Annotated in this window: 71 protein-coding genes, 3 pseudogenes and 1 riboswitch (2 of these 75 only partly in view); of the genes and pseudogenes, 52 read left to right on the top strand and 22 right to left on the bottom strand. The window is 37.3% G+C overall.

The window, feature by feature from the left end; genetic code table 11:
- Together U9R83_RS19020 and U9R83_RS19015 are read left to right on the top strand one after the other, a co-directional pair.
- Positions 1–37, top strand: the final stretch of a protein-coding gene (locus U9R83_RS19020) for an amino acid permease (protein WP_042991972.1). Its footprint begins 1,352 nt before the window's first position; 37 of the gene's 1,389 nt are visible here — the last part of the coding sequence; its start codon lies beyond the left edge, outside the window; it ends in the stop codon at positions 35–37.
- 189 nt (positions 38–226) lie between these two features.
- Positions 227–340 carry a YjcZ family sporulation protein gene (locus U9R83_RS19015; protein ID WP_014458748.1) on the top strand — a complete coding sequence of 38 codons (114 nt, stop codon included), beginning with the start codon at positions 227–229 and terminating at the stop codon, positions 338–340.
- Between the two features lie 40 nt (positions 341–380).
- Here U9R83_RS19015 and U9R83_RS19010 read toward each other — a convergent pair whose 3' ends face one another.
- A complete protein-coding gene (locus tag U9R83_RS19010) occupies positions 381–1,055 on the bottom strand; it encodes a hypothetical protein (RefSeq protein ID WP_226701566.1) in 675 nt (224 codons plus the stop codon).
- Between the two features lie 97 nt (positions 1,056–1,152).
- Here U9R83_RS19010 and U9R83_RS19005 point away from each other — a divergent pair, with 97 nt between their 5' ends.
- The 4 genes from U9R83_RS19005 to sigH all read left to right on the top strand — a co-directional run bounded on the left by U9R83_RS19005 (position 1,153) and on the right by sigH (position 3,501).
- Complete coding sequence (locus U9R83_RS19005) at positions 1,153–1,713, top strand: histidine phosphatase family protein (protein WP_328575381.1); 561 nt, start codon at positions 1,153–1,155, stop codon at positions 1,711–1,713.
- Between the two features lie 318 nt (positions 1,714–2,031).
- Positions 2,032–2,232, top strand: coding sequence for a cold-shock protein (locus tag U9R83_RS19000; RefSeq protein ID WP_013058502.1), 201 nt, complete (start codon positions 2,032–2,034; stop codon positions 2,230–2,232).
- 77 nt (positions 2,233–2,309) lie between these two features.
- Entirely contained in the window at positions 2,310–2,465 is a 156-nt protein-coding gene (locus tag U9R83_RS18995) for a DUF3934 family protein (RefSeq protein WP_181170506.1), read from the top strand.
- Positions 2,466–2,850: 385 nt separating this feature from the next.
- Positions 2,851–3,501, top strand: coding sequence for an RNA polymerase sporulation sigma factor SigH (gene sigH, locus U9R83_RS18990; RefSeq protein WP_013058500.1), 651 nt, complete (start codon positions 2,851–2,853; stop codon positions 3,499–3,501).
- Positions 3,502–3,522: 21 nt separating this feature from the next.
- Here the strand turns inward: sigH and U9R83_RS18985 are convergent, their stop codons facing one another.
- Entirely contained in the window at positions 3,523–3,951 is a 429-nt protein-coding gene (locus U9R83_RS18985) for a hypothetical protein (protein WP_028414946.1), read from the bottom strand.
- Positions 3,952–4,204: 253 nt separating this feature from the next.
- Here U9R83_RS18985 and U9R83_RS18980 point away from each other — a divergent pair, with 253 nt between their 5' ends.
- The 3 genes from U9R83_RS18980 (at position 4,205) to U9R83_RS18970 (ending at position 7,255) form a co-directional block, all read left to right on the top strand.
- Positions 4,205–4,657, top strand: coding sequence for a MarR family winged helix-turn-helix transcriptional regulator (locus U9R83_RS18980; RefSeq protein WP_013058498.1), 453 nt, complete (start codon positions 4,205–4,207; stop codon positions 4,655–4,657).
- Positions 4,626–5,825 carry an MFS transporter gene (locus U9R83_RS18975; RefSeq protein WP_055990575.1) on the top strand — a complete coding sequence of 400 codons (1,200 nt, stop codon included), beginning with the start codon at positions 4,626–4,628 and terminating at the stop codon, positions 5,823–5,825. Before U9R83_RS18980 ends, U9R83_RS18975 begins: the two co-directional genes overlap by 32 nt.
- A gap of 179 nt (positions 5,826–6,004) precedes the next feature.
- Positions 6,005–7,255 carry a C40 family peptidase gene (locus tag U9R83_RS18970; protein WP_115654692.1) on the top strand — a complete coding sequence of 417 codons (1,251 nt, stop codon included), beginning with the start codon at positions 6,005–6,007 and terminating at the stop codon, positions 7,253–7,255.
- A 39-nt stretch (positions 7,256–7,294) separates the two neighbouring features.
- Here the strand turns inward: U9R83_RS18970 and U9R83_RS18965 are convergent, their stop codons facing one another.
- On the bottom strand, positions 7,295–7,834 hold the full coding sequence (locus U9R83_RS18965) for a DUF2199 domain-containing protein (RefSeq protein ID WP_014458754.1): 540 nt from the start codon (positions 7,832–7,834) through the stop codon (positions 7,295–7,297).
- A gap of 152 nt (positions 7,835–7,986) precedes the next feature.
- Between U9R83_RS18965 and U9R83_RS18960 the strand changes: the two genes are divergently transcribed.
- The 3 genes from U9R83_RS18960 (at position 7,987) to U9R83_RS18950 (ending at position 10,053) form a co-directional block, all read left to right on the top strand.
- Positions 7,987–8,652 carry a sigma-70 family RNA polymerase sigma factor gene (locus U9R83_RS18960; protein ID WP_014458755.1) on the top strand — a complete coding sequence of 222 codons (666 nt, stop codon included), beginning with the start codon at positions 7,987–7,989 and terminating at the stop codon, positions 8,650–8,652.
- 29 nt (positions 8,653–8,681) lie between these two features.
- Positions 8,682–9,263, top strand: coding sequence for an ATP-dependent Clp endopeptidase proteolytic subunit ClpP (gene clpP, locus U9R83_RS18955; RefSeq protein WP_014458756.1), 582 nt, complete (start codon positions 8,682–8,684; stop codon positions 9,261–9,263).
- A gap of 145 nt (positions 9,264–9,408) precedes the next feature.
- Positions 9,409–10,053 carry a Bax inhibitor-1/YccA family protein gene (locus U9R83_RS18950; RefSeq protein ID WP_014458757.1) on the top strand — a complete coding sequence of 215 codons (645 nt, stop codon included), beginning with the start codon at positions 9,409–9,411 and terminating at the stop codon, positions 10,051–10,053.
- 39 nt (positions 10,054–10,092) lie between these two features.
- On the opposite strand, the gene U9R83_RS18945 is transcribed toward U9R83_RS18950, so the two are convergent.
- Complete coding sequence (locus tag U9R83_RS18945) at positions 10,093–10,335, bottom strand: hypothetical protein (protein ID WP_328575380.1); 243 nt, start codon at positions 10,333–10,335, stop codon at positions 10,093–10,095.
- A gap of 200 nt (positions 10,336–10,535) precedes the next feature.
- Between U9R83_RS18945 and U9R83_RS18940 the strand changes: the two genes are divergently transcribed.
- Positions 10,536–10,988, top strand: a complete 453-nt coding sequence (locus U9R83_RS18940; protein ID WP_028414939.1) for a hypothetical protein — start codon at positions 10,536–10,538, stop codon at positions 10,986–10,988.
- A gap of 142 nt (positions 10,989–11,130) precedes the next feature.
- The gene (locus U9R83_RS18935) at positions 11,131–11,814 is read left to right on the top strand and encodes a hypothetical protein (protein WP_328575379.1); all 684 of its coding nucleotides are present in this window, start codon (positions 11,131–11,133) and stop codon (positions 11,812–11,814) included.
- Between the two features lie 104 nt (positions 11,815–11,918).
- On the opposite strand, the gene U9R83_RS18930 is transcribed toward U9R83_RS18935, so the two are convergent.
- From U9R83_RS18930 to U9R83_RS18920, 3 genes are all read right to left on the bottom strand, one after another.
- On the bottom strand, positions 11,919–12,080 hold the full coding sequence (locus tag U9R83_RS18930) for a hypothetical protein (RefSeq protein ID WP_165636182.1): 162 nt from the start codon (positions 12,078–12,080) through the stop codon (positions 11,919–11,921).
- Between the two features lie 66 nt (positions 12,081–12,146).
- Entirely contained in the window at positions 12,147–13,463 is a 1,317-nt protein-coding gene (locus tag U9R83_RS18925; protein ID WP_014458762.1) for a CitMHS family transporter, read from the bottom strand.
- Positions 13,464–13,760: 297 nt separating this feature from the next.
- Positions 13,761–14,621: a LysR family transcriptional regulator gene (locus tag U9R83_RS18920; RefSeq protein WP_014458763.1), complete on the bottom strand. Its 861-nt coding sequence runs from the start codon at positions 14,619–14,621 to the stop codon at positions 13,761–13,763.
- A gap of 184 nt (positions 14,622–14,805) precedes the next feature.
- Between U9R83_RS18920 and U9R83_RS18915 the strand changes: the two genes are divergently transcribed.
- From U9R83_RS18915 to U9R83_RS18905, 3 genes are all read left to right on the top strand, one after another.
- On the top strand, positions 14,806–15,933 hold the full coding sequence (locus tag U9R83_RS18915; RefSeq protein ID WP_328575459.1) for a 2-methylaconitate cis-trans isomerase PrpF family protein: 1,128 nt from the start codon (positions 14,806–14,808) through the stop codon (positions 15,931–15,933).
- 94 nt (positions 15,934–16,027) lie between these two features.
- Positions 16,028–16,693 carry a cyclase family protein gene (locus tag U9R83_RS18910; RefSeq protein WP_221781034.1) on the top strand — a complete coding sequence of 222 codons (666 nt, stop codon included), beginning with the start codon at positions 16,028–16,030 and terminating at the stop codon, positions 16,691–16,693.
- The gene (locus tag U9R83_RS18905) at positions 16,690–17,532 is read left to right on the top strand and encodes a GNAT family N-acetyltransferase (RefSeq protein ID WP_328575378.1); all 843 of its coding nucleotides are present in this window, start codon (positions 16,690–16,692) and stop codon (positions 17,530–17,532) included. The genes U9R83_RS18910 and U9R83_RS18905 overlap by 4 nt, the downstream gene beginning before the upstream one ends.
- A 27-nt stretch (positions 17,533–17,559) precedes the next feature.
- Here U9R83_RS18905 and U9R83_RS18900 read toward each other — a convergent pair whose 3' ends face one another.
- Positions 17,560–18,144: a YjgB family protein gene (locus U9R83_RS18900; protein ID WP_115654684.1), complete on the bottom strand. Its 585-nt coding sequence runs from the start codon at positions 18,142–18,144 to the stop codon at positions 17,560–17,562.
- A gap of 406 nt (positions 18,145–18,550) precedes the next feature.
- Here U9R83_RS18900 and U9R83_RS18895 point away from each other — a divergent pair, with 406 nt between their 5' ends.
- Positions 18,551–18,919, top strand: a complete 369-nt coding sequence (locus tag U9R83_RS18895) for a hypothetical protein (RefSeq protein ID WP_226555012.1) — start codon at positions 18,551–18,553, stop codon at positions 18,917–18,919.
- Between the two features lie 90 nt (positions 18,920–19,009).
- Here the strand turns inward: U9R83_RS18895 and U9R83_RS18890 are convergent, their stop codons facing one another.
- Complete coding sequence (locus tag U9R83_RS18890; RefSeq protein WP_155017469.1) at positions 19,010–19,171, bottom strand: hypothetical protein; 162 nt, start codon at positions 19,169–19,171, stop codon at positions 19,010–19,012.
- A 333-nt stretch (positions 19,172–19,504) separates the two neighbouring features.
- Positions 19,505–19,611, top strand: a riboswitch (SAM riboswitch).
- Between the two features lie 74 nt (positions 19,612–19,685).
- Here U9R83_RS18890 and U9R83_RS18885 point away from each other — a divergent pair.
- The 5 genes from U9R83_RS18885 to U9R83_RS18865 all read left to right on the top strand — a co-directional run bounded on the left by U9R83_RS18885 (position 19,686) and on the right by U9R83_RS18865 (position 24,943).
- Complete coding sequence (locus tag U9R83_RS18885; protein WP_014458769.1) at positions 19,686–20,696, top strand: BMP family lipoprotein; 1,011 nt, start codon at positions 19,686–19,688, stop codon at positions 20,694–20,696.
- Positions 20,697–20,777: 81 nt separating this feature from the next.
- Positions 20,778–22,310, top strand: coding sequence for an ABC transporter ATP-binding protein (locus U9R83_RS18880; protein WP_226555013.1), 1,533 nt, complete (start codon positions 20,778–20,780; stop codon positions 22,308–22,310).
- Positions 22,285–23,352, top strand: a complete 1,068-nt coding sequence (locus tag U9R83_RS18875) for an ABC transporter permease (protein ID WP_042991974.1) — start codon at positions 22,285–22,287, stop codon at positions 23,350–23,352. The genes U9R83_RS18880 and U9R83_RS18875 overlap by 26 nt, the downstream gene beginning before the upstream one ends.
- A complete protein-coding gene (locus U9R83_RS18870; RefSeq protein WP_042991975.1) occupies positions 23,339–24,256 on the top strand; it encodes an ABC transporter permease in 918 nt (305 codons plus the stop codon). The genes U9R83_RS18875 and U9R83_RS18870 overlap by 14 nt, the downstream gene beginning before the upstream one ends.
- Positions 24,257–24,280: 24 nt before the next feature.
- A complete protein-coding gene (locus U9R83_RS18865) occupies positions 24,281–24,943 on the top strand; it encodes a sulfite oxidase-like oxidoreductase (RefSeq protein ID WP_108674271.1) in 663 nt (220 codons plus the stop codon).
- 33 nt (positions 24,944–24,976) lie between these two features.
- Here the strand turns inward: U9R83_RS18865 and U9R83_RS18860 are convergent, their stop codons facing one another.
- A complete protein-coding gene (locus U9R83_RS18860) occupies positions 24,977–25,489 on the bottom strand; it encodes a MogA/MoaB family molybdenum cofactor biosynthesis protein (RefSeq protein ID WP_208732995.1) in 513 nt (170 codons plus the stop codon).
- Between the two features lie 12 nt (positions 25,490–25,501).
- Positions 25,502–25,990 carry a cyclic pyranopterin monophosphate synthase MoaC gene (gene moaC / locus U9R83_RS18855; RefSeq protein ID WP_028414923.1) on the bottom strand — a complete coding sequence of 163 codons (489 nt, stop codon included), beginning with the start codon at positions 25,988–25,990 and terminating at the stop codon, positions 25,502–25,504.
- Between the two features lie 114 nt (positions 25,991–26,104).
- Here moaC and U9R83_RS18850 point away from each other — a divergent pair, with 114 nt between their 5' ends.
- Positions 26,105–27,370: a molybdopterin molybdotransferase MoeA gene (locus U9R83_RS18850; RefSeq protein ID WP_209367537.1), complete on the top strand. Its 1,266-nt coding sequence runs from the start codon at positions 26,105–26,107 to the stop codon at positions 27,368–27,370.
- Between the two features lie 14 nt (positions 27,371–27,384).
- Here U9R83_RS18850 and U9R83_RS18845 read toward each other — a convergent pair whose 3' ends face one another.
- A complete protein-coding gene (locus U9R83_RS18845; protein ID WP_014458777.1) occupies positions 27,385–27,516 on the bottom strand; it encodes a YvrJ family protein in 132 nt (43 codons plus the stop codon).
- Between the two features lie 434 nt (positions 27,517–27,950).
- Positions 27,951–28,124 (bottom strand): annotated as a pseudogene (locus tag U9R83_RS18840) (terpene synthase); the annotation flags it as partial.
- Between U9R83_RS18840 and U9R83_RS18835 the strand changes: the two are divergent.
- From U9R83_RS18835 to U9R83_RS18800, 8 genes are all read left to right on the top strand, one after another.
- The gene (locus tag U9R83_RS18835; protein ID WP_316910290.1) at positions 28,078–28,470 is read left to right on the top strand and encodes a GNAT family N-acetyltransferase; all 393 of its coding nucleotides are present in this window, start codon (positions 28,078–28,080) and stop codon (positions 28,468–28,470) included. The pseudogene U9R83_RS18840 and the gene U9R83_RS18835 sit on opposite strands and share 47 nt — an antisense overlap.
- A 90-nt stretch (positions 28,471–28,560) precedes the next feature.
- Complete coding sequence (locus U9R83_RS18830; RefSeq protein ID WP_226555016.1) at positions 28,561–29,343, top strand: GNAT family N-acetyltransferase; 783 nt, start codon at positions 28,561–28,563, stop codon at positions 29,341–29,343.
- Positions 29,344–29,592: 249 nt separating this feature from the next.
- Positions 29,593–29,778, top strand: coding sequence for a hypothetical protein (locus tag U9R83_RS18825; RefSeq protein ID WP_116739206.1), 186 nt, complete (start codon positions 29,593–29,595; stop codon positions 29,776–29,778).
- Positions 29,779–29,923: 145 nt separating this feature from the next.
- Positions 29,924–30,247 carry a hypothetical protein gene (locus U9R83_RS18820; protein WP_208732998.1) on the top strand — a complete coding sequence of 108 codons (324 nt, stop codon included), beginning with the start codon at positions 29,924–29,926 and terminating at the stop codon, positions 30,245–30,247.
- Between the two features lie 71 nt (positions 30,248–30,318).
- Positions 30,319–30,963, top strand: coding sequence for a hypothetical protein (locus U9R83_RS18815; protein ID WP_226555017.1), 645 nt, complete (start codon positions 30,319–30,321; stop codon positions 30,961–30,963).
- A 315-nt stretch (positions 30,964–31,278) separates the two neighbouring features.
- Positions 31,279–31,737, top strand: coding sequence for an AraC family transcriptional regulator (locus tag U9R83_RS18810; protein ID WP_208732999.1), 459 nt, complete (start codon positions 31,279–31,281; stop codon positions 31,735–31,737).
- Positions 31,738–32,182: 445 nt separating this feature from the next.
- Positions 32,183–32,752 (top strand): MEDS domain-containing protein, encoded by a 570-nt coding sequence (locus U9R83_RS18805; RefSeq protein WP_064472004.1) that lies wholly within the window; start codon positions 32,183–32,185, stop codon positions 32,750–32,752.
- 249 nt (positions 32,753–33,001) lie between these two features.
- On the top strand, positions 33,002–33,874 hold the full coding sequence (locus U9R83_RS18800) for an AraC family transcriptional regulator (protein WP_013058462.1): 873 nt from the start codon (positions 33,002–33,004) through the stop codon (positions 33,872–33,874).
- Positions 33,875–34,113: 239 nt separating this feature from the next.
- On the opposite strand, the gene U9R83_RS18795 is transcribed toward U9R83_RS18800, so the two are convergent.
- Entirely contained in the window at positions 34,114–34,455 is a 342-nt protein-coding gene (locus tag U9R83_RS18795) for an SPW repeat protein (RefSeq protein ID WP_116739199.1), read from the bottom strand.
- Positions 34,456–34,648: 193 nt separating this feature from the next.
- On the opposite strand from U9R83_RS18795, the gene U9R83_RS18790 reads away from it, so the two are divergent.
- Positions 34,649–34,915: a DUF3973 domain-containing protein gene (locus U9R83_RS18790; protein WP_116739197.1), complete on the top strand. Its 267-nt coding sequence runs from the start codon at positions 34,649–34,651 to the stop codon at positions 34,913–34,915.
- A gap of 43 nt (positions 34,916–34,958) precedes the next feature.
- On the opposite strand, the gene U9R83_RS18785 is transcribed toward U9R83_RS18790, so the two are convergent.
- Positions 34,959–35,600 carry a DUF1232 domain-containing protein gene (locus tag U9R83_RS18785; RefSeq protein ID WP_116739195.1) on the bottom strand — a complete coding sequence of 214 codons (642 nt, stop codon included), beginning with the start codon at positions 35,598–35,600 and terminating at the stop codon, positions 34,959–34,961.
- 119 nt (positions 35,601–35,719) lie between these two features.
- On the opposite strand from U9R83_RS18785, the gene U9R83_RS18780 reads away from it, so the two are divergent.
- Positions 35,720–36,301: a manganese efflux pump gene (locus U9R83_RS18780; protein ID WP_243549795.1), complete on the top strand. Its 582-nt coding sequence runs from the start codon at positions 35,720–35,722 to the stop codon at positions 36,299–36,301.
- 116 nt (positions 36,302–36,417) lie between these two features.
- Here the strand turns inward: U9R83_RS18780 and U9R83_RS18775 are convergent.
- Positions 36,418–36,819 (bottom strand): annotated as a pseudogene (locus U9R83_RS18775) (DUF4288 domain-containing protein); the annotation flags it as partial.
- 219 nt (positions 36,820–37,038) lie between these two features.
- Between U9R83_RS18775 and U9R83_RS18770 the strand changes: the two are divergent.
- The 5 genes from U9R83_RS18770 (at position 37,039) to U9R83_RS18750 (ending at position 40,697) form a co-directional block, all read left to right on the top strand.
- Positions 37,039–37,536, top strand: a complete 498-nt coding sequence (locus tag U9R83_RS18770) for an ankyrin repeat domain-containing protein (protein ID WP_014458790.1) — start codon at positions 37,039–37,041, stop codon at positions 37,534–37,536.
- Between the two features lie 101 nt (positions 37,537–37,637).
- Positions 37,638–38,135, top strand: coding sequence for a DUF3267 domain-containing protein (locus U9R83_RS18765; RefSeq protein ID WP_226701604.1), 498 nt, complete (start codon positions 37,638–37,640; stop codon positions 38,133–38,135).
- Between the two features lie 671 nt (positions 38,136–38,806).
- Complete coding sequence (locus U9R83_RS18760; RefSeq protein WP_243549790.1) at positions 38,807–39,340, top strand: hypothetical protein; 534 nt, start codon at positions 38,807–38,809, stop codon at positions 39,338–39,340.
- A 121-nt stretch (positions 39,341–39,461) separates the two neighbouring features.
- On the top strand, positions 39,462–39,980 hold the full coding sequence (locus U9R83_RS18755) for a YfiT family bacillithiol transferase (protein ID WP_098999659.1): 519 nt from the start codon (positions 39,462–39,464) through the stop codon (positions 39,978–39,980).
- 312 nt (positions 39,981–40,292) lie between these two features.
- A complete protein-coding gene (locus U9R83_RS18750) occupies positions 40,293–40,697 on the top strand; it encodes a hypothetical protein (RefSeq protein WP_116739181.1) in 405 nt (134 codons plus the stop codon).
- Positions 40,698–41,176: 479 nt separating this feature from the next.
- On the opposite strand, the gene U9R83_RS18745 is transcribed toward U9R83_RS18750, so the two are convergent.
- Together U9R83_RS18745 and U9R83_RS18740 are read right to left on the bottom strand one after the other, a co-directional pair.
- Entirely contained in the window at positions 41,177–41,647 is a 471-nt protein-coding gene (locus U9R83_RS18745) for a hypothetical protein (protein WP_116739179.1), read from the bottom strand.
- A gap of 4 nt (positions 41,648–41,651) precedes the next feature.
- Positions 41,652–42,440: a hypothetical protein gene (locus tag U9R83_RS18740; protein WP_115654657.1), complete on the bottom strand. Its 789-nt coding sequence runs from the start codon at positions 42,438–42,440 to the stop codon at positions 41,652–41,654.
- A gap of 265 nt (positions 42,441–42,705) precedes the next feature.
- On the opposite strand from U9R83_RS18740, the pseudogene U9R83_RS18735 reads away from it, so the two are divergent.
- Positions 42,706–42,807: pseudogene (locus tag U9R83_RS18735) on the top strand (esterase); the annotation flags it as partial.
- A 221-nt stretch (positions 42,808–43,028) separates the two neighbouring features.
- On the opposite strand, the gene U9R83_RS18730 reads toward U9R83_RS18735, so the two are convergent.
- On the bottom strand, positions 43,029–43,187 hold the full coding sequence (locus U9R83_RS18730) for a hypothetical protein (protein WP_181170488.1): 159 nt from the start codon (positions 43,185–43,187) through the stop codon (positions 43,029–43,031).
- Between the two features lie 83 nt (positions 43,188–43,270).
- A complete protein-coding gene (locus U9R83_RS18725) occupies positions 43,271–43,480 on the bottom strand; it encodes an alpha/beta-type small acid-soluble spore protein (protein WP_116739177.1) in 210 nt (69 codons plus the stop codon).
- A gap of 526 nt (positions 43,481–44,006) precedes the next feature.
- Between U9R83_RS18725 and U9R83_RS18720 the strand changes: the two genes are divergently transcribed.
- From U9R83_RS18720 to U9R83_RS18675, 10 genes are all read left to right on the top strand, one after another.
- Positions 44,007–44,213, top strand: coding sequence for a hypothetical protein (locus U9R83_RS18720; RefSeq protein ID WP_013058443.1), 207 nt, complete (start codon positions 44,007–44,009; stop codon positions 44,211–44,213).
- 133 nt (positions 44,214–44,346) lie between these two features.
- Positions 44,347–44,529 carry a hypothetical protein gene (locus U9R83_RS18715; RefSeq protein WP_014458801.1) on the top strand — a complete coding sequence of 61 codons (183 nt, stop codon included), beginning with the start codon at positions 44,347–44,349 and terminating at the stop codon, positions 44,527–44,529.
- Between the two features lie 223 nt (positions 44,530–44,752).
- On the top strand, positions 44,753–45,496 hold the full coding sequence (locus U9R83_RS18710; RefSeq protein WP_115654655.1) for an HAD family hydrolase: 744 nt from the start codon (positions 44,753–44,755) through the stop codon (positions 45,494–45,496).
- Positions 45,497–45,625: 129 nt separating this feature from the next.
- The gene (locus U9R83_RS18705; RefSeq protein WP_014458803.1) at positions 45,626–45,814 is read left to right on the top strand and encodes a hypothetical protein; all 189 of its coding nucleotides are present in this window, start codon (positions 45,626–45,628) and stop codon (positions 45,812–45,814) included.
- A gap of 47 nt (positions 45,815–45,861) precedes the next feature.
- Positions 45,862–46,023 (top strand): CotD family spore coat protein, encoded by a 162-nt coding sequence (locus tag U9R83_RS18700; RefSeq protein WP_328575377.1) that lies wholly within the window; start codon positions 45,862–45,864, stop codon positions 46,021–46,023.
- Positions 46,024–46,224: 201 nt separating this feature from the next.
- Complete coding sequence (locus tag U9R83_RS18695) at positions 46,225–46,332, top strand: YjcZ family sporulation protein (RefSeq protein WP_016766356.1); 108 nt, start codon at positions 46,225–46,227, stop codon at positions 46,330–46,332.
- A gap of 290 nt (positions 46,333–46,622) precedes the next feature.
- Positions 46,623–46,775, top strand: a complete 153-nt coding sequence (locus tag U9R83_RS18690) for a YjcZ family sporulation protein (protein ID WP_013058439.1) — start codon at positions 46,623–46,625, stop codon at positions 46,773–46,775.
- 191 nt (positions 46,776–46,966) lie between these two features.
- A complete protein-coding gene (locus U9R83_RS18685; RefSeq protein ID WP_243549788.1) occupies positions 46,967–47,383 on the top strand; it encodes a helix-turn-helix domain-containing protein in 417 nt (138 codons plus the stop codon).
- A gap of 1,402 nt (positions 47,384–48,785) precedes the next feature.
- Complete coding sequence (locus U9R83_RS18680; protein ID WP_014458806.1) at positions 48,786–50,144, top strand: SLC45 family MFS transporter; 1,359 nt, start codon at positions 48,786–48,788, stop codon at positions 50,142–50,144.
- Positions 50,145–50,312: 168 nt separating this feature from the next.
- Entirely contained in the window at positions 50,313–50,870 is a 558-nt protein-coding gene (locus U9R83_RS18675) for a sugar O-acetyltransferase (RefSeq protein WP_243549786.1), read from the top strand.
- Between the two features lie 306 nt (positions 50,871–51,176).
- Here U9R83_RS18675 and U9R83_RS18670 read toward each other — a convergent pair whose 3' ends face one another.
- Entirely contained in the window at positions 51,177–51,725 is a 549-nt protein-coding gene (locus tag U9R83_RS18670) for a TetR/AcrR family transcriptional regulator (RefSeq protein ID WP_014458808.1), read from the bottom strand.
- A gap of 216 nt (positions 51,726–51,941) precedes the next feature.
- On the opposite strand from U9R83_RS18670, the gene U9R83_RS18665 reads away from it, so the two are divergent.
- Both U9R83_RS18665 and U9R83_RS18660 read left to right on the top strand, forming a co-directional pair.
- Positions 51,942–52,805 carry an aldo/keto reductase gene (locus tag U9R83_RS18665; RefSeq protein ID WP_115654651.1) on the top strand — a complete coding sequence of 288 codons (864 nt, stop codon included), beginning with the start codon at positions 51,942–51,944 and terminating at the stop codon, positions 52,803–52,805.
- 64 nt (positions 52,806–52,869) lie between these two features.
- On the top strand, positions 52,870–53,280 hold the full coding sequence (locus tag U9R83_RS18660) for a cupin domain-containing protein (RefSeq protein ID WP_042992438.1): 411 nt from the start codon (positions 52,870–52,872) through the stop codon (positions 53,278–53,280).
- Positions 53,281–53,393: 113 nt separating this feature from the next.
- Here U9R83_RS18660 and U9R83_RS18655 read toward each other — a convergent pair whose 3' ends face one another.
- On the bottom strand, positions 53,394–53,929 hold the 3' portion of the coding sequence (locus U9R83_RS18655; protein WP_116740277.1) for an SDR family oxidoreductase. It continues 172 nt past the right edge of the window; only the last 536 of its 708 coding nucleotides appear in the window; the start codon falls outside the window, past its right edge; the stop codon is at positions 53,394–53,396.

Raw genomic sequence — 53,929 nt, 5'->3', positions numbered from 1 at the left:
AGTACGGTCTTCTGAAAGACGTAAGCTAGTGAAATAAATGATTTTGTAAGAGAGGCTGAAAAGCATTTTCTTCTTTTATTAACGAGGTGCATGGCAAGAAGGAAAAAGAAAAAAGAAAAAACCAGAGTCAAAAGGGCGTGTTCAGGCATAAGATAATCCAACTCAAGTGAAATGCAAGCGGCGTTTTTCTTGAGGAAAGAGTAATTAAAGAAAAGGAAGTGTTCTTATGTCTGGAAACCCTGGATATGGTCATGGATCTGGTTTTGCTTTATTAGTTGTATTATTTATTTTATTAGTGATCATCGGCTGCAGCTGCTACGGCGGAGGCTTGGGCTGGTAATTCACTCATTTAAAAAGCCCTATAAGGGCTTTTTCTATGCTTATAAATAACGTTTTTTCCCTTTTTGATAAATGTTGACATGAAAACCGTTTACTTCACTCATAAAGATTTTAGAAGGAAAGTCTGCTGCTTTGACAGATGAAGTGATTTCGACAGTTTGATACGTTTTTGGTTCCAACTTAACAGTATGAAGCTTAGGCTTATTCATCATCACTAAAAAAGGGGTATCTTCTTTAAAATAGGAGCGCTCATCCAGTGCTACTTCAAACGTAATAGGTTTTGAACTGTGATTTTCAAATGAAAGGTCACAGGTACCCGTTAATATGGTTTCTTTTTTATTTCTCTCAAATGTACAAATGCTATTTTCCACATCGTAAGAAACGGCATATATACCTGGTAATACGGTCTTTTGTATCGCTTCAACCATATGACCAGGACCCGATATGACAATAAATGCAGCTAAAATCATTAGTTTTAAACGATGGCGATTCAAACTTTTGTAAAGGGCAAAAAGACCAAGTAAAAGTATAATTCCCCACGCATTGCTGGCATATTGAATTCCCGTCATTGTTTCTTCATCTCCATAGAGGGGAAGACCTAAAAAAGAAAAGACAGAATGACTGAGCGGAGTTGAATTAGGAAAAGGGATGTTTAAAATAAAAGCAGCTAGTAAAAAGGTGAGTCCTTTTATCAAAAGTGATCGTTCACGAATCATGTTGTTCCTCCTTAGCTATAAATCACGTATCATTATATACTATTATTATCTTATTTTGTAATTAATGGTTATTTCGCTACGCGTGGAGGGAAGATGAATGAAAACTTTTTTATTAGTTAGGCATTGTGAAGCAGAAGGGCAAGAAGCAAAAGCATCACTGACGGAACAAGGCATACAGCAAGCTCAGCAGTTAATGGATTATTTGAACAAGCTGAGTTATCCCATTGATAAAATTATTTCAAGTCCGTACAAACGAGCCGTTCAAACAATTGAACCTTATGCAAAAGATACCGGTCTGCCTCTTCATATAGATACAAGGATAGAAGAAAGGCGTTTAAGCGGACAGCCTCTTTTCAACTGGATAGAAGTATTGAAAAGAACTTTTGATGACATAGACTTTAAGGTAGACGGAGGAGAATCGACCAAAGAAGCCACGGTACGTGCTTTAGAACTGTTTAAAGAAGTAATGAACGAAAAACAGAAAACGACTCTGTTTGTTACGCACGGCAATTTGATGACATTAATCCTTAGACATTTTGATCCGAGGTTTGGATTTAATGAGTGGTCATGTTTAACGAACCCTGATGTGTACCGGATTGATCTTGAAAAGAAGAACGTTTCCATTACAAGGCTCTGGAATGAGAAGAAAATAAATTGATTAGATACAAGATTTTTTTGAAGATAATAAATTTTGCTCGATTTAAAAGCTTTATACAGCATTATGGTTTACGATTTTTGTTAGCATTAAAGCTTTCACAGTGCCGTTTAGCAGATACATAATGAATATAAAATCTGTCTTAGAACAGAAACTTGCTATTTCTAAATTGATATGTTACACTAAGGTTAATTATTTTTGTTCGGTATGAAATTGAAAGAAGAGAAATATTCTTCAAAAGAAATTTTTATCTGGAAATAGTACGATTGAGCAAGGGTAGTAATATATGCGTGGATTAATTCCACCACTGGAGGAAATAGTATGACTGAAGGTACAGTAAAATGGTTTAATGCAGAAAAAGGTTTCGGTTTCATCGAAATTGAAGGCGGAGAAGATGTATTCGTACATTTCAGCGCAATTCAAGGCGACGGATTCAAATCTTTAGACGAAGGTCAAAAAGTGACTTTCGACATCGAGCAAGGTCAACGCGGTGCACAAGCTGCTAACGTTGTAAAAGCATAATTTTATGCAATCCAAAAAAGACTCCGACTTTGGACGGGGTCTTTTTTTATTGTAGCAAACACGCAGGTAACGGAGGAATACTTATGAGTAAAGCAAAAGGTAAAGGCGGCACGGGGCGAGGCACCGGTAAAAAAGGGTGGAACCGCTGGCAGGCGAGTGCAAAAAAGAAGAAAAATGCAAAGCCTTATAAAAGCAAAGGAACAAAAAATGCTGATAAGCCGGAAGGCAACTAATCCTATATGCGCAGTATCATCTGCAACTTCGACTTACTCTGCTTGAGTAAGTTTATTTCATATGGAAGTGTTTTTTTATTGCTTTTTTTACAGTTTGCTGTCACTATATGAAATAATAAAGTGATTTGTGTGAATTTTCTATAAAAATTGATTTTTTTTGCAAACACTTTCATATTTCGACAACCTTTTTGATTTTTATCGGTTATACTTCTTTATAATAGATTATAGAAAGATGCAGGGGAGCATAAAGTGAGAGAGGAAAGCGACAGTTTACTCTGTACGCTTTTTACGTTTCTGGACCGTATTGCAGTAGCGTCGTAACAAGTAGATCATGCATCAGTTTAGAACACATCAAAACTCAACTAAGTGTAACGGGGGGATATGAGTGAGCGTAGGCATCGTAATTGAAAAAGTTCAAAATTATGCTATGTTAGAAGATCATGTTTTGGTTGAAATGGTTCATAGTGGAGACGAAAAATCATTAGAGTATTTAATCAACAAGTATCAAAATCTTGTAAGGGGAAAAGCAAGAAAATACTTTTTGATTGGTGCTGAAAAAGAAGATATTGTCCAAGAAGGAATGATTGGACTATACAAAGCAATTCGCGACTTCAACGAAGACAAGCTAACATCTTTTAAAGGGTTTGCGGAGTTATGTATCACAAGACAAATTATTACGGCAATTAAAACGGCTACTCGTCAAAAGCACGGTCCGTTAAATTCGTACATTTCATTGGACAAGCCTCTGTATGATGAAGAATCAAACTATACGCTGATGGATATGATTCCTGGCGATCAAATTGCTAATCCGGAAGCAGTGCTGATTCATCAAGAAAAAGTGGAAGACCGCGAGTTGAAAATTGCGGAAACACTTAGTGAATTGGAAAGAAAAGCATTGACGCTGTATATGGACGGCCATTCATACGCTGAAATTTCGAAAGAATTAAATACGCACGTTAAGTCAATTGACAACGCGCTGCAGCGTATCAAAAGAAAGTTAGGTCGCGACGTAGAAAGCAGACAAGCTATTTCATAATAGGCAAAAAACAGCCGGACCTCAAAGGGGTTTCGGCTCTTTTTCACGGTCTTTTAAAATGTCTTGAATGATTTCAATATGAACAGAAGCCCACGATTGTTCACGGAAATGAAGAAACACGCTTGGAATGAGAATAAAAACATACAGCACGACAAAAATAATCCAAAGCCAGCTGCCGTCTTTAAATAAAAATTGCTGCAGCCGCTGCGAAAATAAAAAAAAGAGCCAAGGCAAGGCAGAAACAAGGATAGGGATGACGCCGGAGCCGTTTTTTTCTTTGGTCATTCGGTAATACACTTTTCGTAAAATAGCGCTGTCGAGCGTAAGGTAAAGCTGCCGAATTTCTTCCATTTCCGCTAATTCATCAATATCTTCTGCGTTTTGGTTTTGATGAGCCGCTTTTTTCAGTTTAAGGTAGACTTTATGAGCATCGCCGCGCAGTGAAAACATATACCAGCCTCCCGCATATTGTTTCGTCTTCTTTAACAGAGTTTGCAGGTGCATGTAAATATATACAAAAAGTTTCGTGATACGAAAGAATAAGAAAATGGGAGTGAAAGCGCAAATCATTAGTAGAAAGTAAGAGAAAACAGCTGGTTTTCGATCTTTTTGAACGCCTTTACACATCAACTAGTAGCACATATACTAATAAAAGAACAATTAGTTACCTAGGTAAATAAAATGGAAAGGTGAGGTGGGAAAAGTGAATAACTTGGTGTTCCATGAACTTCATCAAAAGTCGAGATTGTCTATTAAAGAAGTAAATGAAGTGTTAAAGGCGTACGGGCTATATAGCTCACAGTATTCAATTTTATTTTGTTTAAAGCGATTCGGTTCGATGACGCAAACAGAGATTTGGCAGTATTTAAATGTCGAAGCGCCAACGGTTACTCGCACGTTAACAAGGCTTGAAAAAAGCGGATGGATTGTGCGAAAAGCAGGCAGTGATAAACGAGAGCGCATCGTTTATTTATCTCCTCAAGCGAAGAAAAAGCTTCCAGAAATTCAGCAAGAAATTGAACGTTTGGAAGAAAATTTGCTGATTGCTTTATCCGACAGCGAACAAGATCAGCTTATCTCGTTATTAAAGAAAATTTGTAAATCTACAGAAAAGGGTGAAATGAATGACGAACCAGCAGGAGCCAATCTGGACTAAAAGCTTTATCAGCATTGCGATTACCAACTTTTTTATTTTTGTCGTGTTTTATGCATTGCTGACGCTGCTGCCGATTTATGTATTAGACGCCTTAGACGGCACGAGTACGCAGGCAGGGCTTGTTGTTACCATCTTTTTATTATCTGCGATTATTGTTAGACCATTTTCAGGGAAAGTCATTGAAAACATTGGAAAGAAAAAAACGCTTGTATTTAGTACCCTCATTTTTGCGCTTTCTTCCTTCTTGTATATGCTTATCCACCATTTTAACGTGCTTTTATTACTGCGCTTCTTCCAAGGAATTTCATTCAGCTTAGCGACAACCGTCACCGGAGCGATTGCAGCGGATTTAGTTCCCGCTAAGCGACGAGGAGAAGGGCTTGGCTACTTCGGAATGTCAATGAACTTAGCCGTTGTTGCAGGGCCGTTTTTAGCACTAACGCTTCATCAGTACATGGCATACAACATTATTTTCCTTGTATTTGGCGTGATTATGCTCGTTGGCTGGCTGTGCGGAATGATGGTCAAAAATCTTCAAGAAAACGCTGCTCCGTCAGTAAAGAAATCATTTTCACTGAGCGATTTGTTTGAAAAGAAATCCATGCCGATTTCATCTGTAGGTATTCTCGTTTCTTTTTCGTATGCAAGTATTATTTCGTTTATTTCTGTGTACGCACAGTCGCTTGGATTGATTAAAACAGCAAGCTTTTTCTTTGTTGTGTTCGCAGCTGCGATGCTGATTTCACGACCGTTTACAGGAAGATTATTTGATAAATCTGGCCCAAACATTGTGATTATTCCGTCGTGTATTGTCTTTGCGATTGGTCTATTTAGCTTAAGCTTTACACATTCTTCTTGGATGCTGCTGTTTTCAGGTGCGTTAGTAGGACTAGGGTATGGAACGCTGCTTCCTAGCTTCCAAACGCTTGCGATTCAAGCGGCGCCTGCTCACCGAAGCGCATATGCAACTGCTACATTCTTTACGTTTTATGATAGCGGGATTGCAGTTGGTTCGTTTGTATTAGGAATTGCAGCAGGCGCTTTAGGCTATTCAAAACTGTACTTTGCGCTAGGAATTTTTGTTCTGTTAATTACGCTTTACTATAAGTGGATTGCAAATTTACGTCAAAAACAAAAAGCAGCAAATATCCAGGTGGGCATGAAATAAAAAAGCTCGGCGTAATATGCGCCGAGTTTTTTTATGGATTTTTTACAGGACTTTGGAAGGGAAGCATATTTAAGTCAAAAGGTACTAGCCAATTCCTATCCATCTGCACCATACTTTAACAGAGGAACCATTTACATATAAAACTTCTTGGATGAAATAAAAAACAAAGGAGAACAAAGATGAAAGTAATGAAACCTCTTATGGTCACAGCGTTAGGGCTTAGTCTTGCTACTTTTTATGAAGGCGCTTTTCCTGCAGAAAAAGCTGTGCAAGTACAGGCTGCTACAGATGAAAACGTGATTGCTGATAAAGCAAAAACGTATGAAGGAGCCGATTATACATCTGGAGGAGAGACGCTAAGCGAAGGGTTTGACAGCTCTGGCTTCGTTCAATATGTGTTTAAGCAAGCGCTGGATACAACGCTGCCTCGTTCCGTGAAAGAACAGTCAGGGCTTGGAACAGACGTTGATAAAAACGAGCTGCAAGCAGGCGATGTATTATTTTTTGACACAGATGAAAACGGTGAAGTGAACGTAGCCGCTATTTATATCGGCAACGATGAAATGATTTATGCATCTTCTTCAGACGGAAAAGTTGTTGTAAAAAACGTTTCAAGCAGTGATTATTGGTCATCACATTTTGCCAAAGCAAAGCGCATTACAGGAGCACCGGAAATTGCAAAAGATAATGAAGTTATTGCAGAAGCGCTAAAGCATCTCGGCACACCATATGTATTTGGAGGCGAGTCGCCAACGGACGGTTTTGATTGTTCCGCATTTGTTGCATATGTATTTCAACACGCATCGGACGTGTACCTTCCAAGATCAACCGATCAGCAGTGGCAGGTTGGAGAAGAAGTTGCTCGCGCAGATTTAAAGCCAGGAGACGTTATCTTTTTTAAAGACACGTATCGTGAAGGGATTTCACACGTCGGTATCTACGCAGGCGGCAATCAGTTTATTCATGCCAAGCGCAGCGAAAATGTGACGGTGGATTACCTGACAAGCAGCTACTGGACGTCTAAGTACGCAGGAGCAAGGCGCTACGATGACTTATCGCTGTCAAAAGACAATCCATTTGTGACGGAATCTCTTAAATATGTAGGAGAAGTACCTTACGCACAAGGTGGCACAAGTCCTTCTACAGGCTTTGATACGGCTGGTTTTGTTCAGTACATTTACAAAGAAGCAGCCGGAAAAGACATTCCGCGCTATGCGAGTCAGCAGTGGGAAAAAGGAGAAACCATTTCACAATCTGACTTGAAGCCAGGAGATCTCGTCTTTTTTGAAGGAAGCTCGCTTGTTCCGTCTATCTATATTGGAAATGACTATGTCGTTCACGTCTCTACATCTGACGGCGTAAAAATTACAAACTATAAAGTAGACAGCTACTGGGCGCCTAAATACCACGGAGCAAAGCGCATGCCATAAAGGTAAAAAACTAAGACAGTCTGGGGCTGTCTTGGTTTTTTAATAGGTAGCCAATTGTTTTTGTATATCTTTGATTCGCTCTAGCGTTATCCCTTCCCGCTGCTCGACGGCTAAAGGGTGATCGGTTGGCTCTAACTCGATGAGCGGTCTTATTCCAACAGGTCTTGTATGCACATTTGTTTTCAAATTTAACGTTTCGGGATAGCCTGGAATTGAAACTGAAAACCATCCGAAATAAGGCGGTTCATTTTCTCTTTTGTCACTTTCCCATAAATCGATCATTCGATGAAAATTTTCTTCGCTTAAAGAAACCCATATGTTCCAAGTGAAAAATTCTTCTTCATTAAGAACAGGAATTTCAACACAGCCTCTTATGAAAAAATGTTCTTGATTCATGATACAAACCTCTGAATATAGTTCAAAGTCGTTTTGTCTTTCATCGTCTGACGCGTCATAATAGTAAAAAGGAGCTTCACTTGTATAGCTCATAGGCAAAGCAGGGTTAGGGTGTTCACAGGTTAAGTCTTTATAGTGAAGTTTGTTCGTTTTCTTCTTGCCATATAATCGTCTTCTTCGCATATGATTTTAGACTCCTCAGATAAAAGTATCTTCATTATAATACAAAAAAACGGCTGCTTAAGCGTATAATGTGTAAAAAAGTTTGATTCCCCGTATCTTTTGAACTTCCTTTAATCGTTTAGTAAATAGAGAGTGCAAAAGGAGTGAAAATCATGTCACATTCAAAAGAAATCGAAACACAAACAGAAAGCTTTGACGCTGCCTGCTGGAACGAGCATTACCCAAAATTGCAGCAGTACTGCCGTTTTTTAACGCAAAATGCGTGGGACGGAGACGATATTGCCCAAGAAACGTTTTTAAAAGCTCAGCGATATAAAGGTGAAGAGCACAAGCTGTCTTCTGCGCTGTTAAATAAAATTGCGTATCACCACTGGATTGATCTGCTGAGAAAACGAAAGCGTGAAGGAATAGTCGAAGAAAAAGCTTTGGAACAGCAAGCCGACAAGCATGCGTTTGATATAAGAGGACACTTGGTCGAGCTGCTCCTTAGTCAGTTTACGCCGAAGCAAGCGGTTATTTTTTTCTTAAAAGAAGGCTTTCGCTATCAGCTGAAAGAAATCGCTTCGATTTTACAAACGTCAGAAACAGCGGTGAAAAGCAATTTACATCGTGCTAAGCAGCGATTAGAAAAAGGCGGTGATCCGTTTTCTACAGATTCTTTTTGGGATGAAAAAGAGCGTAAAGAGCTGTCAGAGCTGTTTTATAAAACGTTAGAAGCGCAGGACCCAGCACTTTTGATTCGGGCTTTGCCTTCCTTAAAAAGCGTTATTCAAAAACCAACGTATACTCCGACGTGCACTCTCTGCATGGCTGCATAGCCATATTACGTGTGATAAGGAGGATATATATGAGTACGATTCCATATGTAATTGAACAAAGCAACCGCGGTGAACGTTCGTATGATATTTATTCGAGGCTGTTAAAAGACCGAATTATTTTAATTGGTGATGAAATCAATGATCATATTGCTAACAGCGTGGTCGCGCAGCTCTTATTTCTCGCTGCAGATGATCCTAAAAAAGATATTTCACTTTATATTAACAGCCCCGGAGGTTCGACTTCAGCAGGGTTTGCGATTTATGATACGATGCAGTACATTGAGCCGGACGTTCAAACAATTTGCACGGGCATGGCCGCTTCTTTTGGCGCACTGCTTCTCCTAGCAGGAGCAAAAGGAAAGCGCTATGCACTTCCAAACAGTGAAGTTATGATTCATCAGCCGCTAGGAGGAGCTAGAGGGCAGGCGACTGAAATTGAAATTAGCGCCCGGCGGATTTTAAAATTGAAGCAGCATATTAATGAAATTATATCAAAACGAACGGGGCAGCCGGTTGAAAAAGTGGCACATGATACGGAACGAGATTATTTTATGAGCGCCGAAGAAGCAAAGACTTACGGAATTATTGACGGTATTCTGTTGCCGAAATAAAGAGGTGACAAGAAAGCATAGACGGCAGCGTCTATGCTTTCTTGTCTATAAAAATAAGAAAAAAGACCTTAGTATTATCTTTATTTTTCTTTAAAAGGTAGGTATTATATAAAATATAACAGATTTTAGAAAGAAGGTTTTACACATGCAAGAAGTGATTGGAGTAGAGCAGCGGTCTCTGTTTCAAAAAGTATTAGTAACATTTATTTTTTCGTTATTTATTTCAACAGTTGGCTTATATGTAGGTCAATATGTGCCGCCGGCTTATTTCCTTCCGTTAGCGATTGCTGAAATTGTGATGCTGGTTGCCGCATTTATGTTACGAAAGAAAAAAAGCGTAGGATATGGCTTTACATATGCGTTTTCATTTATATCAGGCATCACGCTGTTTCCGATTGTCAGCTACTATGCATCAGTAGCGGGGGCGCAAGTCGTTCTTTATGCGTTTGGAAGCACATTCGTTATTTTTACGGTGATGGGTGTAATTGGTGCAAAAACGAAAAAAGATCTAGGGTTTTTAGGCAGCTTTCTATTAGTGGCGCTGTTAGCATTAGTGTGCATCAGCATTTTCTCGCTGTTTAGTCCATTAACAACGCCTGGACTTATGGCATTTTCCGTGATTGGTACCATCGTTTTCTCACTTTATGTGCTGTATGATTTTAATAAAATGAAGCATGGTGAAATTACAGAAGAGCTTGTTCCACTGCTGGCACTATCTCTTTATTTAGACTTTATTAATCTATTCATCAACTTGCTTCGCTTTTTCGGTATTTTAGGCAGCGATGATTAATAAGAAAAACCTGTTATCACAACAGGTTTTTTCTTTTATTTATTCTCCGCCGTCTCCATCTCCACCCTCGCTAACGTCATCCTCTGTTTTCTCATAGTTTGGTCCGGTAGCGTAAGGTTCTTTAAAAAACTTTTCAAGCCACGTGGAGCTTGTAGCGACCGCACCGTTTTTAGCGTGAATAAATTCAATGATTGTATATATTTCAACGACTTGCTTTCGATATTTACGGAATAAAAATGCGCTGGCAGCAACGCCAATACTGATGATTATATACGTATTCATGGAATCCTCCTTATAAAAGGGTTAGTGTTACGTATGCCGCATAGTAAAAGAATATGCATAAGGGGTTGTAACCAAACAGATTGATGTAAATCATAATTGTGACGATTTTTCATGGTTTCTCTTATGGATATTTTTGGTATTATATATTTGTGATGAAAAATAAGATGAGGAGAAGAGCGAGTCTTAAGAGGAGGGGAAGTATGAATAAAGTAGTTCTTACATCGTTATTCTTTTTCTTACTAGTTGGTTGCAACCAAGAAAAGGTCAATGTATCTACACCTAATGATGAACAAGTTCCAGTGTCAGGAAGCATTGTGGTTAATGACAAGGAGTATGAAATGCGAGTAGGAGAATATGAATGGAACGGTGACGATGGTGCGCACATAACGAAAACGGATTCTTACTCACCAAAAGAGGTTGCTAAAGAATTTGATGACCTCACGCTAGAGAAAGATACCAAAGTTACAATTCTACTAAAAAACAATCCAAAACTTACAATTTATCAACTAAACAAAAATAATCAAAAAGAAAAAATTAAAATAACGGATAATCATATTGAAGTGTCTTCAAAGAGCGGTTACTATCTTTACGAAGTATCGGGTAAATGGCCTCATGGAAAGGCAACTTATTTATTTGATGTGAATGTGAAATAGCGAACTGATCGGATATTTGGGAGTTATAGTGAACTGCTATACATGCATGAATTTAAAAGAAGTTCGTTTAGTGGTGCGAGCCTTTGAAAAAATGGTAGTATAGAGCAGGTACATAGAGAACGCAAATTTTTTGGAAGGATGCATGCTAGTGGTGAATTTTAACGAGTTTTTTACCATTTCTTCGTATGAAGTAATGGAGCATTCGAGTCGAAAAGAAAACGGAAAGAATATAGATGAATATGAAGTGATGTTGTATAACGAAAACGTTAGTCAAACAGAAAATGTGATGATTAAATTTAAAAAGGTGAGCGATGAAATAGCAGTGGAAAAGGTACAAACTCTCTCTTACTTTGATCAACAGCGTCCTAAACACCCCTGTAAGATTTGCGGCAGTGAAGTGATGGTAAAAGAGAACAGCACTGAAGAACTGGATGTTTACGCGCATAATTGTTCATTTAACGATGAAGAAATAGAGGATTGTTTAAGAGAACTAGTACAAAATGAACTTTTGCAGGATGGGTTTACTCAAGAAGAATTTGAACGGAACTATGGAGTTAACTACCGTGATGACGCTAACCAGCAATATGGTTTTTACGATACCCAGCAAAGAGATACTTTTTACACCATCTTTAACGATAGCGTCTATCACACATCCTACAGGGGACCGCAAGAGCTTCGCTGCAAGTTTTGCGGGATGGACGAAGAGCTGCTTGTTGTAGACGGAGCCTTCTATCAAAAATGTACAGCATTAACTCCACATACCAATCGAATTATTCATATGATTGAAGCAAGAAAACAAAACGAACCAGACGTAACAAAACGCTGATGAGAGAAAAGGGCCGGAGCTTGAGAAGAACATAAAAAAGAAGCTTCCTTTTGAGCGAAAGGAAGCTTATCAAATTTGTACCTATAGGGTTGAGTGGTGCATAATTAAATAGCTATCGGAATGACCGATGAATCATTAAAGTAAGCAACTTCTGAAAGAATACTGCAGCCTTTCAGCTTTTTGAGCTGAGAAAGCGCTTCTTCTTTACTATCAAACTCGTACATTTTTATTTCATCTTTTCTGACATAACACGTAATCACATACATTTTAGAAGTACCTCCACCTATCATGTAGAATTTATTAATAAAAAGCCATAACGGCTTTTATTCCTATTAAAATAGCGTAAGTGCGCCTGTGACAATAGCAAGGACAATCAGAACAAGAGACGTTAAAACGGCCCATTTAAATGCGAATCGCTGATGTTCACCAAGATCAACACCTACCATACCTACAAGTAAGAAAGTAGACGCAACAAGTGGACTTAACAGATGAACAGGTTGTCCGAGTACTGAAGCTCGCGCAATTTCCATCGGATCGATTCCGTAAGAAGCAGCCGTTTCAGCGAATATTGGTAAAACACCGAAGTAATAAGCGTCGTTACTCATCACAAATGTAAACGGCATGCTTGTTAAAGCGACAATTGTCGGTAAAAACGAACCGAGTGAATCAGGAACTAAATGAATTAACAGGCTAGCCATTTCGTCCACCATTTTAGTGCCGGATAGTATCCCTGTAAAAATACCGGCTGCAAAGACAAGGGCTGCAACGGTTAACGCGTTTCCTGCATGAGCCATTAAACGTTCTTTTTGATCCTCGAGTTTTGGATAGTTAATCATAAGAGCAAGCGCAAAGCCAATCATAAATAAAACAGAAACTGACCAAATGCCAGAAACTAGTACGACCATAAGTGCAATCGTTAAAGCTAAGTTAATCCAGATTTTTTTAGGCTGTGTAATATCTTCTTGAGAGGTTAAAGACGCGTCTTCAGCAAAAGCAAGCGAGCTTTTTAATTCAAACTGCTCAATGTCAATAGCACCAAGTCGTCTGCGTTCTTTTTTTCCAAGGATATAGCCTGTGAAAATCACCCACAAAGCGCCGCCAATTAATGTTGGGATAAGCGGAAGAAAGAAATCTGATGCATCGAGGTTAAGGGCAACAATCGCGCGAGTAGCCGGGCCTCCCCAAGGCGTCATACTGCTCATGATACTAAGAGAAAGCATCGCAACCGTCGTTAACACTAACGGACTCATATTCAAACGTTTATAAAGTGGAAGAAGAGCAGACACCGTAATCATATAAGTAGTTGTACCGTCTCCGTCTAGTGCAACTAAAAGCGATAGAAGAGCGGTTCCAATTACGATTTTCATCGGATCACCTTTTACGATTTTTAACAGCTGCTTAATTAGTGGATCGAAAAGGCCGGCATCAATCATAACGCCGAAGTATAAAATGGCAAACAGCAGCATCGCAGCTGACGGAGCTACTTGTTTTAACCCTTCTAGCATCATGTCTCCGACGCCTTTGCCAAACCCTCCAATCACCGCAAAAAGAAGTGGAATCACCATTAAAGCTACGATAGGAGACATCCTTTTTGACATAATGAGATACGTAAAGACAATAATCATTGTAAAACCTAGTAGTGCTAGCATTCAAACAACCTCCTTTATTTTCCCTCGTTTCTCTGAAAGCGTTTTCTTTTAGAGTAAAAAAACGTGACTAACATCTCTCATCCCCATGTATGAGTCGTAGTTTGATTATTAAGAATTTTTAAAGCCGCTCTTTACCCCCGCTGATGTTTCTTGTTTTCATGTTAGTACATTTTGAAAAATAAAGGAAATATAGGTTTTTTTAGAAAGTTCATAAAAATTTTTTATAATGGTAGTCTAGAAAAAAGCTTGGTCTAAAAGAGAGATTCTTCCAAGACGCAAACTTTTTAGCTTTTTGCTTTATTTTTCACTTAGCTTTAAAAAGTCAATAAATGCTTTCACGACCGATAGATTCAAGTAAGAAGGATCATACATGAGCCACGTATTTCGAAGCAAAGGTGATTCATCTCGGTATGAAAGTCCGTATGTATATAAATTGTCGCTGGAGTGAAGGCAAATTTCAGGCAAAATCGCAAAGCCTAAATCATTTTTAACCATTTCTTTGGCCGTTTCTTGCCGGTCAACTTCCATTGCTACAAACGGAGGCTCTGAAAACTTGTCATGCCACCAGTCTTGAATGAGATCTTTTAGCGACGTATCCGTTTTATAGTTAATATAAGGCAGGTTCGGCAAGTCATCGATCGCAATTTCTTTTTTAGAAATTAAGCAGAGCCGTTCTTTCGTCAGCAGTGATTTTTCTCCGTTCCACGGGTAATTGCCTCGTAAAATACCAACGTGCACACGCGAAGAGTCTAATAGATTCATAACTTGCGTACTCCAGCCTGTATTCACACTGAACTGCACGTTTGGATAATGAAGAGAAAACTGCTTTAAAATCTTTGGAAGCTTATGCTGTGCAAAGTTACTCGATACCCCTAGGCGAAGCGTTCCCGTAACGGTTTCGCTCATATTACGCATGCTGTCTTTTGTTTCCTGCAGCTGCTTCCACATATTTTCTGCATAGCGAACAAGATGCTCACCTTCAGATGTAAACTCAATGCCTTTTTTCGTTTTGAAAAAAAGCGTCACGCCAAATTCTTCTTCAAGATTTTTAAGCCGGTAGCTTAAAGAAGGCTGCGATACGTAGAGCCTTTCAGCCGTTCGCGTAATGTTCTTTTCTTCGTGAAGCGTTTTAATTAATATCCAATCTTTTTGATCCATCCCAATTCCCCCTTGTATTTAGATTATAAAAAAATTTTTAAAAAGACAATAAATTTTATGTATTTTACTTATGACCGCCTCTATTATACGATAAATGGCAAATGAACCGGTTCTAAATAGTAAAAAAATAAAATGGTTTGATGAACGCCTCGGCGTTTGTTAGTAGGGGAGAAAGGTGATTAAGATGACGCGTATTCCTGTAACGGTTATGAGAGGTGGAACGAGTAAAGGAGTCTTTATCAATCATGAAGAAATGCCTGTGAATAAATCGGATTGGGAACCGTTTTTGCTAGATATAATGGGAAGTCCGGATCAACGTCAAATTGACGGGTTGGGCGGAGCCAATTCGCTGACAAGTAAAATTGCGATTATAAAAAAATCAGATTTAGAAGAAGCTGACGTAGATTACACGTTTGCGCAGGTTAGCATCAGCGAATCTCTCGTTGATTTTAAAGGAAACTGCGGCAATATCTCCTCAGCAGTCGGACCTTATGCAATCGAACAAGGACTTGTACAAGCTGTGGAACCGGTGACCAAAGTCCGGATTTATAATACGAATACTAAAAAAGTAATTGTAGCGGAAGTAGAAGTAGAAAACGGAAAAGTGAAAACAGAAGGATCGTGTATGATTCCTGGAGTGCCAGGTACGGGGGCGCCTATTTATCTTTCGTTTGAAAACGGAGAAGGAGCTGTTACTGGAAAACTGCTTCCGACCGGGAACGCTATTGATCTTCTGCAAACATCCATCGGGACAGTAAAAGCATCAATTGTTGATGTAGGAAATCCGCTTGTATTTGTGAAAGCAGCGGATATTGGCCTAAAGGGAACAGAACTTCCGCATGAATACACGGACAAACAGCTGAAGCTATTTGAAGAAATTCGCTCCATTGCAGCGGAAAAAGCGGGGCTCGCACCTCGAGACAAAGCAACTAAACTATCACCAGCCGTTCCGAAAATGACGATTATTTCTCCTCCTATGGACCACCGCGACGGAACTGGAAGAGAAAAATCTGCTTCTCAAATGGACGTATTAATTCGGATGATGTCGATGCAAAAACCGCATCAAACGCTTGCGATTACAGGAGCAATTTGTACAACGGCGGCGATTTATACAAAAGGCACGCTGCTGTCAGAAATGGTGCAGCTAAAAGGTGATACCGTTCGACTTGCTCATCCAATGGGAATTATGGAAACCAGCGTGGATGCAAAGGATGGACAGGTTAAAGGAATCAAAGTAGTGCGTACAGCCCGTCTTATTTTTGAAGGATTTGTTTATACAAAGCATACGTACGATGTGTGTTTATCAAGTTAATAACGTTCTCTAAAAAAAGCTCTTTCTAGGAAACTAGAACGAGCTTTTTTATGTTAGACTGTTTTTACTGAATATTGAAAAAGTAGGTGGGAGTATGAAAAAAAGAACGTATATTGATTTAAGCCACGTCATTGAAGACGGAGTTATCACACATAAAGGCTTGCCGGCACCAATCATTTGCGACTATTTAAGCCGAGAAGAGTCTAAAAAGCTTTATGAACCAGGGACTGAATTTCAAATCGGTAAAATTGAAATGGTTACAAATACAGGTACATATATTGACGTGCCGTTTCACAGATACAAAGACGGAGCGGATTTAGCTCAAACGGCTATTGATAAAACAGCCGGGCTGGAAGGAATAGTAGTTTCAGTCGACCCGACTTTAAAAGCTATTGATGAATCTCATTTTCAGCATATAGATGTAAAAGGCAAAGCGGTATTAATTCATACGGGATGGGATTGCTACTGGAATACAGACGATTATTTAGAAAACCATCCATACTTAACAGAAAGCGCGGCAGCTTATTTAGTGTCTCAACAGCCCGCTCTTGTAGGAATTGATTCGATGAATATTGACGACACAAAAGGAAAAGCAAGACCAGCTCATACGCTGCTGTTAGGAGCGGACATTGTAATTGCTGAACACTTATGTCACTTAGATCAACTAACGCAGTCCTTTTTATTTTACGCCGTGCCTCCTAAAATAAAAGGAGCCGGAACGTTTCCCGTAAGAGCATTTGCGGAGGTAGAAAGAAAATGATCCAGTTACATAGATATAGAGAAGTGCAGGAATTTAAAAACCAAGTAGAACCGCTTTTATCGAAGAATGAAGTTCTTCATAACTTAGCGCTTGGCATTTTACGCAGCTTAAATGAAAGCAGCAAACCAAATTTCATGGGTGTTATTTTAAAAGACAGTCGTGCTGCGCTTGTGTTACTGCAAACGCATCCTAAGCAAATCATCCTGTCTCAAATACAGAAGCTAACGGAGTGTGAACTAAGCGAAGCGGCAGAGCTATTACAAGAAATCGACGTACCGGGCTTAGTTGGAGAAAGGCAAACGGCTTTATATCTTTCTCAAAAACTAGCAACGCTAAAAAATCAAGAAGCTTCTTTGAAAATGGATCAGCGCATTTACCGATTAGACAAAGTAAAAAAAGCTGTGGACGCGGACGGAGTGCTGGTAAAAGCAAGGTTGGAGCACCTTCCGCTCGTGACAGAATGGATTTGGGAGTTTATGGGTATTGTTGGAGAGCCTGTGTCAAAAGAACAAGCTGTCAAAACAGGCGAAGCTTTTATTGAAGCAGAACGGTTATTTTTATGGGAAGTGAACGGGAAGTATGTGTCGATTGCCAATTCTACGCGTCCAACGACTCATAACATTACAATTAACTTTGTATACACGCCGCGGGAAGAACGTAAAAAAGGCTATGCCTCAAGCTGTGTGTCCACGCTTTCTCAGCTTATGCTAGACAGCGGTTTTCAAACAACAAGTCTATACACGGACACTACAAACCCTACGTCTAACAAGATTTATATGGAGATTGGGTATGAACACGTAGCTGATTCAGCACTAGTTTTATTTCATGAAAAAAAGTAGCAGGCTGTCTGCTACTTTTTCTATGAACTAAGGTTTCGCAACTAAATTTACGTGATTTAATGTTTTGCTATCATCAAAAATAAATTCAAGGTCATAGGCGCCGGCATGATACGTGTATCTCGTTTGAGTCGTACCATCACCTTTTACTTTACCTGTAAAGTTTGGCTGACCTAATTCTTTCTTTAAGTTAGCTTGCGTGATGGACCCTAAGTTTGTTTGACGCTCTACATTCGTACCAAAATAGCGAATTTCGTTGATGACGTTATTTTGGTCATAGCCAAATGCATACCCAGGATGGCCCATTTCCGCGTGATAGTAGTCAAAGCTATTTGATGAACCTTCAGGCGGCGGACCGAACTGATCGCGAACGTCTTGACGCAGGGTTTTGCCAATTTTAAAGTCTGCTGTTAATCGTGGTACTTCACCTTTTACTGCGGCGTTATAAATTTCGTTAATGTTCTTTACAGCTGTTTGACTTTGACTGCTTGTTTCTTGAGATGTAGCTGCATGTGCTGGTGTATCAAGCTGAGCGACAGGAGCAAATCCAAAAGCCGCAATTCCTGTAATCGTTGCCGCCGCCGCCGCTTTTGATAGTCGTTGTGTCATTTTCATGATTTTTTCCTCCTATATATAACGATTTAGCAACCTCAGTCTACCTAAAAGAGAAGGTAGGCCAGAATAGTCAAGGAGTCTTAGTTGAGTTGGTAACTGATATATATAATGTAACACGTCTTTTAGAATGTAAACGTCAGGTAAAGCAAAAAGCAAAAAACGATTCATTTATCATAGGTGAAAAGGGTGGTTTATATTCCTTTATTAGGTAAAAAAACGTAATATGAAGAAGGTTCTAATGCTTTATAAAAAACCGGATAATAATTGTAATTATGATACAATAAATCAAGTATTTGTTAAATATATATCTATATTGCAGCTGTGTATCTAGGGCTTGGCGTAAAAACAAGTTTAGGGCGATCTGTTGTATTGAATAGAAGAAAAAGAATGTAGAGGAGAGAAAGAAGTGTCAAAACGATTTTTACTAACCGTAGCGGCTGGAGGATGTATCATAATTTTCGGCGCGCTGCTGCTATTAAATTGGGAAAGAGTGTTTGGCGATTACCGTCCGATTCAAACAGCAACAGCTGTATTCAAGTTAGAGGTGGGAAGTCAAGGTGTAGCAGAGACTAAGGATTCAGATGATGCTCTTCACTATATGGTGAAAAAAGGACATTTAGATGAATATATTCAACTGATGAATGAAAAAGGCTATGTGTTAAAAGAAAAAGATATTGATCATAACCGACTTGTTTTTAACGATGGGCAAGAGGATGAGCAAATTTACTACAAGCGCTTTGCAAGGCAGTATACGATGATTGATGGAGAAGGGTAAAGGCCTTCACTTAGAATTACTACATACTAAAATCATTAAAAGAAAACACCACCTTGCGAATAAAAGGTGGTGTTTTTTTGTTAGATTATCTCATCTTAGTTTTGCTCTTGCTACCCCTGTTACGACCATACTCGTAATAAAAATAACTACGATTCCAATGTTGGTCGGGGTATCAAAAAATATTTTTGAAACGGCTAAAGCGATAATAAGCCCAATGGCTATGCCAGATAATTCTTTCATTAATTTCAACATTAACACCTCTTAACAATATCGCTAAGGAAAAGTCTAACATTATTGGTAAAGTGGTTTCAATTAATAACACATTAACCGAAGAAGCATAATAGAATTTATTTGCTACCACTAAATCCTTTCGACAGTCAACAAATTCAGTATAAGCGCTTTGTGAAGAAGTATAGAATGATTCAAGAAATGAGGTAAAGGCTTTAACTTCTATTTTAGTAGACTAAAACCATATAATCCTATCTGTTTTTAAAGTTTTTTTGTATGAAAAAGAAAAATAATATTGACAATTATTAAAAAACTATTAATATTGACTATATTACATAAAACAAATAGCTATTGTTTTCCTTATCAAGAGAGGTGGAGGGACTGGCCCTGTGAAACCCGGCAACCGCTGTCTATGACAGAATGGTGCCAAATCCTTAAGAACAGTATGTTCTTGAAGATGAGGAAGAGACGTTTGGTTAACGAGCTCTTCCTTTATATAAAGGAAGAGCTTTTTTATATTATAGGGGGAGTAAGTTAAATGAAGAGATTTCTTATTTTAGCAGTTGCGCTTGTACTACTCGTAACTGGCTGTCAGTCAAAAAGCACAAAAAGCAGTGGAAGTGAAGAGAAAGGAAAGAAGCGAATTGCTCTTGTTTTGCCTGAAAAGATTGGAGTTAACCCGTTTTTTCAGCAAATGGATGAGGGAGCAAAACGCGCTGGGAAGAAGTATAACATTGATGTAAAGACAATTGAATCTACAGATCAAGCAGCCATTGAAAGTAATTTGCGTGCTGCCGTAGCAGAAAATTATGACTTGATTATTACATCTTCTTTTGAATCCGAAGATGCGTTGAAAAAAGTAGCTCAAGAAAATCCGCAGCGTCAATTTGCGATTATTGATACAGTGGTTGATTTACCAAATGTAAGAAGCGTTGTATTCCGTGAACAAGAAGCTTCATATTTATTAGGAGCAGCCGCAGGATTGATTACGAAAACGAATAAAGTAGGAATGGTTGCAGCTGATGATATTCCATTATTAAAAAAATGGACGGTAAGCTTTAAAGAAGGATTACAATCAACAAATCCCAAAGCAGAGTTTCTAGTAAATTATGTGGGAAGTTTCTCTGATCCAGCTAAAGCAAAAGAACTTGCTATTTTACAAGCTTCAAAAGGTGCTGATTTTATCGCTGGAGCATCAGCTGTAGGCGACTTGGGTGTATTTGAAGCAGCAAAAGAAAAAGGTTTTTATACGGCAGGACAAGATATTGACCGTACGGAAGTAGATCCTGAGCATATCATTTTATCGCAGTTAAAAGGATCTGATGCGGCTGCTTATGAAACGGTAGAAGCACTCGCAAATGACAAATTTAAATCGGGCGTAGTGACATACGGCTTAAAAGAAAAAGGTGTTGGGTTAACGTATGTGACTCAAGACAGCAAGACACCTCTTAATGACTTTGTAGGACAAGATGTAATTGATCAATTAAAAGAAATTAAAGATTCGATTATTGATGGAAAAACAGTGGTAAAAGATCCGTTAGCAAAGTGAGTTGAGAAGAGAAGTCGAGTAAGGCTGGCTTCTCTTTCTTATTTTTGAAAAAAACCTAAAGGGAAAGGAGCAATGAATGGAATGAGTGAGCTGTTGCAGTTAACGAATTTGACGAAGAAATACGGTTCATTTTTAGCAAACGATAACGTGTCTCTTACGCTAAAAAAAGGCGAGGTTCACGCGCTGGTCGGAGAAAACGGTGCTGGTAAAACAACGTTGATGAGGATGCTTTACGGAATGGAAAAGCCGAGTTCAGGAAGTGTTCAGCTGCACGGGAAACCTGTTTCGTTTTCATCTCCTGCGGATGCGATTAAAAACGGAATAGGCATGGTGCATCAGCATTTTATGGTTTTTCCTCATTTTTCAGTGGCTGAAAATATTGTCTTGGGGCATGAGCCAAAGAAAGGTCTCTTTTTCAACAGAAAGCAGGCGAAAGCAGATGTACAGCAATTAACCCAAACTTATCAAATTTCAGTGGATGTTCATAAAAAAGTAAAGCATTGCTCAATTGGGGAACAGCAAAAGATTGAAATTTTAAAAGTGCTGTATCAAGGAGCAGAAATTATTATTTTAGACGAGCCTACCGCAGTTCTTACTCCTTATGAAGTAAAGGAACTATTAAAAACAATCCGGTTTTTGGCTTCTCAAGGAAAAAGCATCATTATTATTACACATAAGCTGCAAGAAGTGATGGAAGTAGCGGACCGAATTACAGTTCTTCGAAATGGTAAAGTAGCCGGCGTCACAAGTAAAGAAGATACCAATGCTCACCATTTAGCGAGCCTAATGGTAGGGAGAGAATTAAAAGAGCGTCCTGCAAGAGTGCCATCACAAAGCACTTCTCATTTAAGCGTACAAAATCTCTTTTTAAAAGGAAAAGGACAAAAAAACGTGTTGCAAAATGTGTCTCTTCACGTTTCTGCAGGCGAAATTGTCGGTATTGCAGGGGTTTCAGGAAATGGGCAGTCAGAGCTGCTTCAAGCAATTGCTGGATTAGTAGAAACAGACGCCGGAAGTATCAAACTTGGAGATGAAGATCTTACAGGGCGATCTGTGCGTGAAAGAAGAGAGGCAGGAATTGCTCATATTCCAGAAGACCGCTATATGTGGGGAGCCTCTAAAGACGATACGATCGAGGAAAATGCGCTGATGGGCTATCAGTATAAAGCTTCTTACTCGAAGATGGGCTGGCTGAAAAGAAAGATATTCAAGTCGAGCGTGGAGGAATGGATAAATGAATTTTCGATTAAAGCCACTTCATCTAAGCAAAAAGCAGGAGAACTGTCTGGGGGAAATCTGCAAAAATTAATTGTTGCAAGAGAGCTTGGCCAAAACACCTCTTTTCTACTTGCTGCCGAACCAACGCGAGGAGTGGATATTGGGGCAATGGAACGTATTCATGATGCCTTGATTCAAAAAAGGAATAATGGCTCTGCTATTTTACTTGTATCGTCTGAGCTGTCGGAGATTATCTCACTATCAGATCGAATTTTAGTGATGTACGAAGGCAGTATTGTCGGAGAGCTTACAAGAGAAGAAGCGACGGAAGAGAAACTAAGCATATTAATGGCAGGAGGAACGGTAGAAGGTGATACAGTTGCAGAAACTTCTTAAATCATTAATCCAACCGATTATTGCGGTCATTTTTGGCTTAGCGATAGGAGGCATTATTATCTTCTTAACAGGTGGTTCGGTTTTCCAAACATATACAGAGCTCTGGAATGGAGCGTTTGGTAATTTTTATTTCTTCACCACTACACTGGCTCGCGCTACGCCTATTCTGTTAATTGCGTTAGGTGTGGGATTTGCTTTTAGAGCAGGTGTGTTTAATTTAGGGGGAGAAGGACAAATGGTCGTTGGAGCGATTAGTGCAGCGATTGTTGCTTATTACCTGCCGGCTCCAGGGATAGTCAAGCTGATAGCAGCCATTGCCGCTGCTGTTGTGGCAGGAGGTTTGCTTTCCGTTTTAGCAGGATGGATGGAAGCCGCGTTTAAAATTCAGCTTGTCATTTCGACCCTTTTATTAAATTATATCGCTGTTTTATTTGCAAGTTATCTAGCAGGTCACCCTTTTCAAGATAAAACAGGCTCAGCTGCTCTCGCTCAGACGCCTATGATTGAGCAATCAGCATGGCTTGGAAAAGTGTTTCAAGGAATGCCTCTTCATGTCGGATTTATCATTGCTCTAGTGGGTGCGCTGCTGCTATGGACGGTGCTTCGCTACTCTGTGTTTGGCTATGAAGTAAACGCATCCGGGAAAAATCCGTTGTTCGGAGCGTATGGAGGCATTCATCAGGTAAAAGTCATGCTGTTTAGCATGTTTATTAGCGGAAGCTTGGCTGGATTAGCAGGAGGATTTGAAGTGCTTGGTTCACAGTACCGATTTGTAGACGGTGCGCTCACCGTTCCTGGATATGCATGGACTGGAGTGATGGCTGCTCTGTTAGCAAATTCAAATCCAATCGGCATTGTTTTTACGTCTCTTTTACTTGCCGCTTTGCAAACAGGAGCGATGGGGCTAGAGCGTAATACAGAAATTCCGTTAGAAATTGCGAGTATTATGCAAGCTGTTCTTATTCTATTTATCTCAGCGAAATTTACAAAGCAGTGGTGGAAAGCCAAAAAGAAAGGAGCTGATATTCGTGGAGCTGCTTGATTGGTCACTGTTAAATGCAACGCTGCGAATGGTTGCACCGATTTTATTAGCGGCGCTGGGCGGAATGCTTTGTGCGCGCGTAGGCATATTTAATGTAGGGTTAGAAGGTCTGATATTGATTGGGGCTTTTAGTGGAATTGCCGGTAACTATTATACTCACAATGTCTTTTTTGCGATCGTGATTGCTGCTGGAGCAAGCTTACTTTTTGCTTTGCTTTTTGGAATGATGGTCGTGGTGTTTAAAGCGAATGAAATTGTCGTTGGGGTGTCTATTAATTTTTTAGCACTGGGCTTAACGACATTTTTACTCCGGACTATTTTTCATACAAAAGGTGCCTATTACGATAAAAACATGCACGGGATAGGTACATGGGATATTCCTTTAATTAAAGACATACCTATAATCGGCGACATTGTTTCCGGGCAGTCACCGCTTGTCTATTTTGCTTTTTTAGCAGCTATTGCTTTTTATATCTTCTTTTATCGAACGATTTTTGGTTTTCGTCTTCTAGCAGTAGGCTACAATAAAGTAGCAGCAAGTACGCTTGGGTTGAAAGCAATAAGATATCAGCTGTTTGCGATTGCAGCATGCGGAATCCTGTGCGGGATCGCGGGAGCACAGCTTTCGTTAGGGCAAGTCACGATGTTCTCAGAAGGTATGACTTCAGGGCGTGGATTTATCGCACTTGTTGCGATGATGCTCGGTCAGTCTCATCCGCTCGGTATTTTAGCGTCAAGTATCCTTTTCGGCTTAATGGATGCCGTGAGCACACGACTGCAAGGTTTTTCAATACCGACTGAGTTTACGATGATGGTCCCTTACGTACTTACATTAGCCGCGATGTTTTTCTTACGAGATAAAGGTGTCGAAACGAATCAAACAAGTCAGCAAAGTGCACGTTGATAAAAAAATAAAGAGGTGGTACCTATGAACAAAGCAGACCGTATTAAACGAATGAAAACACCAGAAATTGATCCAAAGTATGAAGGACGAGTGCCTCCAGGGCAAGTAGTGACAGAGCGCTTTCCTATTTTACATGAAGGGGACGTGCCGGAGTATAACTTAGAGGAGTGGACGCTTCGTGTGTTTGGATTGGTAGACAAGGAAGTGACCCTTTCCTATCAAGACATATTGGATATGCCGCAAACGACGGTGAAATGTGATATTCACTGCGTAACGAGATGGACAAGGCTTGATAATGAATTTACGGGCGTATTATTTACAGACTTTTTAAAAGCAGTTGGCGTGGAGTTAAAAAGTAAATATATCATGCTGCACGGAGACAATGACTATACGTCAAACATTGAAGTAGAAGATTTGCTGAGAGACGATATTCTTCTTGCTCATTCCTTTAACGGAGAGCCGCTTACACCTAAGCATGGATATCCGCTGCGATTGGTTGTTCCGCACTTGTACTTTTGGAAAAGTGTTAAATGGCTTCGAGGCTTTGAAGTCATTGATGAAAATCATCCTGGCTTTTGGGAGCAAAACGGCTTTCATCTTAGAGGAGATCCATTTAAAGAAGAGCGTTTTTCTGGAGAAGATTTAGGTATTCCAGAAGATGAGTGGGTACATAAAGACTATGATTAATAAAAATGCCTATGCTTGTGCATAGGCATTTTGTTAGCGCTGGCGGTTTAACTCCCACACAACGTGGCGAAGTTCAGGCAAAATCAGCTTGGTCATGGCTAGACGAACCGCACCGCTTGATCCTGGTGTAGAAAAAACGGCTTTTTCGTTAACCGTCCCGGCAATTGCCCGGCTCATAATCGCTGCGCTGCCAATGTCTTCCGTGTAGCTCAGCATGCGAAACAGCTCGCCAAACCCGACGATTTCTTTATGAATCAGCGCTTGAACAGCTTCAATCGTGACGTCTCGTTTTGTAATGCCGGTTCCGCCGTTTGTAAGGACAACGTCAATGTCATCATCACTGCAGCCGGCAAGTATCGCTTGTTGAATCGACGTTTGGTCGTCTTTTACAATTTCATATGCTGCGACTTGCATATCATGTTCTTTTAGAAGTTGGATCATCAGCGCGCCGCTTTTATCGGTTTCTTTTGTGCGTGTATCTGATATGGTAATGACTTTGCAGCGAACCGGCTGCGTTGCTTTGGATTTATGTTCGTGTACGCTCATTATGTACCTCCTTTACGCTTCTGTACGTTTGTAGTCACCGTTTTTGCCGCCTGATTTTTCAAGCAGATATGTTTCGCCAATAATCATCCCTTTATCAATGGCTTTGCACATATCATAAACGGTTAATGCGCAGGCAGAAGCAGCGGTTAAAGCTTCCATTTCAACGCCCGTTGATCCTTCGGTTTTAACAGTCGCTTCTATTAGTAAACGGTACTCGTTATTGCTTGTATCCCAGTCAAATGAAAGGTTCACGCCTTTTAATAAAAGAGGGTGACACATCGGAATAATGTCAGACGTGCGTTTTGCTGCCATGATCCCTGCTACTTGTGCAACAGCAAGCACATCGCCTTTTCCGATCTTATGTTCTACAATGGCTTCGTGAATTTCTTTGTTAACAAGTATGCTTGAACGAGCTGTTGCAACGCGGCGAGTGATAGATTTTTCGCTAATATCGACCATATTGGCCCGGCCTTGATCATTAAAATGAGTAAAAGAAGACATCGGTGTTTTCATCCTTTTTCAGTAAATTTTGTTGTATGATAGAAATAGTGAGATATGCTATGATTTTACACCATAGCGCAAAAAGTGAACAGACATAAAGGAAGTGAAGAATGTATGTTAGAAAGCAGAACACCTATTTCAATTCCTGAAGCAATTGAAAAAGTTATGACATATAAAAGAAAAGGCAGCATTGAACGCGTATCGATCACCGAAAGCTACGGACGTTATTTAGGAGAAGATATTATCGCCGATCAAAACGTGCCTCATTTTAATAAATCGCTTTATGACGGCTTTGCGGTTCGAGCACAAGACTGCGTAGAAGTATCAAGTGAACATCCTGTCGAGTTCGAAGTTGTAGGTGAAATCGGCGCTGGTTCTGTCTTTGAAGAAGAACTAAAGCCGTTTCAAGCTGTGCGCATTATGACAGGAGCACAAGTGCCTCATTCATGTGATGCGGTTGTGATGCTTGAAGTAACGAAGTCGTATGAAAAAGAAGGCAAAACGTATATGGCGTTAAGCAGGCGGGCTTCAAAGTGGGAACACATTGCGTTAAAAGGAGAAGAAACAAAAAAAGGAGACGTGCTCGTTTCAAAAGGAACGCGCATCAATCCGGGCGTCACCGCTTTTTTAGCTACGTTTGGCTATGCGGATGTAGCCGTGGTGAAGCAGCCGATTGTTGGCGTGTTAACAACAGGAAGCGAACTGCTTGATGTGAACGAGCCGCTAGAACCAGGGAAAATCCGCAACAGCAACTCCTATATGGCACTTGCACAAATCGTAAGAAGCGGGGGAATTCCGAAATATTTAGGGAAGCTTGAAGATGATTTTGACCGCTGCTATGAAGCGGTAGAAAAAGCGCTTGAAGAAGTGGATATTTTACTGACAACCGGCGGCGTATCCGTTGGGGACTATGATTATTTACCGGCTATTTATAAAAAGCTTGGCGCGAACGTGCTGTTTAACAAAATTGCGATGCGACCGGGAAGCGTCACAACAGTCGCAGAACGAAACGGACAGCTGTTGTTTGGATTATCAGGAAACCCATCTGCTTGCTATGTCGGGTTTGAACTGTTTGTACGTCCGATTGTTCGCAGCTTTTTACATTCACCGGCGCCTCATTTACATAAAACAAAAGCGGTGTTAAACGGCCGTTTTAAAGAGCCTAACGCATTCACAAGAATGGTGCGAGGAGAAATTACAGACGAAGGGGGAAGGCTCTTAGTAACGCCTGTTGGCATGGACAAGTCGGGTGCTATTTCATCTTTAGCTGCGGCGAACGGCTTGATTGTTCTTCCGGGTGGAGAGCATGGATACGATAGGGGAATAGAAGTGGATGTGCTGCATCTTGAAAAAGAAGGTACAAGTTCGCTTTGGGTATAAAAGCAGAAGTCTGCTTATTGCTTGTCCTTTTTTTCAATAAGAATTTGAAGCAGTTCTGTAATTCGATCTAATTTGCTTTCAATGCGCACGAGTAAGTAAAACGATAGCGCAACTGGAAAGCCTAATTCTTTAATATAACTAACCAAGTTTTCTATAATTGCATACCTCCTTCAATTAGAAGATACACTATAATATGTGATTTCTAAGTATTTGTTCACAGGACATACATCCATTTTTAAGACAAAAGTCCTTAAGAAATAAAAAAAAGCAGCCTCGGCATTGGCAAGCGAGGCTGCTTTTTATAAGGGTTCATTCACACGTATTCAAGTATGAACGATTATTGGAATTAAACTATAACATATTTTAAAATATAAATAATACTTTTGATGTGTTCTAACATATGAATAAGAGGTGCACTTTTAATTCATCGATTTAATTGGTCCTCCTAATGAAAAACCAACTAAATTAAGGATGTATAAAAAGCTGCATATTCTATAAAAGTGACTTTTTCAGAACTCTTACTTCCCTAAGGGTTCTCTTTTTTGCTGTGTGCCTAAGAGGGTGGTTTGTTTACACGGTCTTAATCCTGAGATAAATAAATCCAGTTGATTTCATCAAATTCTTCAATACTATAATTTGAACCTATATTCTTTAACATTTTATTGAAGAATTTTAGGTTAACTTCATGATCATACAAATCTTCTTGAATGTATTCCTTAATAATAAAGTTTGTTAAATTTGTATTAGATATGTATCGTCAACATAACATTCAGTACTGGCCTGTTTTTTTACTCCAAACGAACGAACATGTAGGTTGCTGCGGTGTGCGACCTTACAATATTCAAGGTAAAACTCTAGAGTTTGGCATACACTTAAAACGTGCTTATTGGGGAAAGGGAATAGCTCAAGAAGCAAGTCAAGCAGTCATAGATTACTCTTTTACTAACCTTGAGGTAAACAGTTTATTTGCTGGGCATAACCCGAAAAATAGAGACTCTGCAAGATTGCTGAATAAACTAGGGTTTAAATACACGCATGATGAGTTTTATAAACCCATGGGGTTACAACATCCTTCTTATTTACTTACTAAAGAAGTATAGCGAAAGTTAATTTTTTAAATAGCCTATGACATGTTTGTGTTAACTAGAAAGAAATAGATAAACAAATACTTTATTAAGGAGGGAGATCAAATGCATTGTTTAGAACCAAAAGATTATGATAAGATACATAACATTTTGAAAGCGTCATTTAAGACTCCTACATTTGCTTTTTCTGTCGTTAATCATGTGATTGAAGGATCTGTGTACGTAAATGATAGTATGAAGCCAACGTCAGGATTTCTTAGAATACGTGCAGGCGACTATTATGTATTTGGTCAAGGAAATGACTTAGTGTTTAATAATTCTCTCTATCGTTACTTCGTTGAGAATGTTTATGGTAAGGAAAAACGTTTTACTGTTTTTACTCCATCGACCGACTGGGAGGCTTTTTTTGACGAGACTTTCCAACCTTACCTAAAGAAAATGATGCGTTCTAAGTATAGATTTGTTCCTTCAAAAGTTTCTTTTAGGTATACCCTTCCCGATCTTTATGAGTTAAAAGATTTTAACTCTGACGCTTTAAGAAAAAGTGAGAATTTTAATGAATCATATATAGTGGATTACTGGGGATCAGAAAGTCATTTTCTGAAAAACGGATTAGGAGTTTGTGTTATCCATAAAGAAAACATTGTCGCCGAATGTGTGTCGATCTTTCATAGTGGAACAATAGCTGAAATCGATATTGTGACTAATCCTAGCTATAGAGGACAAGGACTGGGAAAGATAGTAGGTCAAGAGTTTATAAATAAGTGTTTAGAAAAGAATGTTATGCCTGCTTGGGATTGCGATAATAATAATAAAGCATCGAAAGTATTAGCTAGTAAACTTGGATTTTCTAATGAAGAGAGGTACGCTTTATATGTATTAAAATGAAAAGCCCTAAAAATAGGGCTTTTTTGTACCGATTATACTTTTAAAGCAACAAAGTCTAGATAGAATAAGCATGTGTAAGCACTGTTCTAAAAATATGTTACAATGTAATTATAAGGAATAAGAGGGGGATATAGGGATGTTAACGGCAGCAGTTGTAACTGTTTCAATTTTATCTTTAGCTTGGATTGTAGGGAAAAAAGAGCAACCAGGAAAACAATGATTAGAAGAAAAGCATCTGAGGTGGTATATATGCAAAGGCAGCAAGGTATCACTGTACTTTTATTAATGCTAGGAATAGCAGCCATTTCTTTAGGGATGGCTTTGAAAAATGTATTCGAGTATTCTCCTATTGCAGGATGGTTTTTAGGAACCGTCATATTAATAGTTAACTCTATTTATACAGGTGTAAAGATAAAAAAGAAAAGTCATACATAATGAATTTCTAGAATGCTTGGATAATGCTTATCCAGGCACTTTTTATATGGAGAATTGAAATTTGTATTTACTAAAATTTTAAAGATATTTTAGCTCAAGTAGGTACTTACGCAAGAATTATTAAGATAGGAAGGACTAAATAGTAATGAAGTACAATGAATATGAAATGCTTGAGTTATTTGAAGATGAACCTTCAGTAATGATTGATTATCAGACAGGTATGTTTATGTACAGCAAGGATGACGATCATGGGTTTCATTTACTATTGACAATGTCAGTACATGAAAGTAAGTGCAGTGTAAGTTTAAGTTATAAACACTTTAAAGGGCTAATCTTTAACTTTGATTTAGAAAATATTAGCCAAATTAAAGGAGAAAATGATCGCTTAAAGATCTTGGGGAACGATGACAATACGGAAGTGGAAATTAGTTTCAAACCACATTTTTCGTTAAAGAAGGTCAAGCTATAATGTTAACTAAATCTTTAAATAGGATTAAACGAATCGATAAGGTTAATAAAATATTTGAAGGAAGAGGGTAAATGATGAAGAGGGTAGCAAAGGGGCTAGTGTTGATTATTAGCATAGTAATAATTGTTGTTGTAGGGGCCATTTTTATATTTAATCAGTCGTTAAAGCCAGACGAAGATAAAGAGGAAAAAGTAAAAGTAGAAGCTAAAAAGTATTTGAAGACACATTTTACAGATTCAACTGTTATCTATGATACCTTATACGACAATATGGGGAATTTTCCTTTTGAATATGCAGCAAAGGTAACTAATGAAAAAGATCAGACAAATTTTCTTGTTTACTACAACGATGAAGTAAATGAAATGGAAGATAGCTATGTTTCTTCTAAGTGGGAAAGCCAATTAGAGAAAAAAGTTCGCCCTTACGTTACACAGAAGTTTAACCCGTTAGATGAGCTGGTTGTATTTTACGATGCAAAAGTAGGAAAGACGTATAACATTAATCCTGATACTGCCACTAGTTATAAGGATTATAATGCTTCGCCTTCAATTACTATCTCCATTGCTCGAAAACCGAAAAAAGAAGATGCAGAGACTTTCAGTGAAATGGTATCTTTCTTAAAAAAAGAAGCTGAACTAAAGCATGGTACAGTTACTTTAAACTATGTAAAGAAAGGTGTACCACAGTCAGATAAGGAGATACGCAAAGAATTTTAAAATTTATGTTTTTTTAGAAGAGCGTTTTTATAGTATATTAGGAAAATATAAAAGACCTTTAAAACTATTTGTTTTAAAGGCTTTTGCTGCTTTATGACGGTGGTTATGACAAATAGGCGATATAAGAAATACACTAATTTATCTTCAAATTTCTTCTTTTTCTATCGTTCTCGCATTAATAATTCTGTTTTTATGCGTTTCGCTCTAGTTTTTCATAAGTAAATGGTAAATTTTTAAAAAATTAAGTGATTATCTTTTTAAATAGTGATAACTTTTTCATTGTAGTAAATATTGATGAAAAAGGGGCAGAGTGAGATGAATATGAAGATTGATACTTTACCAAATTACCGAATTGCATATGTGAGACAAGTTGGGCCATATGGTCCTCATAATGTTAAAGTGATGGAGAAGTTAAAACGTTTGGTTAAAAAGAAGGGATTGTTTACTAAAGATTCAATAATTCTGAGCATCGCACGGGACAATCCTGAAGAAACAGCTCCTGAGAATTGTCGCTATGATGCTGGTGTCGTCATTTCTAGTGAATATTACGTTGACGATGATTTTAGTGAAGATCAATTAGTAGGGGGAAAGTATGCAATATACAAAGTTAAGCATACTGCAGAAGAAATTCAAAAAGCGTGGGCTACCATTTTTTCTGGCTTGTTAGAAGCGGGTTATGAAGTTGATCCGAGGCCAATCTTTGAACGATATTATGGTGACAATAATGAGATTGATTATTGTGATATTTGTGTACCTATAACATTAAAAAAATAACAGCTTTTTATTTGAAGATCCTGAACTTCCCCAGAAGTTTAAGATCTTTTTTCTACTTGTAACGCGTGTTATGATAGCTATTTTTAAAGCTATACAAACTAAAAAATAGATGGGTGATGCTTCTATCCATGCTACGCGAAGATTTATTTGAAAGAATAAGTAAACTTAATTCTGTCATTATTTCTTGTTAGGGTTTAATCGTATTTGAAAAGGGGTATAGTATTCTTTAGTCAAGGCGCCAGAATAATTGCCGCAAATGTTATACCCTTTGCAATCGATATGGATACACTGTTCTAAAAGTAGCCGTACACCCTAAAACAAAGGGAAAAACATCTAGCTTTGACAGACAAGAATGCAAAGCGTAGAATTGTTCTAATGAATAGATAATTTACTAGTTTAAGATTCTTGAAATTTAGGTTGATTTTATATAAGGGAGCGTACATACTTGAAAAATCAGTTTGCTCAATTAATACAGAATAATGAAAGCGTTCATATTTACTATAATATTGACGACATGAGAAGTTACTTAGATAATCTTGTCTCTTATATTGTGTCGGGAATTGAACAGGAGAGGCATACGTTAGTTATAGAAAGTGAAAGATTAATTCCATTAATTTTTGAAAAGTTAGAGGAAATTCTAACTGAAGATCAATTAACATATATACATACTATTAATAATTTTGATTATTACTGTTCAAGTGGGAGTTTTCAGCCTGCTATCATCTTTGAACATCTCTCTCGACACTTAGATCCCTTCTATAAAAACAATAGATCTTTTCAAATATGGGCTCATGTAGAATGGGGACAGCAAGAAGGAATTGTACCTATTTTAGAAGAGTTTGAAAATGAAGCAGATAAATTAGTAAATAAAGGCGGATTACATTTAGTATGCGCTTATGATGAAGAGAGAGTACCAGAAGTTCTTAAACTTGCTTTAATGAAGTGCCATCCATACTTAATTTTAGAAAACAAAATTATCCCATCCAATTTATATATAATGACAGATGCAGTGTAATTGATATTTTAGTTGGGATTTACTACTGAAAACACACGTAAATAGAGAACAAATAAAGAGGCTTATAATTTAAGGCTCTTTATTTGTTGTTTTCTAAAATTATTATGCTAGATGAAATTGCACCTTGAATAGCTTGTTTAAGTTTGTAGGAACTTATGAATAGAAGGAAAAAGCCTGCATAACTGTGCACGAAATGTCGGATAGCCTTATTCAAATCCTGCTATTCTGATAATAAGGGAGGTCATACAAATGGATTTGCTTAGAAATATGAATAGAGCTTTACACTATATTGAGGAGAATTTAACCAATGATATCGATTTTAGAGAAGTAGCAAGGCTGGCTCTTTGCTCTGAGTATCACTTTAAAAGAATGTTTTCTTTTCTTGCAGGTATTACTTTATCAGAATATATTCGCCGAAGACGACTTACACTTGCAGCATTTGAACTTAAAGATAGTAACATCAAAGTCATTGATGTTGCGATCAAGTACAATTACAGCTCACCGGATTCGTTTACAAGGGCTTTTCAAAATCTACACGGTATAACTCCTTCGGAAGCTAAAAAAAATGGGAGTTCACTTAAAGCGTTTCCAAAAATGACCTTTCAGTTATCAATTAAAGGAGGAAATGAAATGAATTACCGGATTGAGGAAAAAGAGGCCTTTCATATCGTTGGTATTAAAGAAAGAGTTCCGATAATTTTTCATGGAGTTAACCCAAAGATTGCTGCTATGTGGGAAAGCTTGAACGATGAAACAATACGTAAATTAAAAGAACTTTCTAATGTTACACCATTAGGTTTGCTTAGTGCATCTGTGAACTTTTCTGAAGGGAGAATGGAGGAAAAAGGGCAGCTGGACCATTATATCGGTGTAGCCACAACTAAGGATTGTCCCGATCATTTGGTACAACTTGAAGTGCCAGCTGGAACATGGGCTGTATTCGAAGCAGTCGGACCATTTCCTGACACATTACAAGATGTATGGGGACGAATTTATTCAGAATGGTTTCCATCCTCAAATTATGAACAAGTAGAAGGACCGGAAATCTTATGGAATGAACATAAAAATGTAACGTCGCCAACCTTTAAAAGTGAAATATGGATACCCGTGTTAAAAAAGTAATGATGACTCCGTAATGGAGAGAAAAGGTAGATCGCAAATTTGATCTGCCTTTTCTCTTTTATAGCTTTCTGTAAAGTACGTTACGTTGACTAAACCTGTGTACGCTTTATTACATAAACAGCAGAAAAAACTCCCTATTTCCGTAGGGAGCTTTTCTGCTAGGAGAATTATTTCTCACATAGTCGATACGTTGCGGTATCTTGAGTAGTTTAAGTAAAAAGTGGAATGTTATTCGCTTTTTAACTTACAGCTTTTAATTTTAATCTTGCTTTAGAGTTCAAGCTCCATAAACTAAGTAATACGGTCATTAACCCAAGTACGACGCTAGACCAAAGCACCCCGTCTGTTAATGAATAAATAAAGGGAAAAAGAATAAACCATAATCCGGTAATGAGCGAAATCCAATTTTGCCATGAATGCCATCCGGGTTTAGTAACTCCCCAAAAAGACATAATCACTTGAAGGCTTCCAAATACAATACTTGCTGAAGTAGCCCCTGTATCGTATGAAAACCCAAGCATCCAAGGGGCAATAACAAACCAAATACCGATTACAGCGTTAATAATACCTCTTGTTTTCACCGCTGTCCCTCCTCAATGTATGACACTCTCTATGATGTCATTATTGAACTATATGTTTGTAAGTGCCGTGTGTTGAGTATTTATCAACGCCTGTTGAGATTTTTTCAATTTTTATTGTAGGAACAAGCACTTCTGTTGATGGGTTCTCATAAGATGTTTCAAAATCAAGTATAAGAAAGAGAGTGGAAAACAAATGTACTATTGTGTTAATTGCTGCAGATTGCAAAACGAAAACCTTATTAAGAGTAAGCTATTTGAAAATGGAGTCTATATAGATCCATTTGTAGGAGAGAAAATTCCTTTAGGTATGTGTGCGCATAGATGTAACCATGAGTCATGCGAGCCATGTAAAAAAGAAAAAATCATCAAAAAGATTGTGCCAAAGGAATTATCTAAATTAAAGAAAGCAATAGAGTATTTACCTGCTCATCGTCCAGAAAAAGTTCCGTTTTCACAATAAATAGCGGCATGCCGCGTTCAGTTCCCTTAATAAAACTCAGTCTTTATTCCGTAAGTTGATTCATCACTAGTTGTACAGCTATTGCATCGTCTAGATAGCCGATTGGAAAGACGTAGTCTGGGATAATATCGGTAGGCAAAATAAAATACAATAGCGCACTTCCCAATGTAGAGCGCTTGGCAGCTGAGGTTTCTTCGTTACAATATTCAAGATACATTTGCTTTAGTTGATCAATGAAAGTACCAACGCTGCCTACTTGCTCTATTTTGGATTGAAAGTTATCTAGAATCATGCTGTGTCCTTCGTCGGTCTGTGCATATTGCTCATATTTTGTTAGTTCTTGTTTTACACGTTCAATCGTAAAGTTTGTATCCACTATATTAAAAGATTTAAGTATTTCTTGAATTTTATCAATGGAGTAATGAATGCCTGTTTCTACTTCATTTTCTGTAGTGTTTGAAGCAGCTCCAGCAGGGTCAATTAATGCTTCAAGAGGAGTGTTTAAATAGTGCGCAAATTGCTTTAAATGATGTAGATTTGCTTGCTGCTTTCCGTTTATGATCCGTGAAATAGTTGCCGTATCGATCCCCGTAAGTGAGCTGAGCTTCCGCATGGATAAAGCATTTTCCTTTAATAAAGACCGTAACAACAAACCAAGGCTTTGGTCATTTTGAATCTTAGACATCGCGAGTCACCTCTTCATATTTTTCAACGCGCAGTAATCATTTTCTTGAAGGTTTATCAACAATATATGCAACAAGTAAGCAAATTTCCTCAATATTATCATCAAAAGGAGAATACAAAATGGAATGGTTATTCATTTTAGGTTTTGCCCTATCATCAAGTATAGATAACTTTGGTGTAGGAATATCTTATGGAGTACGAAAAATCAGGATAAGATGGCTTTCTAATTTACTAATAGCAGCTATTTGTTTCCTCTTTAGCATGGTGGGGATTATGTTTGGCAGGTGGATTTCAACAATCTTACCAGGAGTGTTCCATGTTATTGTAGCCGTCGTATTATTAACGCTAATTGGAATTAGAATTATTTTGTTAGTAGGATCTCAAAGAAATAACGAAAGTGATGAATTAGATAGTAAGGGTCAAGGAAACGTACGCTATATTGGATGGATTGAAAGCAGCGTTCTAGGTGTTGCACTTTCCGCCAATGCACTTACAAACGGTCTAGGAGCGGGTTTACTTGGATTGTCACCTTTAGCCATATCCCTTACATCAGCATTTGGCAGTTTTATAACGGTATGGCTAGGAGTAATGGTGGGGCAAAAAGCAGCAAATGTACAAATCGGCAGCTTTACATTAGGTCAATGCGGAACGTTGATAAGCGGGATTACGATTTTAATTGTAGCTTTTACTCAAATATTTTAAAAGAAGAGACGCCATTTAAAGCAAGTGGCGTCTCTTCCTTATGTTTTAAGTTAGTACATTATGTTGATCAAGTTCGTATATCGTATACATCTTGTCTTTATATTTAATATGAATTTTTAATTAAAATCTCTATTCCTTAAAATGAAGTTTTTGTGTATCCGCTCTGTTTCATCTTCCGTAACTTCTGGATAGTACCTAGATAAGACATTAGCTAAACTTTCTTCTTTAGGTATATGTAAAAAACGTGAATATACCTCCGTACCACTTGGGAACTCATCTTCTTCAAATAAGAGGAAGGCATCTAAACTCTCAATAAATTGGAACTTTACAGTCTGATCATAAACGTTGGTATAGCTGTCTTCACATTCTTTTGCTTTTTTTTCTGCAATTTCATAGGCTTGATCAAATGATGGAGCGTTAATTAATAAAATACTTTCTTCAAATATCTGATGTTCTTCATAATTTTCGTCGATCTTTTCTGGATTAGGTTTACCCACTATTAAGTGCTTATAAAGAACCTTTACTCCATATCATTGGACGTCTAGCTCTTCGCTATTAGTTGTTTTCATATCAACTCTCCATTCTTACCTAAAGGAACCATGATTATTAATTTTATCATCGTATTCCTTATCGTCCTTCTTACTTATATAACTGAGTTTGTATATCGTGTTCATCCACTAAGCTATGATAAAATGGAAATATAATCAAGGTATTTCTATATATTAGGGGGATGTAAAGTGGAATATATTGATCAAATAACAAATGCTGCAGTGAATGGAGAAAGTGAAGAGATAAAAGCTTTATTAAATAAAGAGCCATCTTTACTTAACGCTTTTAATTCAGATGGATGGACGCCTTTACATTTAGCTTGTTATTTTGGACAAATGGATAGCGCTGAGTTATTGCTCTCATTAGGGGCGGATATTCATATTCAAGCTAAAAATTCGAATGAAAACATGCCTCTTCATGCAGCAGTAGCAAATAAGCAAATTCAAGCTGTAGACTTGTTGCTTACAAAAGGCGCAGATGTAAATGCAAAACAAAGCGGTGGATGGACTAGCCTTCACGAGGCTTCATTGCTAGGAGATGAAAATATGATTAAACTTCTCATCGAAAAAGGTGCAGATATCGAGATACAAAAAGATGATGGGAAAACACCTTTAGAGGTTGCAGTAGAGAAAAAACAAGACGGCGCAGTTCATTTACTTACTCAGTATTTCAATAATAAAGCTTAATATAGAGTAGGAGATTTTATGTTAATGAAATTAGCGGAAGTTTACATGAAGGAGAGGGAACGCCTATTATCATTTGGTTTCGTCACTTGCCACAAATAAGCATGGACTTTTCTGAATGGACACCTTTTATCCAGAATACGTGGTATCGAAAACACTATATGAAGTTTGTATATTTGCTTCAGATTATTATTCTATCAATACCTTATTTCTTTGGAGCAGGCTTTACTCGTATCAATCTATTTTATCTCATCATGACAGGCATCGCTGTCTTTGTTGCTCACGAATGTCTACACGTGTTAGTCATTCGTAAAAAAGGTGATATGAGCTTAACTTTTAGCGGAATATTTTTCTGGCTAAGCACAAATGCCGTTCTATCCAAAACGAGATATTGGCTTTTTATGAGCTTGCCTTTTGTTGTATTATCGGTAGTTCCTGCTATTATATCGTTCTATGTATCAGGAAATATCAAATCATTTCTATTATTTGTGTGTTGGATAAATACATTCATTTCTGGCTCAGATATCTATAACTCATTTTTAATTGCTATTAAACCGAAGAACTCGTTTTTTTGCAGAGGTTATTACCAAGTAAAGCAGTAGGACAGGGGTCTAGTCGTACTAATACCTAAAAAAGGAGCACTTATAGTAATTGGGTGCTCTTTTTGTGCTGGTAATCCGTTTTATACTAGTTAGTTTCGTATAACCTCCGTTTAAACAGTGCTCTAAAACTATGTTAAAATGTAATTATAAGGAAGAAGAGGTGGATATAGTTAGGGTGACTGCAGTAGTGGTAACGGTTTCTATATTAGCGTTAGCTTGGAGTGCTGGACAAAGAGAACAGAGGGAGTAACTATATGTATTATTTATTTGTATATAGAATCGAGATGATTGGATAAATGAGCAAAAGAAATGTTTTAGTCAAGTTGATGTTCTTTTTAGGATCATTTTCTATTATAATCTTTGGGTTTATTTTAAAACAGGGATTAACAGGGTTGCTTTTATCTGCTGCCTGTATTATATCCGCAGGGTTTTTAATGAAAACTCAGGATATATAAATTAGCATAAAGGCAAAAAAAGCAAAGAGAACATTCTCTTTGCTTTTTTTCTTTATCATGATTCACCATTATAAAGTGCAAAAGTAGAACCACCTAGAAATATACGTATGTCATCGTTAGCTGAGTTATCTTTGCCTGGAATCATTGTGGCATATTACATAAACTTTCAATTTTAGGTAATAATATTTACGAAAATACAGTTTGAGGAGACAATTCATGCGTAAGTATAAAAGAAAATTGATCATTTCTTTAAGCGTGCTAATCTTTCCATGGTTAACCGCGCCTTTTATAGGAACAAAATCATTTGTCCGTTTTTTACCTGTAGCTACTTTCGCTAACTTATTCATCATTGTGTTTACCGTCATTGCCAATCAGAAAAAATGGTTTAGAAATAACAATCCTTTATTTCCTAAAGCACCTATAGATTTTACTTATATTTTAGGTCCTCACTTAATAGGAACGCTTTGGATATTTAAGCTAACGTACGGCTCTTTTCTAAAATACATACTTGCCAATACGGTGTTAGACTGGTTTAATATTTTCCCTTTTGGCGGTGCCTTGAAAAAAGTGGGCATCTTTAAAATGAAAAAGATGTCGCCAAGCATGTACTGGGGGATGACTACGGTTTTAGCCGTTGTTTTATACGGATACCAGTACATCGTGGAAAAAGTGATTAGCCAAACCAATGATTCTCAGTCAAGATTACAAGCGCTTAAAGCAACCATCCAAAAAGGATCTTCCAATAGCTGAAGGTCTTTTTTTCTTTATTTTTAACACTTTATCCGTCTGTTGTTTATTCTGAATATTCAAGTTTATTTTCAAGTAGAGTGCTATACTAGATATTAACAAAACTAGAAAGGGAGGAAGAAGTATGTTTAATCAATATCCCATTGGAAAATTTACCGTGAAGAAAAATATTCAAAAAGAAGATATTCAAGGTTGGATTCATGACATTGGAGATGCACCAAAGCAATTAGCTTATGCTGTAGAAGGGCTGACAAACGAGCAGTTAGCTACGCCTTATCGAGAAGGCGGTTGGAAATTAAGTCAAGTTGTCCATCATTTGGCTGACTCACATATGAATGCTTATACTCGTTTTAAATTAGGCTTAACAGAGCAAGCACCTACTATTAAGGCCTATGATGAAGTAGCTTGGTCAACTCTGCCTGATAATGATTTACCGATAGAAGTTTCTCTTCAACTTTTTTCAGCTTTACATAAGCGTCTTCATAAAGTTTTAAACTCACTTGATGAAAAAGATTTGAAGAAAATGATCCACCATCCTGAAAATGGGGAAGTGACGATTGAGCAATTAATAGCCACTTACGCTTGGCATGGAAAGCATCATATTGCTCATATTACCACATTAAGAAATCAAAGAGGATGGTAGAATAACATTTAATATATGTAACTCTTGAAAAGAGACTGGGACAAAAGTATTTTAGTTGAAGGAAAATCAGAACAATCAATAGTATGGATTAATTGTTCTGATTTTTTATTGATAGGGTGAACGTAGGTTTCATTTATTCCATTTGTTCGTCTGTAGATTCGATTGACTTAGCTATGTCTCAATGTCTTTTTTTATTAGTACCAATAGCGGTGAGTATGCTAACTAAGGATGTATGAAGTATAGAATACAGAAATTTTGTTTTTATGCGTAGAATTGTTACTCAACCTTAATTTTGGAAAATGGTGATTATAAATGAAATACGGTGAGAGAGAATTTACGTTTCAGCTAAGAAACAGAATCAATAAAATCGAACAAGAATTAAGAGATGTCACGATGGAACTCGAACAAATATATACGCCTTTATTTCAGAAACAAAACTTAGATCTTTTTGTGAAGTTTGAGGTTACGAACGGTGATCATTTTGATGAAGGGTATGAATCTGTAGTCATTATATTTATCAATGATGATATGGAAGGAGATATGCTTGATTTTTATAACGTAGCAGTTTGGAAATGTAGCCGTACGTTTTTAGGTATACCCCTCTCGAAAAAAATCTTTGGAAGCAAAGTAATAGGAGAACTAGTTGATGAGTCACTTAGCGATATAAAAGTTGAGCTTGAAACACACTTAGATGATTTTTTAGAACTTCCCGATTAACAGTGTTTTTTCTTGAAATATTTCAATAAGTTGCCTAAAAGTAGTTTTATAATTTGTTTTTAATCTTTTGATTTTAATTAGAAGGTTGTGAAAATTAAATGTTATAGAACATGATTAGTTTATTTTTAGACAGAATAAGTCCTCTTTTAGAATTAATTAATACTGTTTCTTTGATATCGATTGTTATTTTATTAAGAAATAAAAGGAAATTGTAATGACATTTAATAAATTCAAATGATATGGGAAAATATGCAGAAGTTAGAGAGTCGCAATCAATAAAATTTTAAACAGAAGACTACCTGAACAAGATTCTTCATACAGCTTTTTTGGTTCTAATAAATGACATTATGCTAATTAAAGAGTATAAAGCTTAAAAACAGAAAAACTCCCTCAATGCGTTAAGGAAGTTATCTCTAATCCTGAATAGTAATTCATTCATCCTGCATCTCGCTATTATATTGTACGGTGATGACTTATTTTTATAAGCCATCAGATCTAACTTTTGAAACACCTAAGGCAAGGTTTTTCCACAAAGTTTGTTCAACCATTTCGGCATCCACCGTACGACAATCCACAATGAGTATGACTTCTGAATGTTTGCCACGCAGAAGTCGTTGATTTTTCCTGATTACTTTAAATATAAATAGTTTAATTCCCAATCCTAAGCTAAATCCGATAAAAGCACTAATAATTCCCCAATAAATAGGGCCCCAGCTTAGTTTAAAGCCAATGCTTGCACCAATGACGGAAAAGGCTGTGGCTAAAGCCATTCCTAAATCAATAAGAGAAACTCCATCTGCTCGATGAAGGCTATCAAAAATTCGGCGATTTTCTGTTCGATTATTAAGAGGAACAATAAATATATCCCCTTTCTTTATCCCTTTTTTCTCTAGCTCCGAAACAGCTAACTCTATGTAACTGGAGTATTCAAATGTAGAAAAGATCTGCATGTTTTCACTCCACCTTTTTTCCTTTCACAATACAAAAGCTTGGATGTTGATACGTTTTCTCGAAGAAGTTTTTTTGCTCTCTTTCCACAAGTTTATTGTTCTCAACAGTATTCATGTAGGAATCAAAAGTAGCAAAACCATATAGGGAAGGGAAAAATAACAGCCATTCTTTATTTAAAGCGGAAGTAGCCTGTTTTATTTCTCCTAAAAATAGCAGAGAAATCCCTTCAAGTAGATGGGAATAATAAAAGAAAATGACTGCCCAAATGATAACAAAGAAAGCACCAATGATCCGATGAATATAAAGTTGTCCTAGACCTGGCATCAAAAAGGACCAGGCAACGGACAAGATGGGATTCCGTTTATCTAAATAGTTTATTTCCATGGCTCCTATACTAAAGGAGTTGAACCGATGATTTTCTCTTTCAGCTAACACGTATATTTTATTTAAATCAACGGTTGTTCGGTAACTATCCCATATAGCAAAAATATAAACGGGAATATAAATAAGAAGCCATCTTGTATTAAGCACCTCTTTGGCCATATCAATGTTTCCTTGAAAAGAATAAATCATTGCTAAATTTACATGAGATTTAAGGTTTATGACGACCTCCCATATAAATAACACAAAGCCGCGAAGGTATTTAGACAGTAGCAAGTGTCCAAACCCAGGAAAAGCTGCTGACCACCAAGCAACAATATAGGGGTTTCTTAAATGAATTTGAGTCGTTCCAAATATACTAACATGAGCAATATAGCGTCTTGCAGTATTGTCATTTTTATAATTATTCATATACGATCTCCTATGGTTTGGAAGGAAATATACTTTTTATACCTATCATTCATATTTAATATGGTCTTGTTTACTTATTTTATGCAATCCATTGATATACACTTAATCTTTGTCAAAATAGAAAATTCGTTGATAAGAAAAAGCTCTTTATTTTTCGATAGAGAGCTTTTTTACATGCTGTTTCTAACAATTGGTATTATGTTAATAAAGAGGTGGTTAGATGCTTCATGGCGTCTTGATTCGTTTGTTAAAGATATAGAAATATATTCAACTTTATGGCATTGGACATATTGGGTTGCTTTCAAATAGTCAGGTTAACGGGTACATAAAAGAAGGGCTGAATGGCGAGGGACAAAATACAAACTAATTATTTTTCAGGTGGACAAGGCAGGCTCGCCTTTTATATATTGGGGATTAGGCCGTTTGCTTTTGTGTTTCACCAGTATGGACCTGATGAAACACACCCGAAGTTACAGTATCTCTCCCGTCGAAATAGAGTAGACTGCTAAAAGTACCTCGGTTAATTGAGGTACTTTTATAGGTTCTTATACAAAGAGTCTGTGATTAAAAACTGCTTAAAGCGTTTTTTTAATCGCGCATTGCGCCTGCTTCTCGAGAAGTCATTGCACCTTGTCCTTCATTTACGTCTCTTTGGATTTCTTGTTTTACTTGTTGTGCATTTGTTGCAGAAGCTGCTGATCTTTCAGTAAAACCAGCATTTTCGTTAGCCGATTGATTTTGCTGCATATAATCTCTCCTTCTTTTTTTATTCGTACAAAAAGGAAGAATGGAGATCCATTCTTCCTTCAGCCATCGATTATAAAGTTGTCTTAGAAACGTCCGCCGCCAAGTTGTTGCTCACCTAATTGTACAAGACGCTTTGTGATTTCGCCGCCTACTGATCCATTTGCACGTGCAGTTGTATCAGCACCAAGGTTTACACCAAATTCGCTAGCGATTTCATATTTCATTTGATCGATTGCTTGTTCAGCACCGTATACTAATAATTCGTTGTTGTTGCTGCTTTTGTTGTTTGCCATGTTGTGTCACCTCCTTGTTTTCCTTAAGTTTCCTAGAGGCCAAGAAGTATATACATGGTAATTTGTGGATGTTTAGACCTTTATCATTTCTTTATCATTTAATGATACTAAAGAGTAGAAACAAGTTACGCTGCGAAAAGTGGAATTACATGTTTCATTTCCTTGTGAAGAAAACTATACTCTTGCCATGTGTAGGAGAAAGAATGACAGTTCATTTGTCATTCTTTTTTTCATGTTCATGAGTATACTAGTTGAATGACAAAGTACTAACTCTTTAAAGAGTTAGTCTTTGGATTAATAAAAATGATTGCTTTTTATAGCTATTTTAAGAATTGTGTTTAGTTATTCTTCCTCTGTAAATTCAGTTTTGACGTTTTAGTTTCCCCATTTCGTAAGACAATTAAGCATGTTGTACATGTCTTTTAGCAATAAGTATCTATTTAATTCTCGGGAAATAAAAATATAACTTAACCTTCCACTTATTTTATCTTCAAATTTTCAAACAATAGGGCTAGGAGGTGTTTTTATGCCAAAGAAAGACTTTAAAGGCGTTGATAATTCAGGAATTGCAGAAAGAGTGGATTATAACAACTATAAAAATAAAGATAGCAATAATGATCCTACGCTTAACCGTATTGTCGAAGAAGATGGGCGTGCTCTCGATCCGAGGGAAACCTTAGAAAATTTCTTTACTGACCTTGAAGGTGAAGAGCCACAAGAAATTACAACTTAATAAAAAAAGTAGAAAACGGCGGATCTTTTTTAGCGAAAAGACCTACGAAACGTAGATATTTTCATTAGAGAACCTGCTGTGAACGAGTTAAAATGGTTTGAAAAAACGAGGACTATTAATAGAGGTGAAGTTAATGTCGCATACAGAAACTGAACGAACAACGTATATGTATGATCCTTTCACTATACAAGGTCTTGAAATGAATATACCTAAAGAAGGCGAAGGCAGCCAACCGCTAATAACTCGTTCAGGACTGAGTACCTCTACGTTCAAAACAAATTTGAATAGAGAACATTTTGAACGGTATATTTATTAGCAGGAATATCCTGCAGCGTTTTATCTTATAAAAAGATCCTTCTATTTTCTATGCTAGAAGGATCTTTCCACTAAATATTCTCATTTCAGTATAGTAAATCAACTGCTTATTCCTAACGTATTGGAGATTTCATCTTGGTTTTAGGTGTGGATAGGTAATAAAAGTGGTTAGTGTTTTTTTATATATACTGTCTGTACATCCATTGTAGAAAGGATTTAACGAAATGCAGAAGCAAACCTTACTTTTTAATTTAGACGATACGCTTGTTCACTGTAATAAATATTTTAGAGACACCATAAATGCTTTTGTGGCTCAATTGCAGGAATGGTTTGAGAATCTGACTAAGGAAGAAATAAAACAAAAGCAGTTAGAGATAGATTTAAAAAGTATCGAAAAGTATGGCCTTCACTCTTCCCGATTTCCAGAATCATTAGTAGCTACTTATTTATTTTTTAGTGAACAAAATCATCAAGATATCCATGAAGATAGAGTCGAAAGAGTCAAAAAAATTGGTCAAAGTGTATTTGAAGTACCGATAGAGCCTTTGCCAAATATGTATGAAGTATTAGATAAACTTAAAGAACAAGGACATAATCTCTACTTACACACAGGTGGAGACGAGGAAAACCAAGGTAGAAAAATTGTTCAGCTAGAGCTAGCTAAATACTTTGAAAAAAGGGTGTTCATTTCTGAACAAAAAGATACACCTGCATTAAAAGAGATACTAAACCAAATTAAGTACGATCCAAAAAAGACTTGGATGATTGGCAATTCATTAAAAACCGATATAAGACCGGCAGTAGAAGTTGGAATACATGCGATTCACGTGCCTTCTGAACTGGAGTGGAGCTATAACCAAGTTAAAATTGATATTGCGCCAAAAGGTAAATTGATAACCGTTCATTCACTGCTGGAAGTTCCAGAAATCATCCAAAAGCACGCTCAAGAAACTGTTTTATCCACCTAACATGAGGTCATATGTAAACACAATATACAGAAACAGCTAACCGTTGATTAAACCTTACTCAACAGTAGCCAGATAAAGTTCTTATGTTTTTTTAATCAACTCACATACTATACAGAGGAGGTGACTGATATGGCAGGTCAATCTAAAGAATCAGAAAAGATGATATGTGAAGATCATAATTCTCCAGTTGATGAAAGAAGCTATGATTTATACGAAGCGACGCGTAATTCACTTTTACGTAATGAATTAGACGATAAAAACAAAACCATTTTAAATAATATTGATAACGCAGCGATGGATGTTAATCTTGAGGAATAATAGGCATTAAAAAACCTTTTATTTCTTAGTCTCATACTGGTCAAAATGTGTTTGTACCAGTGGTGCATCCGAGTCATACCACAAATATTTATCAAAAAAATTATAAATATATGCACTCATTCTCGCATACAGAATCCGTTGTATGCCAGGAAACGCACCAACATTTTTGTGCTCCAAGCTGTCCTCCTAGACCTCGTCCTTGGTGCTGATAGCCAAAAAAGCTCCTTCATTTTAACAATGAAGGGTTTTTACTATGTGAAATTTAGGATGTTATTTAGCTATCGTTAAACAAAGTAGCCTATTTTTGACCAAAATCCAATCGATATGAGCTATGTCTACATATAATACCTTAACCCATGTATATTTAAAGTTTTTTCCTTTAGTTAAATACCACGAAAAGAGGTGTTTGTATGTCTAGTTATGGTGGAGCTGGTTCTGGTTTTGCTTTATTAGTTGTCCTGTTTATTCTTCTTGTCATTATTGGATGCAGCTGTTATGGCCGCGGATTTGGCTATTAATAACAATAAAAAAGTCTTTCTCTAATGTGAGAAAGACTTTTTTATTCTAGGTTGTGGGGGGGACTCTTATACGCAATAGAACTGATTGGGCGGAATTCAAACAATCTATTGCAGAGAGAGTAAAACTCATATATGGGTGGGATCTGAGGATGCTTCATTGTATGTAAAATAAACTAAAAGGTTATTATTTTTTTATTTATAGTGATATAAAACGTAGTCTATCCACTTCGTGGAGCAAATTTCATTTTTCATCATATGCTAAATGTATGAACGAGAAGGAGGTGAAGTTTATGTTCTTTGGCGGTTATGGCGGAGGTTGTGGCTATGGTTATGGCGGCGGCTGCGGTTACGGCGGCGGCAGTGGTTTTGCTTTAATTATCGTGCTGTTTATCTTATTAATCATTATCGGCTGTGCTTGTTGGGGAGGATTTGGCGGCTGCTAATTATTAGCCTGCCTTTATCTCTAACTTAAAAAAGTTAGCTTTATGCTAGCTTTTTTTATTTGTTAAATTTGTACATTTCTAGTGATTATGCCTTATGTCTGCTGTGTTAACCAATGGTTTACAGCTTGTTACTAAGCGTTTATGGAATTTTTTACATATTTATTGTAAGCTAAGCCTTAGAGGTGATGAGAGTGAATTTAGGGGAACAGCTGCAGAAGTTAAGAGAAGAGAAAAAGATGTCCAGGGAAGAATTAGCTGGGGAAATGAATGTATCTAGACAAGCCGTCTATAAGTGGGAAAATAATAAAGGGTATCCTGATATTGAGAACCTTATTAAGTTAAGTGAGCTTTATAATGTGACGTTGGATGAATTGATTAAAGAGGATCAATCATTTCAAAGCAAAATAGCAATTGATCGAAAAAAAAGTGAGGATTTTTCAGATCCTGGTTTTGTGGTTGGAATCATTCTTGTATTCGTAGGATTATTTTTAGATTTAGGTAAATTTTCAGCCGGGGTTACCATACTAGGTTTTCTAACGATGTTTTTTTATGAGGATTTAATGAAAACGTTTTGGAGTATAAAAAGGGATTTTAAGGAAGGAAGGTAAGTGGACAGGCTTTAAGAAATCTTAAAGCCTGTTTTTTTACTTGTAGTCATAAAAACATTAACATTGGTTATTATTTTCTTTTAGAGGGTTTATTAAATATGAGTAATATAGATAAAGATGTTAGTAGTAAGAAAATGAACGGTTTTCCACAAAATTTCGTAGTCTAATTCACAGTTTCGTCTGTAAACGAATGGTTTACGGGCAATTAACATACGTTTTCAACTCTATGATTTTTTGTATGATTTAGGTTTTTATGTTAAGTTATGGGTATCCTTCAATTGTTTTAGAAAGGAGTGAATTTATATCTTAAAAACAGTAGTTGCTTCAATCATTGCGGGTGTTTTATTTAGCTTATGTGCAAAAGTAATGATGCATACAAGATGGTCAAAGTATTTTCTAAAAGCAAATGAAGCTACTCATAGGCCAATAAACTTTGTCCTTCAGGGAGCTTTGTTTGCGATTATCATGTTTATTATGCTTTTAATTGTAAAACCTTTTACATAAGAAAATAGTGTTATAGCTAAAGGGATCAATTCTTAAACATTCCTATTGGTTACCAACATTCTTGCCTGGGAAATGGGGCGATGTTGTTTTCTCTACTGAACCAGATATATACGGATATTAACAGTTTTTAGAAAGGAGTATTGGATGTTAGTTAAAGCACTAATTACAGCAATTATTGGAGGCGTTCTGTTTCCTTTGTTCTTCAAGCTATTTACCCGAAAATCCTTAAATAAAAAAACTACTAGCCCTGTCATTCAAGGATTTTTCTTCGCTGTTATCTTCTTTATGATCCTTATCGTTACAAAAACTTTCAGCTAAAGTCATACCGCAGATAATCTTTGTTCTATTATAGATTGCTGAGAAAGGAGATTAAGTGAATTAAGTACACTCAAACCCAAGGAATACATATATTCTTTGGGTTTTTTATAAGATTTTAAGAATATAGCCTTCTTTCACTTAGAGACATTAAAACGATAATAATGAGCATGTACGCATAGTGTCACAAGATTTAATGGTCTTTAAATATCTAAAAATAAATTTGTGCAAACGATTGCATTAAATTATTAGTTTAGTATATAATGTTCAAATAAAAGTATTCTAATGTTTTTAATAATTAGATTTTATGAAACTTTTAAGAAGGTATAAGCGATAGTCAGCAGCTTACGGATGAGCAGATAGTGAAAATTCTTACATACTCAAACAGCATTTTTAGACAGGACTATTAGTTATGCCGTATTCCTGAAGTAATCTAGCAAAATAGAAAACAGTCAGCCAAAGACATTAGCATTTACAATATTTATCGTTATTTTGAAAACGTTAACAACAAACACATGTTGTAATACTTTAAAATCAGACCATTTATCTTTTGCGGCTGTTAATTAGATCATAGGAGGCAGTTATGTTAGGAGAAAAAATCGTTGAAACCAGTGAAAAAAGCGTTCAGCCAAACTTACCTTATCTACCCATCAGTACCATATGGTTAATTAGTTTTGGGTTTTTGGGTGTACAAATGGCATTCTCATTGCAGAGTTCAAATATGGGACGCATATTTCAAACAATCGGTGCTGATCCAACTACATTAGGCTTTTTCTTTATTTTACCGCCGTTGGCCGGTTTAGTGGTTCAGCCCTTAGTTGGTTATTTTTCGGATCGTACCTGGATGCCAAGGCTTGGCCGTCGTATCCCCTATCTACTGATTGGCGCAATTGTAGCCGTAATTGTTATGTGTTTGCTGCCAAACGCCGGCAGTTTTGGTTTTAGTGCGGTGGCTGCTATGACTTTTGGCGCCATCACTATTTTGTTTATGGACGTATCATCAAATGTAGCCATGCAGCCATTTAAGATGATGGTTGGAGACATGGTCAATGAAGAGCAAAAAGGTTTTGCTTATTCTATTCAAAGTTTTCTATCGAACAGCGGTGCTGTGCTAGCTTGTATTTTCCCTTTTGTGTTAACGGTATTAGGTGTGTCAAATAGTGCACCAAAAGGAGTAGTACCGCAATCAGTTGTTATTTCATTTTATGTTGGAGCCATTGTATTAATTATTTGTAGTTTATTTACAATACTTAAAGTGAAAGAATATTCGCCTGCAGAATTTGCAGCATACCATGGTATTACGGATGAAGCTACAAAAGAAAATGTAAACGTTTTTAAACTGCTTCGCAACGCTCCAAAGGTTTTTTGGACGGTCACACTTGTTCAATTTTTCTGCTGGATGGGCTTTCAATATTTATGGACATACGGTACAGGCGCAGTCGCTGAAAACGTTTGGTATACGACCCAGCCGTCTAGCTCAGGTTATCAAGCAGCGGGCAACTGGTTTGGCATTTTATCAGCTGTACAATCGATTGCGGCAGTCATTTGGTCACTGGTTTTATCCCGCGTAGCCAACAACAAACGTAAGCCAGCATATGCCTTTAGTTTACTGTTAGGTGGTATTGGTTTTGGATCTGTCTTTTTTATTCACAATCAATGGACGCTGATTGCTTCATTTATTTTAATTGGCATCGCTTGGGCTGCTATGATGACGTTTCCGTTTACGATGCTTACCAATGCCTTGTCAGGAAAGAATATGGGAACATATCTAGGATTATTTAATGGCAGTATTTGTTTACCGCAAATTATAGCTTCTTGCTTGAGTTTTGCTTTGTTCCCAGCAATCGGATCGTCTATGACAGGGATGATTTTAATTTCAGGTATTTTACTTGTTACGGGAGCTGTGTCTGTTTCAATTATTAAGGAAACATACTCAAAGTAATCAGCAGCTGTGCGCGTGGTAAAAGAGTAACGTGATTTCTTACGTTTCTTGTCTTCAAACTGTTGACTCAAACCTATAAAAATCTTATTTTTAAGTCTATTATCATGATAAAATGTAAACGAATTCAATCTAGTGAAAAATGTAAGAACAAGAATGGAGAGCAGATAAATGAAAACTGAAAAAGAAAAAATGGTGGATGGCGAGCTGTATTTTCCAGCAGACCAAGAATTAGTAAAGGACCGGGAAGATGCAAGAAGGCTCGTTCGTTCCTTTAACGGTACAGATGAGACGGATTATGAAAAGCGTACAGAGTTACTAAAAAAACTATTCGGTTCAACTGGAGAACGTATCTACCTTGAATCCAACTTTCGATGTGACTATGGATACAACATTCATGTAGGAGAAAATTTTTATGCGAACTTTGACTGCACACTTTTAGATGGAGGACGAATTACGATAGGGAAGAACTGTATGATGGCTCCAGGCGTACATATTTATACGAATACTCATCCTGTGGATGCAGAACAGCGAATTACAGAAGTTGAATATACCAAGCCTGTCACAATTGGAGACAATGTATGGATTGGAGGACAGGCTGTCATCAATCCAGGCGTTACAATTGGACATAATGCTGTAATCGCTTCCGGATCTGTTGTGATAAAAGATGTTCCAGATAATGTAGTAGTGGGAGGGAACCCCGCAAAAATTATAAAAAAGTTGGATTAATTTTTACTAGCTAAACATTGTTTATAAATTAACTAAAAAATAAAGAGTTATTCCCGATAGAAATGAATCTTTCTGTAAAAATCAATATCTGTTTTTTAAAAAACAAAATGTTCGAGCAGCACTAAACCTATGGATACTCAGCAGGTTTAGTGCTGTTCTTTTATGTTGAGATGATCTCTTCATCTGACTGCAAGTCATAGCATCTCTAACTCAGCTTGCTAAAAATATCTTATAATAAGGATGTTTTCTACCATTTTTACACTGCGCGGGAATTTTCATTTATGTGTACGTGTAAAACGGGTTAAATTATTCTAAATTCCGATCTAACAATATGCCAGTTTGCTCGGCTATTACATCGGTTGGAACGTGCATCCCGTTTTTAAACCACCATTCTACGGTCCCTACAACGGCTGAGGCAAAGAATTGAATAACAACCTCTTTACGCAACCCTTTGTTTTCTCCTTCAGTTGTATCAACTTCAGGACCATACTCTTGGATGACTAAATCGAGAAAACGGCTGCGGAAATAATGAGCGCCTTTACTTTCTAACATGGTTGAAAAGAAGAGGTGATGGGTCTCAAAATATTCAAACCAAACATAATTTCCTTCTTGAAACGTCATATCAGCAGCCGAATGGCATAGTTCTTCGAGATTGTTCATATGCTCTTCAATCATCTTATCTAATAAATCATATTTATCCATATAGTGAAGATAAATAGTTCCACGGTTAACGTTTGCTTTGTCAGCAATATCTTGAATAGTAATGTCATCAAAACGTTTTTGGGTCATTAATTCAGTTACTGCGTTTTTTATAGCCTCTTGGCTTTTGAGTATTCTTCTATCCACTTTCGCCATTTTAAAAACCTCACTTTTTTTAAAAGATATTCAACAATACCTCTTCATTTGTTGAGTAATCAACGAATCGCCTTCAATTAACGATTGAAAGGATCTTATTTGTTTTTATAATTATAGACAGATGTTGATTAATCAATCAATATTGATTTATTTTTAACAAGCAGATAGATACTTTTAAAGTATAAAAAAATAAACAATTCAAAGGAGATAAAAAACATGTTTAATGAAACGTATAAATTATCAAACGGTGTAGAAATTCCGCTATTAGGCCTGGGTACTTGGCTGCTTGATGATGAACAGGCAGCGCAGGCAGTGCGTGATGCGGTATCTAGCGGGTATCGTCATATTGATACGGCACAAGCTTATATGAATGAAGCTGGTATAGGCGAAGGAATCCGTTCATGCGGTGTTGCAAGAGAAGAACTTTTTATTACAACAAAGGTTGCTGCAGAAGCAAAGACTTATAAGGAAGTTACGGAGTCCATTGATGAGTCTTTAACAAAGATGGGGCTAGATTACATTGATCTTCTAATTATCCACAGTCCACAGCCTTGGACGGAGTTTAGAGAAGAGAATCGCTACTTTGAAGAAAACAAAGAGGCATGGAAAGCAATGGAGGATGCTTATAAAGCAGGGAAGGTAAAGGCAATCGGTCTTTCTAACTTCCTTCAGGATGATATAGAGAATATTCTTTCAAGCTGTGAAATCAAGCCTATGGTCAATCAAATATTGGCACATGTGAGCAATACGCCTTTAGAATTAATTGAGTTCTGTCAGAAGAATGGCATCTTGGTAGAAGCATATTCACCAATTGCACACGGTGCAGTTCTTGGTAATGAAGAAGTGAAGGTAATAGCTGATAAATACGGAGTGTCTGTTGCTCAGCTTTGCTTGCGCTATGATATTCAGCTTGGTCTTGCAGTCATTCCTAAAACTGCAAACCCAAATCATATGAAAAACAACGCAGAGCTTGATTTTGTGATCAGCGATGCAGATATGGAAATTTTGAAAAATGTCGAACCTATTCAGGATTATGGTGAGCACAGCTACTTCCCGGTATTTGGTGGGAAGTTGAAGTAAACATGTAATAGCAATGAATGAACCAAGAGGTACAACTATGAATGATATGATTGGAGGAATCAAAATGGCAAAACATGAAGAAGTAAAAAATGGCGTTATTTTCCCAGTAGGTGAAAAGAATGAAGCGTATGCACAATTTTTTGTTGGACAAAGTTATCTCCAAACCTTAATCGCAGATCCTAAAGTGAACGTTGGAGTTGGAAATGTAACCTTTGAACCTGGATGCCGCAATAACTGGCATATTCATCGTGATGGATTTCAGCTTCTATTAGTAACAGGGGGCGAAGGTTGGTACCAAGAAGAAGGAAAACCTGCACAATTCTTAAAAGCTGGAGATGTTATTGTTACGCATGATGGTGTAAAACATTGGCATGGTGCTGCAAAAGACAGCTGGTTTGAACACATTGCCATCACTGCCGGTACGCCGGAATGGTTAGAGCCAGTAACGGATGAGGAATATAACAACATAAAATAATTAGATTGTATATATCCTAGAAGCAAAAACCCTACTGATTATTCCTAATAATCAGTAGGGTTTTTATTATAAATTCAAGATGTCATAGGGAATAGCCTTAACGCTATAAAAGTTCACCAATTGATTTGTTTTCCATCTTTAAAAAAGCCTCCGGAAGGTCCTTCAGGTCCAATCGTTGTCAACCAAAGGATAGAACTAGCAGCTTGCTGTGGCGTTCTTGGAGCCGATGGTCCACCCATATCTGAGCTTACCCATCCCGGATCGACCGCGTTAATTTTGATATCTTTGGTCCTTTCTGCAGCTATTAACTGCGTTAAGCCATTTAAAATGAGCTTAGATAACTTATAAGCGCCTACTCCTGGAGATGACATTTCACTCATGGCTCCATATTCGGAGGAAACATTAATAATTCTTCCGTAGGCTTGCTGTTCCATAAGGGGCATAAAGGAACGGATTACATGGTAGGCACCAAAGAAATTCGTTTCTAGCGTTTTCTCTAGAACAGAAGGATCCATATCTACTAACTTTTGATTTTTATCTAAATATATGCCCGCGTTATTAATTAGCACATCCAATCTTCCATATTGCTCACTTACTTTAGCCGCAGCTTGACCGATACTTGTTTGATTGTTTATATCCATTGTCAAAA

It is taken from the genome of Priestia sp. LL-8 (assembly GCF_036227845.1).
GTDB classification, from domain to species: Bacteria; Bacillota; Bacilli; order Bacillales; family Bacillaceae_H; genus Priestia; species Priestia zanthoxyli.
This window is presented reverse-complemented; position numbering and strand designations above follow the sequence as displayed.

What these genes read in the sequence shown, in the direction of transcription:
- U9R83_RS18695 (WP_016766356.1), top strand. Translation starts at nt 46,225, where the DNA reads ATGTCTAGTTATGGTGGAGCTGGTTCTGGTTTTGCTTTATTAGTTGTC.
- U9R83_RS18720 (WP_013058443.1), top strand. Translation starts at nt 44,007, where the DNA reads ATGCCAAAGAAAGACTTTAAAGGCGTTGATAATTCAGGAATTGCAGAA.
- U9R83_RS18865 (WP_108674271.1), top strand. Translation starts at nt 24,281, where the DNA reads ATGAACAAAGCAGACCGTATTAAACGAATGAAAACACCAGAAATTGAT.
- U9R83_RS19005 (WP_328575381.1), top strand. Translation starts at nt 1,153, where the DNA reads ATGAAAACTTTTTTATTAGTTAGGCATTGTGAAGCAGAAGGGCAAGAA.
- U9R83_RS18825 (WP_116739206.1), top strand. Translation starts at nt 29,593, where the DNA reads ATGCAAAGGCAGCAAGGTATCACTGTACTTTTATTAATGCTAGGAATA.
- U9R83_RS18785 (WP_116739195.1), bottom strand. Translation starts at nt 35,600, where the DNA reads ATGTCTAAGATTCAAAATGACCAAAGCCTTGGTTTGTTGTTACGGTCT.
- U9R83_RS18820 (WP_208732998.1), top strand. Translation starts at nt 29,924, where the DNA reads ATGAAGTACAATGAATATGAAATGCTTGAGTTATTTGAAGATGAACCT.
- U9R83_RS18885 (WP_014458769.1), top strand. Translation starts at nt 19,686, where the DNA reads ATGAAGAGATTTCTTATTTTAGCAGTTGCGCTTGTACTACTCGTAACT.
- clpP (WP_014458756.1), top strand. Translation starts at nt 8,682, where the DNA reads ATGAGTACGATTCCATATGTAATTGAACAAAGCAACCGCGGTGAACGT.
- U9R83_RS18860 (WP_208732995.1), bottom strand. Translation starts at nt 25,489, where the DNA reads ATGAGCGTACACGAACATAAATCCAAAGCAACGCAGCCGGTTCGCTGC.
- U9R83_RS18705 (WP_014458803.1), top strand. Translation starts at nt 45,626, where the DNA reads ATGGCAGGTCAATCTAAAGAATCAGAAAAGATGATATGTGAAGATCAT.
- U9R83_RS18815 (WP_226555017.1), top strand. Translation starts at nt 30,319, where the DNA reads ATGATGAAGAGGGTAGCAAAGGGGCTAGTGTTGATTATTAGCATAGTA.
- U9R83_RS19000 (WP_013058502.1), top strand. Translation starts at nt 2,032, where the DNA reads ATGACTGAAGGTACAGTAAAATGGTTTAATGCAGAAAAAGGTTTCGGT.
- U9R83_RS18675 (WP_243549786.1), top strand. Translation starts at nt 50,313, where the DNA reads ATGAAAACTGAAAAAGAAAAAATGGTGGATGGCGAGCTGTATTTTCCA.
- U9R83_RS18665 (WP_115654651.1), top strand. Translation starts at nt 51,942, where the DNA reads ATGTTTAATGAAACGTATAAATTATCAAACGGTGTAGAAATTCCGCTA.
- U9R83_RS18960 (WP_014458755.1), top strand. Translation starts at nt 7,987, where the DNA reads ATGTCACATTCAAAAGAAATCGAAACACAAACAGAAAGCTTTGACGCT.
- U9R83_RS18890 (WP_155017469.1), bottom strand. Translation starts at nt 19,171, where the DNA reads ATGTTGAAATTAATGAAAGAATTATCTGGCATAGCCATTGGGCTTATT.
- U9R83_RS18935 (WP_328575379.1), top strand. Translation starts at nt 11,131, where the DNA reads ATGCTAGTGGTGAATTTTAACGAGTTTTTTACCATTTCTTCGTATGAA.
- U9R83_RS18750 (WP_116739181.1), top strand. Translation starts at nt 40,293, where the DNA reads ATGAAATACGGTGAGAGAGAATTTACGTTTCAGCTAAGAAACAGAATC.
- U9R83_RS18710 (WP_115654655.1), top strand. Translation starts at nt 44,753, where the DNA reads ATGCAGAAGCAAACCTTACTTTTTAATTTAGACGATACGCTTGTTCAC.
- U9R83_RS18800 (WP_013058462.1), top strand. Translation starts at nt 33,002, where the DNA reads ATGGATTTGCTTAGAAATATGAATAGAGCTTTACACTATATTGAGGAG.
- U9R83_RS18915 (WP_328575459.1), top strand. Translation starts at nt 14,806, where the DNA reads ATGACGCGTATTCCTGTAACGGTTATGAGAGGTGGAACGAGTAAAGGA.
- U9R83_RS18970 (WP_115654692.1), top strand. Translation starts at nt 6,005, where the DNA reads ATGAAAGTAATGAAACCTCTTATGGTCACAGCGTTAGGGCTTAGTCTT.
- U9R83_RS18745 (WP_116739179.1), bottom strand. Translation starts at nt 41,647, where the DNA reads ATGCAGATCTTTTCTACATTTGAATACTCCAGTTACATAGAGTTAGCT.
- U9R83_RS18965 (WP_014458754.1), bottom strand. Translation starts at nt 7,834, where the DNA reads ATGCGAAGAAGACGATTATATGGCAAGAAGAAAACGAACAAACTTCAC.
- U9R83_RS18715 (WP_014458801.1), top strand. Translation starts at nt 44,347, where the DNA reads ATGTCGCATACAGAAACTGAACGAACAACGTATATGTATGATCCTTTC.
- U9R83_RS19015 (WP_014458748.1), top strand. Translation starts at nt 227, where the DNA reads ATGTCTGGAAACCCTGGATATGGTCATGGATCTGGTTTTGCTTTATTA.
- U9R83_RS18780 (WP_243549795.1), top strand. Translation starts at nt 35,720, where the DNA reads ATGGAATGGTTATTCATTTTAGGTTTTGCCCTATCATCAAGTATAGAT.
- U9R83_RS18670 (WP_014458808.1), bottom strand. Translation starts at nt 51,725, where the DNA reads ATGGCGAAAGTGGATAGAAGAATACTCAAAAGCCAAGAGGCTATAAAA.
- U9R83_RS18850 (WP_209367537.1), top strand. Translation starts at nt 26,105, where the DNA reads ATGTTAGAAAGCAGAACACCTATTTCAATTCCTGAAGCAATTGAAAAA.
- U9R83_RS18950 (WP_014458757.1), top strand. Translation starts at nt 9,409, where the DNA reads ATGCAAGAAGTGATTGGAGTAGAGCAGCGGTCTCTGTTTCAAAAAGTA.
- U9R83_RS18740 (WP_115654657.1), bottom strand. Translation starts at nt 42,440, where the DNA reads ATGAATAATTATAAAAATGACAATACTGCAAGACGCTATATTGCTCAT.
- U9R83_RS18755 (WP_098999659.1), top strand. Translation starts at nt 39,462, where the DNA reads ATGTTTAATCAATATCCCATTGGAAAATTTACCGTGAAGAAAAATATT.
- U9R83_RS18810 (WP_208732999.1), top strand. Translation starts at nt 31,279, where the DNA reads ATGAATATGAAGATTGATACTTTACCAAATTACCGAATTGCATATGTG.
- U9R83_RS18945 (WP_328575380.1), bottom strand. Translation starts at nt 10,335, where the DNA reads ATGAATACGTATATAATCATCAGTATTGGCGTTGCTGCCAGCGCATTT.
- U9R83_RS18765 (WP_226701604.1), top strand. Translation starts at nt 37,638, where the DNA reads ATGGACTTTTCTGAATGGACACCTTTTATCCAGAATACGTGGTATCGA.
- U9R83_RS18790 (WP_116739197.1), top strand. Translation starts at nt 34,649, where the DNA reads ATGTACTATTGTGTTAATTGCTGCAGATTGCAAAACGAAAACCTTATT.
- U9R83_RS18930 (WP_165636182.1), bottom strand. Translation starts at nt 12,080, where the DNA reads ATGTATGTGATTACGTGTTATGTCAGAAAAGATGAAATAAAAATGTAC.
- moaC (WP_028414923.1), bottom strand. Translation starts at nt 25,990, where the DNA reads ATGTCTTCTTTTACTCATTTTAATGATCAAGGCCGGGCCAATATGGTC.
- U9R83_RS18760 (WP_243549790.1), top strand. Translation starts at nt 38,807, where the DNA reads ATGCGTAAGTATAAAAGAAAATTGATCATTTCTTTAAGCGTGCTAATC.
- U9R83_RS18905 (WP_328575378.1), top strand. Translation starts at nt 16,690, where the DNA reads ATGATCCAGTTACATAGATATAGAGAAGTGCAGGAATTTAAAAACCAA.
- U9R83_RS18880 (WP_226555013.1), top strand. Translation starts at nt 20,778, where the DNA reads ATGAGTGAGCTGTTGCAGTTAACGAATTTGACGAAGAAATACGGTTCA.
- U9R83_RS18925 (WP_014458762.1), bottom strand. Translation starts at nt 13,463, where the DNA reads ATGCTAGCACTACTAGGTTTTACAATGATTATTGTCTTTACGTATCTC.
- U9R83_RS18920 (WP_014458763.1), bottom strand. Translation starts at nt 14,621, where the DNA reads ATGGATCAAAAAGATTGGATATTAATTAAAACGCTTCACGAAGAAAAG.
- U9R83_RS18940 (WP_028414939.1), top strand. Translation starts at nt 10,536, where the DNA reads ATGAATAAAGTAGTTCTTACATCGTTATTCTTTTTCTTACTAGTTGGT.
- U9R83_RS19010 (WP_226701566.1), bottom strand. Translation starts at nt 1,055, where the DNA reads ATGATTCGTGAACGATCACTTTTGATAAAAGGACTCACCTTTTTACTA.
- U9R83_RS18835 (WP_316910290.1), top strand. Translation starts at nt 28,078, where the DNA reads ATGTATTCCTTAATAATAAAGTTTGTTAAATTTGTATTAGATATGTAT.
- U9R83_RS18660 (WP_042992438.1), top strand. Translation starts at nt 52,870, where the DNA reads ATGGCAAAACATGAAGAAGTAAAAAATGGCGTTATTTTCCCAGTAGGT.
- U9R83_RS18730 (WP_181170488.1), bottom strand. Translation starts at nt 43,187, where the DNA reads ATGCAGCAAAATCAATCGGCTAACGAAAATGCTGGTTTTACTGAAAGA.
- U9R83_RS18690 (WP_013058439.1), top strand. Translation starts at nt 46,623, where the DNA reads ATGTTCTTTGGCGGTTATGGCGGAGGTTGTGGCTATGGTTATGGCGGC.
- U9R83_RS18910 (WP_221781034.1), top strand. Translation starts at nt 16,028, where the DNA reads ATGAAAAAAAGAACGTATATTGATTTAAGCCACGTCATTGAAGACGGA.
- U9R83_RS18680 (WP_014458806.1), top strand. Translation starts at nt 48,786, where the DNA reads ATGTTAGGAGAAAAAATCGTTGAAACCAGTGAAAAAAGCGTTCAGCCA.
- U9R83_RS18830 (WP_226555016.1), top strand. Translation starts at nt 28,561, where the DNA reads ATGCATTGTTTAGAACCAAAAGATTATGATAAGATACATAACATTTTG.
- U9R83_RS18975 (WP_055990575.1), top strand. Translation starts at nt 4,626, where the DNA reads ATGACGAACCAGCAGGAGCCAATCTGGACTAAAAGCTTTATCAGCATT.
- U9R83_RS18900 (WP_115654684.1), bottom strand. Translation starts at nt 18,144, where the DNA reads ATGAAAATGACACAACGACTATCAAAAGCGGCGGCGGCGGCAACGATT.
- U9R83_RS18985 (WP_028414946.1), bottom strand. Translation starts at nt 3,951, where the DNA reads ATGTTTTCACTGCGCGGCGATGCTCATAAAGTCTACCTTAAACTGAAA.
- U9R83_RS18725 (WP_116739177.1), bottom strand. Translation starts at nt 43,480, where the DNA reads ATGGCAAACAACAAAAGCAGCAACAACAACGAATTATTAGTATACGGT.